We start from the raw sequence: 57,671 nt of genomic DNA, 5'->3' as shown, positions 1-57,671 counted from the left end.
GGAGAGCGCGCGTATTGCCACGGTCCATGGTCAGTCGGCGGTGAACCTCGGGTATCTGCTCGATAGTAAGAAGCTTGCGCGTGGGACCGGCGTCGAAATTACCAGCCGGGATTGGGCGACCGTTCGCGCAGCAAAAGGTCTGTTTTTCTCCGCTGACGCAGCGGCTGGCGCTGACACGCCGCATCTGGAGATGCCCGCTGCGGTGGCGCAACTGAAGGCTGCGCTGCAACGTGTGACGGATCTGGCGGCCGCGACCTCACAGGCCCAGGGCGATGCAGCGGATCGTGCGACGCAATCGGCGTTGCTGGATGGATTGAACGAGCTTCGCGATGCGGGCCTGCTGGCCAGCGCGCCGGGCGGCATGGGCTTCGTCACGCCGAAATCGGTCCAGCATTCTGCGGGCGAGAGCGTGATCGTCACGGCAGGCCAGGACATGGACGTGAGCATCACGCGACGCTTGCGCATGGTGGCGGGCGATCTGATTTCTCTCTGTGCGCACAAGCTCGGGCTGCGACTGACAGCGGCGAAAGGGCCGGTTGAAATCGCCGCGCAAACGGGCGGCATGGATCTGTTCGCGCAACAGCAATTGCGCATGGCCAGCGAAAGCGCGGAGGTGCAGGTGGCGGCCAAATCGAAGATCACGCTCAACAGCGGCGGGGCGTCGCTGGTGATCGAGGACGGCAACATGACGTTCAACTGTCCAGGCGCGTTCGTCATCAAGGCGGCGTCGTTCACGTTCCAGGGGCCGGGTAATGCTGCGACGCCGTTGCCATCGCTGCCAAGAAGTAGCCTGAAAATTTCAGACCAGTATTCGTCGTCGCACTAAAACAATGATTATCAGCCCTCCATTTCTACCCGCTTCCGGCCTGACGTCTAACGATGCGTCGAGGCCGGACCCCATGATGGACTTTGTCGACGAGTTCGAGATTGGCCATCACGGCGTTTATCCGATTGCCTTCGATCGACGTTTTCACTGCGGGATTCATTTGAATCCGGGCACGCAGGGCGCGGGCCACGCAGAGCCCGTGCGTGCGATCGCCGATGGCGAAGTCGTAGCGTATCGGGTCTGCCAAAACGCCATCTCTGACGGCGCGATCGACGCAACCACCGGCCATCCCAAATTAAACTCGAACGCTGGCTTTGTGCTGCTCAAACACACGACCGATACGGGTGAGGGGCGAACGATCACGTTCTACTCGCTTTATATGCACTTGCTGGACATGAACGGTCAGCAGCGAATCGTTCCGCAGCCGACCAATCCTCCAGAGACAGGATCGGCGAATGCGTTGCCGAAGTGGCTGCTCGACACATCAGGCGGCAACGATGGGAAGGTTCTGCCGGGTGGAACGAAGAAGGTATATCGCAAGGACATTCTTGGCTACATGGGGCAGCATCAGGGCGTGCCACATCTGCACTTCGAGATTTTCATGACCACGGGTGACTTCACGTCGTGGTTCGAGCAGGCCGGGCACAAGGTTCAATTAGGCGAGAAGCGCCCGATTCAGCCCACCTCGACTGACTACTGGGGACATTCCTATTTCATTATCAAGGGGCCAGTGGAATTGGCGGCGCAGCCGGCGGGCATGGGCGACAGGTGGTTTCCGCGTGTGCCCGGCGGCTCAGTCGGTCAACATGACACGTTGTATGTCGAGGCATGGTTCCACAAAGGGCGGCGCTATACGAAGGCCTGGATCGACCGCGGCAATAGTGGCAAGGTTACTCTGCTAACGCCTAGTCCTATTGCAGATCCCTACGATAGCGACACCAAGCAGTACGAGTACGACCTGTATGAGCGCGCAATGGCTCTCTATTCGGCATGCCCAAGCGATGGCTATGAAATGCTGCGGTTTGGGCGCATTCTCTCGCATCCGGTCGCTTCTGGAGCGGCTCCTGCCACCTGGATTGCAGTGCCATTCAACGAGACTGGCACTCAGGGTTACGTCAATGTTGCGCCCGACGCAGTCATCAAATTGTCTGACGCCGACTTTCCATTTTTCAAAGATTGGCAAAAGATTGATGATGGCAACACGCCCTTCAGGGAAAATGGACTATGCGGATACGATGAGCTTTGTCGTGTAACCGGCGTAGCGGACCCACAGACGACTGCCGGCATGGTGCAGCCGTTGGAGTACGACAAGAACAACGCCGACCATGCCAACCAGCAGCTTGCGGGGTATGTGCGTCATGCGGACGGCGTTCGTCCCAAACTGAAGGGGCTGATCTGCAAAGCTCGAAGCGAGTGGGACCCGTCCGACAATGAGGACCGTTATCGAGATCTGAAAGCTCCTGATGGTTTTTTTGGTAAGCAGACGCCGACCAATCCCTATGGTTACTCGAATTTCCTCGCGTTTCTGAGCAAGTCTCAGTTTCTGGATAAGACACCGCTCGCTGGGAAGGAGCTTTGGTTCTTTCATCCATTGGCGTTTATTGGGCTTTTCAGGAGATGCGAATGGCTCTCCGCTGAAGAAATCGCGCAATGTATCCCACGATCGATACGGTCGCTGAGCGGCACGCAATTTGTGCGACTAACAAATGCGTGGAATGATGCCTTGCTGCAAGGTAATGCTTGGAAGTTGGATTTGAACTTGGCGCTGCGCAAATACCGCATCAGCGCAACAAAGGAGAGAGCTGCTCATATGCTCGCTCAGTTAATGGAGGAGTCCGGGTGGCTCAAAGCCGTGCGGGAATATTATGGGGAGAATAGGCCCTACAGCCCTTACTACGGTCGGGGTTTGATTCAGCTTACGCACATGCCGAATTACTCAAAATACGGTGAATTTAGGAGATTTCCAATCGACCCGAATGTTCCCGTAAAATTCGCTAGTCTCAGGTGGAACCCCGATGTACTCCTCGCCAATACAAATTCGGCTTTCAATCGGCATAATTGTGCGGATAGCGCCTGTCTATATTGGACTTGCAAAACTATGACCGCCACAGGCACGAATACCATCAAGATAACCGATACGGGCGGATTGCAGCTTGAGACGGCAATTCAAGCATCTAGATCCACTAACGGCAACGTTGCGAATCAGAACATTAATGGTCTTGAGCATAGGTTGCAGTCGTTCATCTACATTAAATATATCTTGTTAGATTCGATTGAGAGAGGTTCTTCAGAGTCCCTATCCTTTGTGTGGCGGAGAAATTCAGCTCAGGAGCCTGTGCTTGACGCGGGGGGAAATCCGGTCCTAGATCCGGTCACGCACCACCCGAAGAAAAAATATATGCCCACGACGCACACGATTCAGATCTCCTTGGAGAAGCAGCGGCCATGAAACATATTTACATATTTATCGCGTTCCTATGCTTGTTTGGACAGGCGTCCGCATGCGGAACTAATGATCAACGCGAGAAAATGGCCGAGAAGCTTCATGGGGATGCAGATATGAAAAGATTTGTCTGCGCGAGTGATTCATGCTCCATAGAGGATTTCAAGAGGGGTTTGAAATTTGAAAGATTTAAAGTTTTATATCATGGGCAGGTCTTTTCGGTTTGCCTCGTTGAACCCACTTTGACGGCAGCCAATTCATATACGGGTGTATTTGCAAGCAAGCGTGGCGAATATGCGTTCCAATTTGTCTCATATGGAGCAGGAATTAAGGTTAAAGTCAACAAAGCGGGAGTCCCAACAATTTTTGAATACAGCGTTACTGATCCGGATAACCCGGACTATTCGCTGAATCAATACTTGTGGAACGGCCAAAAATTCATTTTTTCTCGCACCGTGTCATTGCACAACTGAAACCCACAACGATTCGGACTACTGGTTTATGCATTCTCCCATCCGCAAAAGCGACAAACTCGAACACGGCGGCGAAGTGACTGGCGGTTCACCGTGGACCGACTTCATGGGCCGCTCACTTGCGCGCAAGGGCGACGAAGCGCTCTGCGACCTACACGGCCCGACCTCGATCGACGAAGGCTTAGAGAAGTTCCCCGACCGCGACGGCAAATGGTTCGCCATGAACGGCCATCGTTGCGTGTGTGGCTGCGCGCTAATTTCATCGCTGCAGAACGTCAATATTGCGTAATGCCGGTTGATCTGTCTCCAGCCGGACGCCCCAGCGCCTATCCGCGCCGTCCCCCGTTCTGGCCGTGGTGGTGTTGCATCTGGCTGGCTTGTGACGTACTCGGCGCTGCCATTGTGCTTATGTTCTGGCCGAAAACTGAGCCAGCGAGCGGTGCATGGTTCTGGTTCTGGGTCGTTGGCGTTCCGAACGGCGTGTCGATGCTCCTATTCGGCATCGAGCGCGCAGGGTACGAAGGGCTGTGGTTCCGAGCGCATCAGCGTCGCAGTCGATGGTTAGCGCAGCGGCTCGGCACAGCACAAAAGCCTTTGCAGGTCCTCGGCGTCGGCTACTGCCTGCCGCTTAGCGGTCAGTCACTTTCGAGCGTGATCGAAGCTGGAGTACGATTGCCCGTTTCACAAGTTCCCCGCACCGGTCCGGGTCTCATCGAGCACGCGCGTTTGAAGGAGCGGGTTGGCTGATCGACGATCCCATGGACAACGATCTTCCAGACGACAGCGAGCCACGCCGTGATGCAGAAAGATCTGCAAAACAGGTTTCGTTGCTCACCCTGAAGATGGCCGAAGCGCTCAAGCCACTCGCCGACAGCGTGCTCGTCCTGACGCGCTACGAAACTGTCTGGTGGCCGCAGGTTCGCGTATTGGCTCCGCCGGGCAAAGAGCAAGCCTATTTGGCGCAGGTAAGCGACGCGTTGCGAAGGGCGAATCTACCGCCCCTCGCTGTGCAAGCCGCACCGGCGTCGGACGGCCTAATAGTGGCGGATGCGTGGCTGAATGCCAACGAGCGGCGTCCGCTACTCATTGTGGCGACTGCCTGGCACGAAGCGGGACCGCCCGAAAAAAGCACCGAAGGTTGCGTGGCCATCCTGCTTGCGCCGGGCTTTTTCCGCTGGCCGGCATCCGTCACGGTAGCCGCCCGACTGCACAGGCCGGTCGCCGGCATCGCATGGCCAGCATGGACGTGAGCATCACGCGACGCTTGCGCATGGTGGCGGGCGATCTGATTTCTCTCTGTGCGCACAAGCTCGGGCTGCGACTGACAGCGGCGAAAGGGCCGGTTGAAATCGCCGCGCAAACGGGCGGCATGGATCTGTTCGCGCAACAGCAATTGCGCATGGCCAGCGAAAGCGCGGAGGTGCAGGTGGCGGCCAAATCGAAGATCACGCTCAACAGCGGCGGGGCGTCGCTGGTGATCGAGAACGGCAACATGACGTTCAACTGTCCAGGCGCGTTCGTCATCAAGGCGGCGTCGTTCACGTTCCAGGGGCCGGGTAATGCTGCGACGCCGTTGCCGCGCTTGCCGCAAAGTGAACTCAAGACGGACGACCTGTACTCCCATACGCATTAAACGATAATGATCATTAGCCCTCCCTTCCTCCTTCCAGCAGGTCTGACTTCGACCAATAACGCGAAGCCGGATCCGATGATGGATCTCATCGACGATCTGGAACTGGCGCATGGCATCTACCCCGTGGCGCACGACCGGCGCTGGCATTGCGGCGTGCATCTGGCGCCGAACATGCACGGTGATGAGGCCAACGTGTACGCCATCGCCGATGGCGAGGTAGTGGCGTATCGCGTGTGCCAGAATCCGATCGATACGAACGAAAGCAATGCAGGCTTCGTTTTGCTCAGGCATGAGACAGAAACAGGCGATGGTCGCACGATCACGTTCTATTCGCTCTATATGCATCTGCTGTCGCTGGCGCAGTATCAGTCGCTCGGGCATGACGCCAGTAAGTTGCCGGCATTTTTACGTATGCCGTCCGGGCAGGTAGCTACCGGTCAAGTTGCGCCTGCGCTCGCGGGTGGTGGAAAGCGCGTCATGCGTAAGGACGTGCTGGGTTTTCTTGGGCAGTACCAGGGTCTGAAATACCTGCATTTCGAAATCTTCATGAGAAGGACGACTTCGATGCGTATTTCGGCCACACCCAGTTGGGCAATACCGCACCGCCTTCGGCGACGAGTTCGGATTGCTGGGGGCATACTACTTCCTCATTCCGGCAGGCCAGAGTTTCAATCGCCTGCCGCCGGGGACGGACAGCCACAATAAACTTCATGGCATCGAGTTTGCGCCGTGCCAGCAAGGTAGCAATACGCTGCCGCTGGCGGTGGAGATGTACTTCAACAAAGGATCGAAGTACACGAATGTATGGAGTATTGCGAGCGATGGGACGCGTACGCTGCTCACAACGCAGCCGGTCGAAGAAAAGGACTATGAGTACGACCTGTACAATCGCGCAAAGAATCTTTATTCCACGTGCGCAAGCGACGGTTATGAACTGGAGCGCTTCGGGCGCATCTTGTCGACACCCGCTACTCTAGCTGGTGAAGCTCGCGCTACGTGGCTGAAAGTGACATACGCTGCCGGGCAGCAGGGCTACATCGATGTCAACGGCTCGGCCATCAAGAAACTGTCCGACGCCGATTTCCCGTTCTTTATGAGCTGGCAGAAGATCAGCGAAGGCAACACACCCTTAGCGACGACGGGATGTGCGACGTCGAGGCGTTGAAGAGACTGCTGCACGATGAGAAGGGGCATGAGACGCCTGAAGAGCGGGCGCAGACCACGGAAAGGCAGAAGGCGGATGCGCTCTCACGCTACGTGCGGACCAGTGATCAGGTGCGTCGGCAGTTGTGCGGATTTATCTGCGAAGCGCCGAGCGAGTGGGACAAGTTCCATAACGAGACCCGCTTCACGAAACTGCTTGAGGATGGCGAGTTCTATCACGGCAATCAAACCGGCTATGACAAGTTCTTGAAATACCTCGGAGACCTGCAGTTCTGGGATAAGACGGGGTTTCAACTTGGACAGAAGCTTTGGTACTTCCATCCATTGGCGTTTATTCGGCAGTTTAGGAAGTGTGGGTGGTTGAGTTCGATTGAACTCGCGAGGTGCTTGCCTCGATCGTCTATTTCCGCGAACATCGACTGGGATACTGCCTATAGCAGGGCATGCAATCACCACGTCTATGTGAATTATGTATTCGGACGCTGCTTAAATGGTCGAGCGGATCGGTTGCTGCACTTTCTCGCGAAAGCCTATATCGAAACGGGCTGCCTTCGGACGATGACAGAAGATTCTCTTGGACATGGTCACGTGTACGGTCCGTTTTATGGGCGAGGTTACCTTCAGTTGACATGGCCACAGAATTACGAAAAATATAAGAACTACAGATGCATACCGAATCATGGTGGCGGCTCATATTCCGACCCTCGGATTACATCAACGTCGACCCATTTTTGGTCAGACGGTGCGCCCGCTCGGCGCTGCGCACCGCTGTTTGATCCCGGAATTGTCGCTGCAGATCTCATGCATGCGGCTGAGTCATCCGCGATGTACTGGATATCGAAGACGTTCCGTGGGACAAACAATATCAATCGCGCCGCGGACATCAGTGTTTCGCCCTTACTCATTAGCTTTATCAGCTGGTTAATCAACGGCGGTGGCAATGGTTACAAGGAGCGCCAGCAATTCGCAGCACTACTGGCCGACACCGTTCTTGATGTTCCGATGGGAACGAGTTCACAAGTTTTGAGCTACCCGCCATTAGCTCCGCCGGGTAACCCGGTCCTTTGTCGAACGTTTCCACCGACCGTCGTCCCTTACACCCTAAACGTAGCGATTAATCATGTGCCACAGATTCCTTAGCCTTCTCTGTCTTATTGTTACTGGACCTGCTATTGCAGTTGGTACGTTGAACCTGCCTGAAGCGTGGACGGACTCACATTACGGCGAGTGTTACAACGAAGTCGCAGATGGGATGGCAAAGATATACGGAAACGACTATTTATCTGACGACAACATTTTTCGAAATGATGTCAACCTCGGTGGCAGTGAGATGGTTCTTGCTGGCGATCGCACCTCCGGAACAAATATATCTCGCACTGTGTTCGAAAGCGCGAGAAGGGAATGTGGTGCGTTGTGCTAACGTCGCCACCTGTCGCCAGCCTTACGCCGGTAATTGAGAAAGGAAGGCGGCGGCGGCCAGAGAGTTGGGAAACATCTACCCAAGCATCACCAGGTTATCCGGAGATCCATGTCATTTACGTTTGGAGCAGGAAAGAAAAAATTTACAGGCCGACACAATGCTATTTAACGGCGAGTAAGAAATTGAGCAAAAATATCGACTGTTCCAGCGCATATAAGTAAGTCGATTTGGCGCGGTTATGATTCCCTATCCGCAAAGGCGACAGTCGGACGCGGCGGCGAAGTGACCGGCGGTTCTCCGTGGACCGCCTTCATGAGTCGCAAAAGCAGCTTACCTGGGCAGGAAATTTCGATGCTTATAAGCGGCTCTTGCAAATACGGATCCAGGCGACGGAGTCAAGTTTCGGGGGCGAGGGTTTAAGCAGCTTACGGGAAGGTTTAATTATTCAGAATACTGGGTGTACAGAGGATGGCTCGACGGTAGGGCATATGATCATGCTTGGTTACGAAGAAGATTAATGGTCTTCCGATGCCTGGTCCCGTGATAAACGATCCCGAAAGAGTGGGGAATGACAATCATTCCTGCGTCGACACCGCTGGCTTCTTTTGCGCCCACTACAAAATTCATGTTGCAGCGGACAAGCCATTTTCTAGCGCGTCGTCAACAGCTGTCACAAAGATCGTGAATGCTTTCGACACTACTAGTCCGCCCAAGCGATGGCAAGAAACTCAAGATGCGTTTAAGGTATTAGGAGACTCCGTTTGAAGCTATTTCTCTTAATAGTTGTTGCCCTGGCGTTTTCGGGAAATGTAAAGGTAAGCACTGTCACATCATGTGACGGGCGAGTGTCTGCTCGTATCGGCACAACATCCAAATATCTTGACTCTCGAACGCGCGGGCAAAAAACGTGGATCAGTCAAGATTGATCACGATAGTGTAGGAGGCGTGTTCGACTCGACAAGCGAGTTACTGATAGTTTATGGTTTGGCAGCTAAGTTGGATCAAAGAAGCCCTCAATCGGAGATTCTTTCAATCTTCGTCACAAAAGGAAAACCTCGCAGACTACTTAGAAAAACATATGGCGGTGGAATCTATGAGGTCAAAGTCGGTTATGATCCCCGTTTCATTTTCGTGGCCAGTCGATTTGGTTTCGATATCATTGACACGAGAACAATGAAAATCAAGTCATTTGATCCGTTATCGGAACCTGACTTTCAGAGGCAGCATTGTAAAGCGGACGAGGCAAAATGAAATCTCCCATCCGCAAAGGCGACAAACTCGAGTACGGCGGCGAAGTGACCGGCGGTTCACCGTGGACCGACTTCATGGGCGGCCCACTCGCCCGCAAGGGCGACGAAGCGCTCTGCGACCTACACGGCCCGACCTCGATCGACGAAGGCTTAGAGAAGTTCCCCGACCGCGACGGCAAATGGTTCGCCATGAACGGCCATCGTTGCGTGTGTGGCTGCGCGCTAATTTCATCGCTGCAGAACGTCAATATTGCGTAATACCGGTTGATCTGTTTCCCGCCGAACGCACCAGCGCCTATCCGCGCCGTCCACGGTTCTGGCCGTGGTGGTGTTGCATCTGGCTGGCTTGTGGCGTACTCGGCACTGCCATTGTGCTTACGTTCTGGCCGAAAACTGAGCCAACGAGCGGTGCATGGTTCTGGTTCTGGGTCGTTGGCGTTCCGAACGGCGTGTCGATGCTTCTATTCGGCATTGAGCGCGCAGGGTACGAAGGGCTGTGGTTCCGAGCGCACTTTAGGAACCAGCATCGCAGTCGATGGTTAGCGCAGCGGCTCGGCACAGCACAAAAGCCTTTGCAGGTCCTGGGCGTTGGCTACTGCCTGCCGCTTGGCGGTCAGTACACTATGGCAACGCGAGATGAGAAATACACCATAACCCGCTTCCTGCGTGACTGGGGGCAACAAGACCTCGACTGGCAATGAGAAATGCGGACAGCGTCGCGGGTTATTGCGTCTATGCTGATTCACGCTATTTGGCTGACGCTTCTGTTTGCCGTCTCTACTAGACAAGCATGCGAAGGTTCAGAAAACCAGCGGGGCAGTACATCGACGTGTCGTTCTCACGCGACTCGGATCGCATTTCGGTTAGCGAACTGGCGCGCGTATCGAACCGTGCACAACGGATAAAACGCTTCTTTTTCGTGGATTTCATCTCCATTAGTGGCCTCGCGGAGCCGACTGAGGCGCGCGCTCAACGTCTAGCCGTAATTCGAGCCACACACGTACGCGAAGCGATAGAACCATTCGGCCTGAAACCCGATGCCTGGGACGTGCAAGGTCGGATGTACGCACAACGCGAATCGATAAACAGCTTAACGGAGGAGGGCGGCCAGCGAGCAGAGGTGACGTTTAGTCCGCGTTGCCCGAACCATTGCTGTAGCCAACCGAACGAGTGAGCGACTCGATAAGGGGGCGAACAGTCGAAAGGCGTCTCATGCCCGAAGGCAATTCGACACGCTGCTCCAGGTGGCTATTCGCCCAATGGCGACCGCCCCGCGCGCCTCCCCGCACGGACAAAACCCTGCGGGATAAACGCTATTCCGTCTCGCCACTCATCCCGCGATAATCAACCGTTTCCGCTCGCACCGCCTCGACCCCCATGCCCCGAATCGACGACGAAATCACCTTCCGCAAGCTTGAAGTCCTGCTCGCGTTCATGGAGACCGGCAATCTCGCGAAGGCGGCCGAGGCGCTGAACGTGAGCACGGTCAGCGTGCATCGGGCGTTGCATTCGCTCGAGCAGGGCGTGCGCTGCGCGCTCTTTCGTCACGAGGGCCGCAATCTCAAGTCGACCGAAGCCGCCCAAATGCTCGCCGATGTCGCGCAGGAAGTCATCACGCTGATGACCGACGGCATCCGTGCGACGCGCGAAGCCGCCGGCTATTCCTCCGACCGGCTGAAGATCGGCTCGCTCTACTCGCTGACCATCCGCACAGTGCCGGGCATCGTCGTCGATATCAAGGTGCGCAGGCCGACGCTGCAAGTCGAACTCGTGCTCGGGTCCAATGAATTGCTGATCGACAAGCTCAAGCGCGGCGAAATCGACGCCGCCTTGATGGCCCTGCCCGATGCCGAGCCGGAAGTCGAATCCATCCCGCTCTTCGAAGACGACATCTTCTTCGCCGCGCCCGCCAATTCCCCCTACGCCAACCAGGAAGCCGTCGATTTGCGCGACTGCCGCGAAGAAAACTTCGTCTCGCTCGGCGAAGGCTTTGCGACCTATCACGGCTTCGTCGAGGCGTTCCGCGTCGCGGACTTCGAGCCGAACGTCACCGTGCGAACCGGCGATATCTTCTCGCTGATGAACCTCGTGAGCGGCGGCGTCGGATACACGCTGCTGCCCGGACGCGTGCGCGGCGTCTTCGGCGACAAAGTGCAATTCATCCCGCTCAAGCCGCAATATCTGATGCGGCAAACCATCGGCGTCAGCTTCCTGCGCGCGCGGGAACGCGACCCGAACCTGCTCGCGCTGATGGCCGTCTGCCGCTTGCGCACGCGCAACGTCGATTGACGCTTCAACGCTGGTCCTGCGCGCGCTCCCTGTCGATGAGCGCGCCCACATCGTCCAGCGATGTCTCGCTGCAACTCACCGCGATGCCTTGCGCGAACACATCGCTGGCGAGGCGCGTCAGCACGTTCGCGGGCGGCATCTCGACGGCCAGCCGCGCGCCGCGCTCCCACGCGAGTCTCATCGTGTCGTGCCAGCGCACCTGCCGCGCCATGTTGCCGGCCAGATCGGCAGCGATGCGCCCGCCATCGAAAAGCGGCCGCGCCGCGCTGCTGCTGAGATACACGATGCGCGGCGCGCACACATCGACCGATTCGAACGCATCGGCGAGGGTGGCGGCGGGCGCATCCAGCAGGGCGGAATGCGACGGCACCGCGACCTCCAGACGCTCGCAGCGTTGCGCGCCGTGTTCGGTTGCGATGACCGCGAGACGGTGCATCGCGGCATCGCTACCGGCGACGACCATCTGCGTCGGCGTATTGATGTTCGCGAGAAAGACCGGCTCCGCGTCGCTGTTCACTTGCGCGATCAGCGGTTCGAGCGCGCGCTGGGTCAGGCCGACGATCGCCGTCATCCCGAATCCGCGCGGATACGCATCCTCCATCAGATGGCCGCGCAACGCGACGAGCCTGAGCGCGTCGGCATAAGCGAGCGCACCGGCCGTCACCGCGGCGGGATACGCGCCGATCGACAGTCCGGACACCATGTCAGGTTCGTGGCCCTGAGCCTGAATCACCCGCGCCTGCGCGACGCCCGCGATCAGCAGGCAAAGCTGCACGGACACGGTGGAGCGCAGCGCGGTGGCGTCGTCGACCGTGCGCGCATCGTAGCCGAGGGTATCGCTTGCTTCTTCGAGCGTGCGCGCTGCTTCGCGATGGTTCGGCAACGCGTGCAGCATGCCGGCGCGTTGCGAGCCCTGACCGGGGAACGTAAAGAGAACGCTCATGATGCGTGTGTCGCCCACGGATCCGCGACGAGCAACGGACCCCGCCCCGTCTTCAGCATCACGCGCCCCGATTGCCCGGCCCACTCCGCGAGCGCGAAGCCGCCGTGGCCCGTGTCCACCTGCATGTCGATGCGCGCGGGCGCGGCCTGCAATAGCGACAGCAACGACGGCAGCAGCGCGTGCGCACCGTCGCGCGGCAGGGGCCGATCGGCACGCAGCAGCAGATCGAGGTCGCTGTCCTGCCTCAAGGTGCTTACGCCGCTCGCCAGCGCGAAGCCGACGCTGCCCGTCACGCCCCACGTCAACTGCAACGCATCGAGTTCGGGCGCGGCGAAGGCAAGCGCGCGCATGCAGGGCAAGTTCGCGAGCACAGCGTCGGCAGCAAGCCATCCGCGTGACTCGGCGAGCGCTTCCGGCGTCACGCATCGCACGATGCGCTCGACATTCACGAAGGCCGCGCAGCGCTCGTTGCGCGCGCGCCCGCGCAGACCGATCGGCACGACGCCGCGCTCGACCGCCTCGCGCCGCACGACGGCCGGCGCAATCGAGAGCCACTCGCGCGTGGCCCACGCAGGCATCGCCGATGTGGACACGATGTCTTCCGGGTCTTCGATCCACACGAGGTCGTGCGGGCGGGGCGCTTCACGATCGATCGACACAACGAGTCTCCCGGCGCCTCACGCGCCCATCAGCGCTTTCGTCGCGAAGAACAGCAGCGACGGCCCGAGCAGGCAGCCCACGCCCGTATGGAACGTCGCGATCAGCGCGCCGTAAGGCACGAGCCGGCGATCCGTCGCAGCCAGTCCCGCGCTCACGCCGCTCACGGTGCCGGCCAGCCCGCCGAAAATCATCGCGGAGCGGGGCGTGCGCAGGCCCATGAAGCCGGCGGCGAGCGGCGTGCCGATCATCACGATGATCGCCTTGATGAGGCCCGTCGCGATGCTGAGCGCGATGACGTCGGAACTCGCGCCGATCGCCGCGCCCGTCACCGGACCGACGATGTACGTGACCGCGCCCGCGCCGATCGTCGTCATGCTGACGGCGTCGGTGTAGCCGAACGCGTGTGCAATGCTCGCGCCCACGATGAACGGCAGCACCGTCCCGAGCAGCAGCGACACGACGCCGATCATCCCGGCCTTGCGCGCTTCGGTCGCCTGCACTTCGAAAGCAGTCGCGACGATGGCAAAGTCCCGCAGCATCGCGCCGCCCATCAGCCCGACGCCCGCGAACAGCGGCAGATCGGCGAGCCCTTTCTGACCGGCCGTGAAAGCGCCGCCCACGTAAGCGAGCACGAGGCCGATCACGATGGCGATCGCCGATCCATGCACGCGCCCGAACGTCAGCTTCTTCGAGATTACCGACGACACCCACATGATGAGCCCGACCAGCGCGAACGCGGTAACGAGGCCGTTGTGGATCAGAACCTTATCGATCATTTGAAACATGGCAGTCTCCGCGTTCAGATTTCTTCGAGCTTCGGGGCATTGGCGAACGACGTGCTGTCGCGGCCCGTGCGTGAAAGTACGGCGATGCAGCCCGCGCACGCGATGACCGCACCGAGTGCCGACAACAGCGCGACCGGCCCGCCCTTGAGCGCGGCGACGACGTTCTGATTGGCCGCCATCGCGACGACGACCGGGATGTACATCGCGCCCCAGAAGCCGACGCCCGCTTCCGTCTCCTTCGGCAACCAGCCCTTCTTGTGCAGATAGAGCCGCAGGAAGATGAGCAGCAGCATCGCGATGCCGACGCCGCCCACGTTCGTTTTGACGCCTATTGCGGTGCCGAGCAGATCGCCCAGAAAGAGTCCGGCCAGATGGCAGAACGCGAGCAATGCAGTTCCATAGATGATCATTACCGTCTCCTGAGGTGTGCGGATTGGCTTCTGACGAGCCGATGTTCAAGGGCGAAGCGTTAGCGCCATGCCTCGCGCAACTTCCGGCGAACCGTGGCCGAAGCCGCGCGATGCGGGCTGCCGAGCCGGCTTTCCAGTCCGCGTGACGAATCGGCGCGAATGTCGTCGAGGGCGGCTTTCAACGCGGTTTCGACCATCGACTGATCGGCGGCGGCGGGGGCATCGGCGTTGGCGGGCGAAAGCAGCTTCCACAGCAAGCCGAGCGAGGCGAAGTTGTCGATGTCATAGGCCATCGGCGGCACGTGCGCGGTGAAGGCTTCGAGATCGGCGACGGTGCGCAGCGTCACGCGGGCGGCGGATTCCTTGCCCATCGCGTGAACCATCACTTGCGGGTCGGCGAGCGCGATCAGCCGGTTCGCCTGATAGCCGTGCGCGAGAAACGCGCCGGACATCGCGCGGCCGACGATCAGCCCGATCACCGGATGCCCGGCGTGGCGGGCGCTTGCGTAAGCATCGGCGGCGGCGGCGAGCGCCTGATGAATGCCGTACGCTTCCTCGCGACGCCCGTACGCCTGGCTCGCGACATCAATGACGGCGACGATCGCGCGCTTCGTATCGCGCTTCGCGTCCGCATCGATGACTTCACGCACCGCGCGCGCGAGTTCCCATCCTTCGATCAGGCCCACTTCGCCGTTGCGTGCGCGCGGGAACGGGTTGTCGGGGTCCGGCACCACCGCGATGAAACGCGCGGGATCATCGCCGATGCGCGCATCCGCCACCCGCACCGACGGCGGAAAGCCCGGCTGCAACGGCGCGCTGTAGGTCAGCGCGTCGAGCCAGACCGCGCCGCGTTTCGAAAGCTCTCGTGTGCTCATGATTCGAATCCCTTGCCATAGATGGCGGCTGCCTGTTGCGGCGTGGCTTGCGCCGTCGTATCGATTTCGGAGAGCCGCTTGAGGAAGCCGGCCACGCGTTCGCTGCGACAGGCTTCGGGACGTCCGGCGCGCAACAGGTCGATGACGGCGGCGCGGATCGCATCGGCGTCGTCGGCGGTGAAGACGTCGATCAGTCCGGTGCGATACCGCTGCTCGCAACCGGTGAAGCTCCAGATCATCGGACGGTCGCGCGAATCGAATTCGGCGATGCCCGCTTCCTGCTCGATCACGGCCGGCCCGTTGAGCCCGAGCCGCGCTTCCCGCGTGCCGATCAGATAGCTGCACAGCCCCGCCGCGATCGACATGCCGCCGTAGCATCCGATAGGTCCCGCCGTGATGCCGATCACCGGCTGATAGCGCCGCAAATCGACGATGGCCGCGTGAATATCCGCGATGCCCGCGAGTCCGAGATTGGCTTCCTGCAGGCGCACGCCGCCCGTCTCGAAGAGAATCACGGCGCGCGTCGGGATGCCGTTGCGGTTGTCTTCAGCGGCGAGTTCGAGGCTGCCCGCGATCTTCGCCGCCGATACCTCGCCCATGCTGCCGCCCTGAAAGCCGCCGTCGATGCCGAGCACCACGGCGGGCTGACCGTCGATGGTTCCCTTCGCGACGACCGCGCCGTCATCCGACTGCGTGACGATGTTCTGCCGCGCCAACCACGGCGACGTCACGCGCTCGAACGGATCGAGCAGTTCGGTGAACGTGCCTTCATCGAGCAGCTTTTTCGCGCGGCTGCGTGCATCGAGTTCGATGAAGCTCTGGCGTTCGAGCAATTGCTGTGCGTCCATGATTCATGCTCCGCCGTTGGATTTCAGTTGTTCGAACACCTGCCCGATGCGCAGTTGCACGACACCGGGCGTCGCGCCCGCATCGTTGATTTCGAGCTTGGCGGCGGGCAGCGAGCCGTCGCCGAAGATGCGTTCGAGCACGGCTTCCCACAGGCGGCCCTTGCCATCGACAGATGTCGTGATCTTCACCACCGTGCGATGCGCGGTGTTCGCTTCGAGCAGGACTTCGAGGTCTCCCGACGCGACCACGCCCACCAGCGCGCGGCCTTGCGCGGGCTGTCCGGCCGGGAATTCGAGGACGATGTTTTCCATATGGGTTCCTAAGTGTTCTGCGATTCGGTTGCTTCGCCTTGAAGCCGGTCGAGAAAGAGCGCGGCGGCGAGCAGATCGGCGGCGCCGCCAGGCGATACGTGTAGTTCGACGAGACGCCGGTCGAGCGCCCGCAGATGACGGCGTCCCGCGAGCGTGGCGGCGCCGCCTTCGTCGAGCACGCGTTGCGCGCCGTCCTGCATCTCGGCGAGCGCCGCGCGTTTGCCGCGTGCGAGCACGCAGGTATCGTCGAGGCTTGCCATGATCGCGAGCAGTGCGTTGAGACGCGCCGACGTTTCGCTGTCGCCGCGCATACGCGACCGCGCGAGTTCCGGCAGCGCGACGTGCACGACGTGCGGAAAGCCCGCCTGCGCCTGTCCGCGTGCGCCGCCGACGTCGTAGTCGATGCACGCCTGTTCGCCCTTGTTGCCCGTGCGCATTGGCGCGTGGCGATCTTGAATGCGTGCGATGGATCCGGCGAGCGCGGCGACCGCATCAGGCGCCAAGTTCGACGGCTCGCGTGCGGCGGCGGTCACGAGCAGCCCGAGCGCCCAGATTGCACCGCGATGCGTGTTGACGCCGCCGGTCGCGTCCAGCATGCGCGCTTCGCCGTCACGCCCGATTGCGCCGATGCGTTCGCGCAGCGCGAGCATCGGTCCGATGTCGATGCCTGCGCGCGCCATCTCGACGAACGCCGGCTGCAACGCCAGCGCCGATACGCACATGAGCGTCCAGTCGAGATCGTGATGCGCGCCACGGCTGCGGATATCGACGAGGCCGGGCTTCGGGGCGAGCGTCACCTCGTCGATCAGTGCTTCGACGACGTGAGCGGCGAGACGATCGGCGCGTTCGGGCGAAGGGCGCAGCGGCCGCGCGGCGCGGAGGGCAAGTTCATCGCGCATCACCAGCTCCGGAAGCGCGCGGGCGGGTCGTACAGCCCGTCGGACCAGTCGACGAGATCGGCCATGCTTTTGGCGGCGAGCAGCGAGCGGCTCGCTTCGCTGCGATGAATGCCGAGGTCTTCGGGCAGCGCGACAAAGCCGTCGCGGCGCAGCGCCGGGAGCTTGCTCTTGTCGCTGCTGAGGCCGATCGGCGTGACGCCGGACACCGCCGCGATCATCTCCTTGCGATGCTCGAGCGAGCGCGCCTTGTACAGATACGCGATGCCTTCCTCGGTCAGCACGTGCGTGACGTCGTCGCCGTAGATCATCACGGGCGCGAGCGCCATGCCCGATTCGCGGCCCACATCGACGGCATCGATCGATTCGACGATGGTCGGCTGCCCGCCCGCCTGGAAAGTCTCGACCATCTGCACGACGAGTTTGCGGCCGCGTTCGAGCGGGCTGTCCGTTTGCAGCAGATCGAGCCACGCGGGCGTTGCATGACGGCGGCCGTGCGGATCGTGGCCCATGTTCGGCGCGCCGCCGAAGCCGGTGAGCCGCCCGTGCGTGACCGTCGACGAATTGCCTTCGCCGTCCATTTGCAGCGTCGAGCCGATGAACATGTCCACCGCGTATTGCCCGGCGAGCTGGCACATCGTGCGGTTCGAACGCATGGACCCATCGCGGCCGGTGAAGAAGATGTCGGGCCGCGCGGCGACATAGGCTTCCATGCCGAGTTCGCCGCCGAAGCAGTGGACGCTGTCGACCCAGCCGGTCTCGATGGCGGGGATGAGCGTCGGATGCGGATTGAGCGTCCAGTGGCGGCAGATTTTGCCCTTGAGGCCGAGCTTTTCGCCGTAGGTCGGCAGGATCAGTTCGATCGCGGCCGTGTTGAAGCCGATGCCGTGATTGAGCGACTGCACCTGATGCTTTTCGTAGATGCCGCGAATGGCCATCATCGCCATCAAGACCTGCATCGGCGTGATGAGGCGCGGATCGCGCGTGAAGAGCGGCTCGATGAAGAACGGCTTGTCCGACTGCACGACGAAGTCGATCCACGAACCGGGGATATCGACGCGCGGCAGGTCTTTCGGATCGTCGACGATTTCGTTGACCTGCGCGATCACGATGCCGTCGCGAAATGCGGCTGCTTCGACGAGCGAGGGCGTGTCTTCGGTGCTGGGACCGGTGTAGAGATTGCCCTGGCGATCGGCCTTGTAGCCGGCGCACAGCACGACGTTCGGCGTCAGATCGACGTAGAGCCGCGCGTACAGTTCGATGTAGGTGTGGATCGCGCCGACTTCGAGGATGCCGTCCTGCAGGAACTGCGAGATGCGCAGGCTTTGCGCGCCGGCGTAGGCGAAGTCGAGCTTCCGAGCGATGCCGCGCTCGAAGAGATCGAGGTGCTCGGCGCGGCTTACGCTGGGGATGATGAGATGCAGGTCGTGGACGATGCCGGAATCGACTTTCGCGAGCGAGCGCGAGAGGAAATCCGCCTGCTTCTGGTTGTTCCCTTCGACGACGACGCGATCGCCGGGAGCGACGAGCGCCTGCAATACGTCGACGATGCGGTCGGTGGGCAGCACCATACCGTCCGCGATCGATGCGACGCGCGCGAGCCGGCGATGCTTGTCCGCCCGGCGCGTGGCCCAGCGGGACGGGGTTTGAGTTTGGTCGGACATGGATGCTCTCGCTGAAGACATGAGACGAGTCTAAAGAGCGGGAAATGCCGGTTCAATCACCTTGAGTATGCGATCGTTATCCGGAGGGTAATGATTGTTCTCGCTGCGGCCGGGCGGCGAGGCGGGGCGGGGACGGACGGGGAAGGAGGGTTTTCCCTCGGGATGAGGCGGCTGGGTGCGGCAGCCCGCTCAACCCTGCTTCTAGCGCCCATCCCGTTTCCCCCTTAACATCGCTGACTGCGCACCCGCGCCGCTGCTTCGACCCAAAGCACGCCGATTCGATCGTCGACGTGCCCGACCTCATTGGAGCCAGATGCGCAATCCGTTCACGCCATATCGCGCTCGCATTCTCGCGGGCGTTCGTCATCCCGCACCGCCGCGCCTGCTGGCACGCCTCGGCCTCGCGACGCTGCTGCTCTCCAGCGCACTGGCGCACGCGCAGGCTTATCGCGATGTCAGTCCCACGCCGCCGCCCGCCGCCCCTCGTCCCTCCGCGCCGCCCCCGCCGCCTGAGCCGCAAAGCGGATCGCCAGAAGTCGCGGTCGCCGCGCTTCGCGGACTGGTCATCGAAGCGTCGGCGTCAGGGGCGTCGCCGCCGACGACCGCCGTCGCGCGCGCAGCCGACGGACGCATCGTCGCGCGTGGCCTCGCGCCGCTCGACGACGCGTTCCTGCAAGGCTTCGCCGCCGACCTCGATCGCCCGCTCACGTTCGCGCGGCTCGCCGAGATACGCCGGGCAGTGGTCGCGCAATATCGCGAAGCGGGGCTGCCGCTCGTCGATGTCTACGTGCCCGAGCAGGACGTCACGGACGGCATCGTGCGTATCGCGGTGGCGAGCTATCGGCTGGGCCGCGTGATCCCGCGAGGCAATCGCTACTTCTCGGATACGCTCCTCACCGGCGACATGCCGCTCACCGCCGGTGATGCGATCCGCGAATCGGACGTCGCCACCGGGCTTGCGCTGCTCAACGCGAATCCCTACCGCGCGGTCGATGTGATCTACGCCCCCGGCGACGCCGACGGCACCACCGACGTGATCCTCCAGACCGCCGACCGCTTCCCGATGCGCGTCTCCGCGGGCTATGACAACGCGGGCGTGCCGCAACTCGGCCGCGACCGGTTCTTCGCGGGCATCGACTACGGCAACCTCTTCGGGCTGGATCAGCAGATCGCCTATCAGGTCACCGCCAGCAACGACGCATTGAGCGGCAACCCGGATATCGAAGGGCGCCCGAACCGTCCGCGCTTCGTCGCGCACGCGTTGAATTATTCGGCGCCGCTGCCGTGGCACGATCGCATCGAACTGTTCGGCGTCTATGCCCAGAGCACGCCGCGCCTGCCCGATAGCTACGGGCAGACCGGCATTTCGGCTCAGGCCAGCATCCGCTATGACTGGCGGCTCACGCCGTTCTCGGGCTGGCAGCAGCAGGCGCAGTTCGGCTACGACTACAAGCGGTCGAACAACAATCTGGAGTTCGGCGGATTTCAGGTGTTCAACTCGAACACACACATTCATCAGTTCCTGCTCGCGTACGAACTGAGCCGCAGCGATACATCAGGTCAGACGCGCGCCAACGCGACGGTCGTGCTCAGTCCCGGTCGGCTCGATGCCGACAATCGCGACGCCGCGTTCGAAAGCGCGCGGCATGGTGCGACGCCGCGCTACATGTACGCGCAGCTATCGGCGCAGCGCGATCTTGCGCTGGGCGGCGGATTCATCGCATCGGGACGGGTGATGCTGCAATGGACGCCCGACACCCTGTTGCCGAGCGAAGAGATGGGACTGGGCGGCGACAGCAGCGTGCGCGGCTACTTGCCCTATGTCGTGCAGGGCGATCGCGGCTGGAACGTGCAGACGGAGGTACGCACGCCGCCGTGGAGCATCGGCACGAGCGGCGTCGCGATCCAGCCTTTCGTGTTCGTCGATGCGGGCCGCGTGTGGAATCGCATCGAGCAGCCGACGGAGCCGAACAACGGATCGCTCGTCGGCATCGGCGGCGGCTTCCGCTTTCAGGTCAGCCGCTTCATCAACGTGCGCGGAACCTTCGGCTTTCCGCTGCACGCCGCCGTGCCCGCCGGTTCCAAAGCCCCGGTCGGGATGCTGTACATCGTGCTCGGCTCGTGACGGTGCGTGTCACATCGCGCTATTTGGTCACTTGCCACTGCAAGACCGGATGCGACACGCCTTCGATGAACGTCCACGTTCCGCCCGGCGCGAAGTTCCACGTGGGCGCGAAGCTCGACGCCATGCCCATTTGCGCGGTCGTGAGCCCGTTCGCGGCGGGGATCGGCGTGCCGGTGGCCGCGCCGACGCTTTGGCCCGACACTTCCCGATCCCAGTACACGTCCTTGGCGATGTTGCCGACGTTCGTCGACGTAATGCCGCCGACGTAGCCGGGCGGCAAGCCGGGCGAGGGCACCGCCGCGAACGATTCCTCGATCCTGCCCGAGTTGTAGTCAGTCAGCCCGCCGTCGGTCACGCCGCCCGCGCTCGCGGTCGAATACGACTGCCTGATGATGCCGGTCGTGCCGTTCCCTGCGGCGATGCCGCCCACGTGCGCGTGCGTGCCGCCGCCGTAGTCTCCGGCCGACCACGATTGCACGATTAGCCCGGAGTTCGACAGCGCGATGCCGCCCATCGAGCCTTGCGCATACATCGACACGTTGCTCGTGGCGCGCGAGATCGTTCCCGAGTTCTCGCCGACGACGCCGCCGATCGCGCCCGCGCCGATCTCCTCGGTGCTCATCTCGCCTGAAACGTGCACGTTGGCGATCAACCCGGCGTTGCTGCCCGCGAGCAGTCCCGCGAGCGTGGCCCACGGCGACGCGTACGCATTCGTCAGAGTGACATTGCGCACGATGCCCGATGCCCCGATCGTGGCGAACATGCCGAGCGGGGGCGAGCCCGAGTCGGGCGTCGTGCTGAACGAGATGCCGTCGATGGTATGCCCGAAGCCGTCGAACTGGCCGGTGAAGCCGGTCGTGGCGTTGAGCGCGATCGGCGTGAACGAGCCGGTCGCGGACAAGTCCTTGCCCAGCGCGTAGTTTCCGCTCAGGTTCTGCGAGATGTTCTCGAGTTCAGCGACCGAATTGACGAGCTGATACGCCGTCACTTGCGTCTTCAGGCCGCTGAAGGGCGCGGCGCTCCACGACGCGTTGCTGCGCAAGCTGCCGGGCGTGAACGCGCCGTTGTAATCGTAGAAGGCTGCGACGACACCTGTGCTCTGCGACCAGTCTATGGTTCCCGCGTTGTTCACGCTGCCGTTGTTGTCGATGCTTTTGGCATCGGCGCGCAGGTACAGATTGCCCGCGCCGCTGTTGGAGATCGTGGTGAGCGGTCCGAGCAGAATCGAATGCCCGGCGGCGAGCACGAGCGATGCATTGCCGGTCCATCGCAGTGTCGACAGCATGTTGATGTCGTTGTCGGCGTTCACCCGCACCGACGTGCCGTTCGACAGGCTTTGCGACAGCGCAGCCGCATTGTGAGGCCCGGCGTTCAGCTCGCTCACGCCGATGTTCCACTTCGCGGCGGTCACCGTGGTGTTTTCGAGTTCCGTGGTTCTCGCGAGGGTATCGACGATGCCGCCGGTGCCGTCGCTGTTCTTTGCGCTGATCCTTTCGTGCTGTTGCACGTCGCCCTCACGCGCGACGAGCCATACATGGCCATCACGGGTGGCGGTGCCGGTCGCGCGCAGTCCCGCGTGGCGGCCTGCGAGCGCATAGACGTTTCCGTCGGCGGCTTCGAGATGGATTTGTGCGGCGCGGATAAAGCCTTTGTTCACGACATCGCCGTGCGTGCCCGGCTGCACGAAGACTTGCGTGCCGCTGGCGGAATCCTTGAGCAATACCTGGTTGCCGGTCACGAGTTCGGCCGTCCCGTTGGGCGCGCCGATATAACCTGCGTTTTCGGTGTGAGCGAGCGAGATGAGCAACACATCGCCGCCGGTCGAACTGATCTTGCCGAGATTGACGACTGAAGCGTTGCTCGTGCCGGAGAAGGTCAGCGGTCCGCCCGCCATGAATGCGTCGTTGGGCGTATCGAGCGTGGCGGCGACGAAGCGGCCGCCGGTCGTCACGATGCCGCCTCGTCCGATCACGACGCCTTGCGGATTGATGAGATAAAAGCTGCCGGTGGCGTTGAGCGCGCCGTCGATGGCGGAGGCGGTCGGGCCGGTGACGCGCGAGAGCGTGGCGCCGGAGCCGTTGTTGACATTGACGCTGTTGCCCGCGCCGATGGAGAAGCTGTTCCAGTCGATGACTCCGCGCGCCGTGCCCTGGGTGATGTTCACCTGGTTGGCGGTGGCGGTGATGCTGCCTGAGCCTGCGACGAACTGGCCGTTTTGCGGCAGCGGCCCGGCGGCGAAGGCGACTGGCAGTGAGACGCCCATTAAGAAAACGATCGCGGCTGGTTTTACCAGCCAGCCGTGAACAGACGACCCATTGCGCATGACGCCTCCCGTTGCGTGGCACACCGAATCGGTGAAGTATCCAGAATATAACCCGAACGGATAAATTCAATGAGGAGTAAGAGGAGGACAGGGCGAATGGTCAGTGGAGCGGAGTGGGATTGAAGTTGCGCAGATTGCGCAAGCACGATGGTCTGCTGATGAACGCGTCGTCGATCGACGCATTCGTCGGACACTTGCAGCAATGAGGCAGACGCTAATAGGACTCTGTGTCGAACAAGCTGGCGTCTCGTTGCGGCCTGTGATTTGCTAACGAGCCTGCTTCAGCGTCCGGACACTTCCGTTTGCACAGGCGCAATTCGGCGTGAAGCAGCATGGCGAAGCGTGCATGCAACGCGCTGCGTGGCTTGAAACAACGCGAGGATGAACATGGCCGGGCGCCGGACTTCGGACACCCGCCAAGCCCATCTGAAACTGGAGAACCTACCCCAACCGAATCGAACTCGCGTCCGCCGTCAAATACCCCACCGCCGCGCCATACCGGTCCTTATAGTTCGCGCGCACCAGCGGATCGAGCGTCGCCTGCACCTTGGCGTGGACGCTGCCCCAATCGCCCGCGTGCTGGAAGTTGCTCATGATGTAGGTCCAGCCATTGATCTCGTCGACGGCATGCAGCCCCGTCGATTCCGCGCCCGCCGGAGCCGAGAGAATGCGCGACAGCGTCTTCGTATCGACGTTGTACGCCCACAGGAAGTTGTTGACGTGCATGCTGCTGTCCTCGCCGATAAACAGCGTGCGCAGCTTCTCCGAAAACTTGATGTTGTCGGGATTGGCGATCTTCTCCGGATTGGCCGTATTGCCGAGCGCATCGGGGGCCATGTCCTCGCCGACGAGGGCAGCCGGCGCGCTCATATCCACCGGCACCCATTCGCTGTCGATCGCCGCGCCCGTCAGATCGCGCTGGCCGCTCTTCATGTTCAGCGCATACACGGCGCCCGAGTTGATCGCGTGGTCGACGGCGATATCCACGTTATGCGCATTGCCCCTGACCATCGACGATACGATCTGCGACATCGCCGTGTACAGCACCTTGTCCTTCGCGTTGACTGTCGTGCCTTCCAGCTTCGTGAAGCCGAGACTCGCGCCGCGCAGCGCCGCATACCGATGCGTTTCCAGAAACGCCGCCGCCTTCTCCATGCCCGGCTTGATGCGAATCCAGTTGTACTTGCCGCTGTAGTGGATGCGCGTGTAGCTCGCATCGCTCGGCGGATTCTTTTCGTCGGTGACGATGTCCATGATGTCGGCAATCGTCAGCGTGTTGGCGAGCGCCTCGATCTCATCGCTCGTGGCGTGGCCGAGATTGAGCCACGTCAGCGTCGCCGAGCCCGCGCCCGCCGATGAAGTCTGCGTCCACTTGGCCACGTACAGCGTGCCGGCCGAGAGGTCCGCTACCTTGTCCGCGACGAACATGAAGAGGCCGCCGTTCGTGGCGTCGTCGCCCATCAGCACGGTGCGCTTGTCGGGCATCACCTGAATCAGTTCATGCGAGATGCGTCCAAGACAGTAGTGCTTCTTGATGGTGCCCGTGCCGTCCGGATGCACCGTCACTTCGGGAAGGTGACCATAGTGATACGCGCGGGCCTTCGCTGCATCGCCGTAAAGGTTCTGGCTGTAGGCCTTGAACTGCGTGTTGGTCGCGAGCGTGGCCGCATCCGGCTCGTACTCTTCGCTCGACAAGTGCGTGTTCCAGGGCGACAGGCTCGCCCCGCACGTGATCCACAGACCGTTGGCCTTCGATGTATCGACGTTCGCGTAGCTCACGAGCGAGAGCTTGCCCGTCGACGGGTCCTGATCGAGCGTCAGCACGGCGATCGGCGACGGCAGCCTGCCGTACATGTCCTCGCTCGCACGGTCGCGCGTGGTGTACTCGAACTGCACGACCGCGAACACCGCGTTGCCCTTGACACCCTTGACCGTTGGGTTGTCGAGCCGGATGAGCGACGTCCCGTCCGGGCAATCCGAGAAAAACTGGCGCTCGCTGCCCGCCACCGAACGGTCGATGATCGGCTGATTGCCGATGTCGAAATATCCGCCCGCGACGATGCTGCCGCCTGCCGTGTTTGGCACCACGTCGCCCGTGACGAAGAACGGCTGATACGCGAGCTTGTAGCTGCGCGTGCTGCCATCGGCGAAGCTGGCCGTCATCGTCGATGCGACCGTGGTCGTCGCCATCGCATCCGGATTCGCAAGCGACGGCGCAGCCATGCTGCCGAACGAAGCCGTCGTGAACGCGGCGGCGGCTGCCGGCGCTTGCGTCGTGACATCGCTGCCGCCACACGCGGCGAGCAGCGACGTGGATGCGAGGCCGAGCGGCAGCATCGGTGCGCCAGCAAGAATCTTCAGGGCTTTGCGTCGGGAGAGGTCGTGGAGCTGCGCCATGTGCGGATTCAATTCCTTGTTGTGGGTTGTTCCCGGCGAATCGAGTTCGTGTCCGCGAGCCTGCGCGACTCGCGGTTGCCGGATGACGCAACACTGTAGGAAATGAATGTGAAATGCGTTTGACAGCGCGTTGTAATTTTTCCCGGCGTCTCTCCGTTACTCCATCCCGGGACCGGACTCGACGGCGAGCAGGTTCAGCACGATGAAGATCGCCGGCTGATTGTCGACGCTGATCGCGATGCCCAGCGTCGCGCTGATCCATCGGCCGATCTTCGTGGCCGCGAAGTCGTCGCTTTGCGCGGACTTCTTGACCGTCACGCCGAGCTTCACCGCGCGATAGTGATACGACGGAATATGATGCCGCGCCGCGACGCCCGACAGTCCGCCCTTGCCGCCCGACGACCATCCGAGCGTGCCGGCCAGCACGAGCCGCTCGTACTTGTCGAGGCCATCGACGAAATCGCGCGCAAGCAGCCGCACGCGCGCCTCGCTCAGCCCGTATTGCACGAGCACCGATTCGACCGGATCGGCGACCGCATGAGCGTGCTCGTCGACTTGCTGGCCGATGCCGTCCAGTTCGATCGACAGGTCGCGCTGATAACTCGCGCTGCGCAGGCAGTCGATCAGGAAGCGCCTGAAATAGGCGCATACGGCATAGCGGGTGGATGGCGCGCTCTGTTCGCCCGAATGCGATTCCGTATGCCCCGGTTCGAGCCTCAACACCTTCGAATAGATGAACTGCGCGATCAGCTCTTCCTTGTCTTCTCTCAGCGACTGCAATTCGGGCGGATGGTAGCTGCGCAACGCGCTTTTCACGAGCGTATAGATGGAAACCATTTCGTCGTGCGACAGATGCGTTCTGCGCCGCCAGAGCGCGGCCAACGTCGATACAGAACCGGCGTCCGCCGCGGCGTTCATCGTCAAGGTATCCATCATGTCCCCCCATATCGGTGGCTACGCGAGGAGTATGGTTTTTTCGTACCGATCGTCCAATATGGATTAAGTGATAGCCGTCGCCTAAACCCTCGGGTAAACCGGTCGAGCACGGAGACTTCCGCCGCTTGCTGACGTTACCGAGCGTTGCGCCGCGACAAGGGGATGACAGCATGCATGGCGATCGTGAGCAGAATGAGATCGATACCGATCTCGCGAATACGCTGTACGCCGCGGATCCCGTTGCCTTCGTCGCACACGGCTGCGCACTCGTCCTTCTGAGCGCCATCTACTTACCCCGCGAAGTCGACAGGCGAATCGCCCTTGTCTGCATGTCTGTCTATGGCATCGCGAACCTCGCGGCGCTGTGCTTGTGGGCATGGCGTCGTCATCGTCCGTTCGCGCTCGATGCGCGTGACTGGGTCCGCCTGCACGCGCTCGAAAACGCCGTCCTCTACGGTGCGCCCGGTCTTTCGATATGGTTGGCATCGCAGATTGATTCCAGCGATGCCCTCGCCGTTCATATCGTCCTGATCGTGGCGCTGGCCGGGCTTGCCTATGCGTCGAACTTCCTGTGCTCGATGAACCTGTGCGCGGCTGTCGTGGCGCTGATGACGCCGGCCGTTGCCATGCATCTCGTGCAGCCCGCGCATGGCCCTGTCACGACGGGCCTGCTGCTCGCGGCGTTCGGCGTCGCGCTGTGCCTCGTCGCGGCGCAGTACCGGCGGCGTCACCGGTGCATCGTTGCGGCGCTCGTCGACCAGCAAAGGCTCGCCGAAACCATCACGCGCCAGAAGTGCCTGATCGAAGACGCGAGCCGCGCGAAGACACGCTTCTTCGCCGCCGCAAGTCACGACCTCAGGCAGCCGCTCCATGCGATCGGCCTGCTCGCACAAGCGTTATGCGAGCGCGGCGCGAAGCCCGAGGAGCGCGATGAAACCGCCCGCAATATCATCGCGAATGTCGAGGCGTTGAATCACCTGTTCAATCAGGTGCTCGATCTGGCGCGCATCGAGAGCGGCGTCACGCAGGTCATCCCGCAACACTTCCGCTTGTCGGAACTGCTCGCGCGCATCGACAAGCAGTTCCGCCCTGCTGCCGCCGCGAAAGGGCTGGCGTTCCGCATCGCGCCGACCGCGTGTATCGCGAAGACCGATCCCGTGCTGCTCGAACGCATCCTGATCAATCTCGTATCCAACGCAGTGCGTTACACGGAGTGCGGCGCGATCTGGATCGGCGTGCGGCATGGCAACGATCCCGAGCGCTGCCATATCGAAGTGCGCGACTCGGGCATCGGCATCGCGCCGCACGAACACGAGCTGGTATTCGAAGAGTTCTATCAGGTGCCGCTGCCGCAGCATGCGATGCGGCAGGGCCACGGGCTCGGCCTGTCGACGGTGCGCCGCCTGATTCGCCTGCTCGGCGACGAACTCACGCTGCGCTCGGACCTCGGACGGGGCACCACCGTTCGCGTGCCCGTGAAACTGGGCGAAGCAAGTCTGATCACCGCGAGTTTGACCGCGCCGCCGTCCGTGGGCGCGCTGATCGAAGGCCGCCATATCCTGTGCGTCGACGACGATCCCGCCAATCTCGATGCCCTCAGCACGCTGCTCACGCGCTGGGGCTGCATCGTGCGCGGCTGCCGCGACGAACTCTCGGCGGTGCGCGCAATCGCCGAGGGCTTCGTGCCGGACGCGTTCGTATGCGACTACCAGATCGGCCGCCATCAGACGGGCGTCGATGCGATCAGCGCGGTGCGCGAAACGCTGCGGCGGCGCGGTCACAATCAGCTTGCGTGCGTGATGATCACCGGCGACATGGCGTCGCCCGAACTGTCCGCGCTCGCCGCCGATGGCGTGCCGGTCCTGCGCAAGCCGGTGACGCCGACGCGCCTGCGCCGCACGCTCGATCTGCTGCTGCAGGAAAGCGGCCAGGACGAGGCGGCGTGACGGCGCGTGGCGCCGATGCACGCCGCGCTCAGAGTTCGCGCCCGGCCTGCAGCCAGCCGTTGATGACCGCGATCGCAGACGAGCGGTTATGCACGCCGAGCGCCCGAAAAATGACCGACAGATGGACCTTCACCGTGCCTTCGGCCACTTGCAGTTCGCGGGCGATCATCTTGTTCGTGCAGCCCTGGTGGACGAGCCGCATGATTTCGCGCTGGCGTGGCGACAGGTTTTCCATCAGATGCAGATGATGCGGCGCAAGCGTGACGGCGGGACCGCTGCAGGACGTGTTCGGCGAAGGGGCAGCCGTGCGCGGTGGCGCAACACGCGATCCGCCGATGAGACTCAGCGCCTCGATTGGCACGTACGCGCCGCCGGAAAGCACGAGTTCGATCGCCTTGAGCATCACGTTGGCCGGCTCGCGCTTGGGCACGAAGCCGAGCGCGCCCGCGGCGAGCACGGCGCGCATTTCGTCGACGGATTCTTCCGCCGACAGCACCACGAGCGGCAGCGCGGGATTCGCCTTCAGCAGAGCCGTTAGCGACGACGCGCCCGCCATGCCCGACATGTGCAGATCGACGATCGCGAGATCGTGATTCGCTTCGGGCCGTGCGGCGGCGGCGAGCGTGTCCCAGCTATCGGCGTCGTCGAATTGCGCGTCGGGATCGATTCCGCGCAACAGCGACTTGACAGCCTGACGGATCAGTTCGTGGTCGTCGGCGACGAGGAACCTCATGCATGTCTCCATGCTCAGATGGCGTGACGCGCGATGAATTGCGTGCGCGTCACCGCATCATTCACTGTGTATCGTCGACGCACAAGTCCGGATCGCTCACGACGCAATCGGCGCTCGGCATCGCCGGCCCGCCACGCACGCGCACGCCCGATTCCTTCGCGGAAATGCGCAGTCCTTTCGGCAGCAGGACCCACATCTGCGCCGGCTGCTTCATTCTGCTCGCCTTCTGCTGCGCCTGTGCGCCGGTGCCGAAGAAATAGTCCGCGCGGACCGCGCCGCGAATCGCGCCGCCCGCGTCCTGGGCCATCAAAAGCCGCGTGATGGATGCCCCCGATCCGCCCTCGCTGGCATCGACGAATACGGGTGCGCCGAGCGGCGTCGTGCGTGGATCGATCGCGGCGGAGCGCTCCGGCGACAACGGCACCCCGAGCGCGCCGATGGGACCCGCCGCCGAATCCGGGATGGGGCGGAAGAAGACGTAGCTCGGGTCCGATGCCGCGAACTTATAGGCGATGGGCGCGGCGGTCGCGAGCGGCGCGACCGGCGGGTTCGTTGCGCGGGGCGAATCGATCGGGGCGGCGCCTGCGTTTCCTGTCTTACCCGCCGGCGATGGCGTGCTCACGCGGGACGGGCGCACCGCGGGCGTCGCGCCTTTGGCCAGGTTGAAGCCGCGCAGCAGCGGGGAGTCGGGGGAGGCGTCCTCGTCGGCAGCGGGTTCGTCCTGCGCGCCGCGCAGCAGCGGGGATTGCGGGGTGTCGTCGGAGGTGGCCGTATCGGGCTTGTTCTCGACGGAAATCGCGCTTTCTTCGAGCGCGATTTCGACACCGCGCACGAGAATCTTGCGGCCCTTGCTCTGCGCGCTCGCGACCGGCGGATTGAACGCGTAGCCGTTCTGTTCCGCATAGGCGAGCCGTATGACGCTCACGCCGTCGGGCAGGACGATCTTGCCTGCGCCTTGCAGTTGCATCGAATAGAGCATCGCGGGGTCCGCGACATAGGCCAGCACGGGCGCGTCGATGCGGCCGCGTTCGATCTGCGCGCGCGACAGATACGGCACGATGCGGCCGCCCACGAGCCGCAAGCGCAGCTTCTTGTCGCGGATATCGGGGACGCTGTTGCCGAGGTCGAGCGCGTACACGCCCTTGGCGCGGCTCATCGACAGCGCGGTCAGCGGCACCACCGTGCGCCCTTCGATGCGCGCCATCATCGGTTCGGAGCGGGCGCCCGGCGGGAGCTTGCGCGAATCGAGGAAGAGCATGTCGCGGGGGACGCCGTAGACAGGGTACACGTAGGGCGGATCGTAGCGGCGGCTGCCGCGCATCACCGGTTCGTAGTAGCCGGTCAGCACGCCGCGCGACGTGCGGTCTACGTTGCGGATCTGGTAGACGGTGAAGTTGTCCTCGAAGAAGCGCCTGACGGCAGTGCGGTCGGTTGCGCGGATGCCGCGCGAAGCGGCGCACGGGGACGCCCAGGCGGGTTTGGCTCCTAGCACGGAGCAGCTTCTTTTGAATGCTTCCCAGGATTCAGATACGTCGTCGTTGGTCCAGCCGGGGAGGGTTGCGAACGATACCGGCGTATAGAGCGCGTTCTTTGTCGCGAAAGGGGTCGCGGTGCCGGTTATCGATGCCGATGGGCTCGCTGGCAAGGGGTTCGTTATGCCAGGTTCCGGGCCTGTCGGCGTTGCGGGGATCATTTGGGATTGTTCTTGGTCTTTGGGTTGGTCTTGATCGGTCTGGATTTGTTGCGCTGCGGTTTGTGCCTGCGGCGGGGGCGCGGTCGTGCAGCCGGTTGCTAGTAGCAGTGCCGCTGCTGCAACTATCGATGCGGATCGGGCGGTCGATGCTCGTTCTGACATGGTCTTTCTCGAGTTGGCGGTGCGACTATTTTCATTTGGGATGCTTATTTTTCGTGTCGGTCTATTAGTGTGCCCCTCCCCGGGGCGGGGGTCACTTTCTTGGCTGTCGACCAGAGTTGGCGCTTTAGCGCCTTACTCCGGTCCCATGCAAAGAAAGTAACCAAAGAGAGCAGCCTTTTTGGCCCGCAGCAATGACTCGTGTGGCCACTTCGTAGAAGATCAGTGGCACTCAGCTTGTAGACAGCCCTGAATCACCTTCCACGCCCGCTGAGCGCCACGTTCTCCGAGCCCCTTGGCTCGTTAACACCGATCTCTTCTTTCCTTCTTTGACCATCCAAGCAAATAACTTCCCTCCGCGGGCGGGTCACGTCCTTGGCTGTCGCCGAAACTTGGCGCTCCAGCGCCTTATCTGCTCCCACGCGAGAAACGCACCAAAGGAAGCAGCGCTCTTTGGCTGACGCAGCTTGCGTGTGGTTACTTCATGGAACATCGGTGGCAATCAGCTTGTAGACAGCCCCGAATAACCTTCCGCCCGCTGAGCGCACACGTCCTCCGAGCCCCTTGGCTCGTGACCAACGCCTTATCCACGCTCGTCGTAGTGCTCTGCGCCCCTTCGTGCGCCTACGCTTTCTCCTTACTTTGACGATCCAACCACATCGATTTTGAACGTCGCCGCGCCATACGCCACCGGACACGACGGCGCCTCACTGCCGCACGACGGCACTCCCGCAAACGGCGATGCACTCAGCGTCCGTTGCGCCGCCGCCGCAGCCTGCGCCGCAGAAGAAAGACTCCCGAACACCGAGTCATGCGCCATGTCCAGCGACGAAAAATCGCGCGGGGCCAGCGACACGATCGCCATGAAATGATTCTCGCCAATCGGTTCGCCCGCCTGCATCGGCCACGCCGCTCGCGGCAACACCACGCGCTTGCCCGCCACGACACGGTTGTCACGGTCCAACTCATTCGGGAAAAGCTGCAAGTACTGGTTCGCCGGATCAACCGCAAACACATACAGGTAACCCGCGCGATTGCTCGTCACAATGAAACGCAACCTGTCCCGATCCACCACCGCACGCTCAAGCGGCACCTCCACCTTCACCGCAACCGATGGATCCGCCAACGACGCAATACGCGCAAACTCACCAGCAGGCGTAAACGGCGGCAACGCCGGCGGCGGCACAACCACCGCAGGCCGACTCGCCGCCACCGACGCCGCCCCGCTCGCGTTCACCGCCGCCGATGCCGATGCCGCAATCGCCGCCGACCCCGCCGACCCCGCCGACCGCGCCCCATCCGGCCCGCTCGCCGCGCGCTGAACCTGCACCGCCGCCGGCCGATGCGACATCATCTTCGGCACGAACCAGCCGATCCCAGCCGCCGCCAGCACGCATCCCGCACCCACGACCCAGCGCACGCGACGCCGTGCCGCCGCCCCACCGCGCCGCGCATCCGCTCCATCGGCGACGCCCGCCGCCCGCTGCGCCGATGCCGCGTCGAGCTTGATCCCCAGTTCGTCAGCGAATTGCCGGTCCGTCTGCGGACGATCAGCGGGCACGACGGCCAGCGCATGATCGATCGCCCTCAGAAAGCGATCCGAATAGCGTCCCGCCGCCAGCTTCGCGACCGGCTGATAACTGTCGCTCACCATGCGTCCCACCGACGGCGGCGGCGTTCTGCCCGTAATCGCAAAATAGACCAGCGCAGCAAGCGCGTAGTGATCCGTCCACGGCCCCTGCCTCAGCGAGGACACCTCCGCATACTGTTCGATCGGCGCATAGCCCGGCTTCAGAATGACCGTCAACGCCTGCGTCATGTCGCCGATCACGCGACGCGCCGCGCCAAAATCGAGCAGCACCGGCCGATGACTGTCCTCCAGCAAAATGATGTTGTCCGGCGCGATATCGCGGTGAAAGCAGTTCGATGCATGCAGCACCGCAAGCGCATCGATGAGCGGCGTCAGCAACGCGCGCAGCCACGCTTCGTCAGGCGGGCGCTGCATCGACTTCAGCGCGTCCTTCAGCGTCACGCCCCGGTAGTACGGCATCACCATGTACGCGGTGCCGTTCGCCTCCCAGAAGCGGTACACCTTCACGAGCGACTGATGATCGAAGCGCGCCAGCAGCCGCGCCTCGTCGTTGATGAAACTCTTCAGCCCCGCGCGAAACATGCTCTCGTATCGCGACGACTTCACCTGCACCTGCGTCGCACCGACGCGCGCCGCCAGCGCCGACGGCATGTACTCCTTCAGCGCGACCTCGCGATCCAGCGACGTATCGAGCGCGCGATACACAATGCCGAAGCCGCCTTCGCCAATCAGCCCGAGAATCTCGAACTCGCCCAGCCGCGTGCCGGGCGGCAATACGCCATTGGTGGCGGTCATGCCCTGCATGGGCGCACGCGCGCCGCTCACGATCACCGTCTTGTCGTCCCCGGCGCTGGCTTCGATGTTGACTTCGGTCTTGCCTTCGTCGCCGCGGTGCGGAGCCGGCTCGCCCGGACGCCTGCCGGTCGCGTTCATGATGGACGCTCCCGCAACAGCGTCGTGAAAAGCGCCGTATCGGGCAGGCCGTACACCGGCCAGATCGTGAACGGCCTGGGCGTCGCGGGCGGCCCCGCTTCCTTCGGCTCTGCGGCGGCCTCGGGTTGCTCCGCTTCATCCGGCGCGGACTGCGCCGATGTCCACATGCTCATGCCGTAAAGCTCCGTCTGCCAGATCGGCGCGAAGGTGCGCGCGAGGGCATCGGGCAGCGTGGCCGCTGACTGCACGATCCACGGCTCGCTGAACACCGCTGCCCGCGCGTTGTCGCACGGCGGCGCGGGCGCAGGCGCGGGAAGCGCGGCGAGTTGCGCATCGAGCCGCTCGATGCTGTGATCGAAGTCCAGCGCGGCAAGCGCGACGCCTTCGATCGCCGACAGCCATTCCCACAGCGCGACGATCTCGCCGCCCCGCGCGGGCGCGCACGGCAGCGACGCCGCGATCGTCAGCGGAAAATGCCGGCCCACGCGATCCACCGACGCCATCACCACGCCCGTCCAGCACTGCGTGAGCGCCGGAGCGATCGCACCGGGCATCGCGAAGAAGCGCCATACCGGACACGTCAGATAAGACGCCAGCCAGTCCGCGCCGAGCGCCAGTTGCGTCTCGGCGACGCGCTGCGCAAGCCACGCATCCCACGGCGCGACGAACGCATCCGACAAGCGCCGCGCCGCGAAGTCGCCGAGCGAAGGCAGCTTGCCGTACCAGCCGGGAATGGCCGGGGTTTCATCGGCGAGGGCGTGGGCGGGATCGTCGCTCATCGGCGTTCATGGGCGTTCATGGCGTTCAAAGGCGTTCGGGACACGAGAACGCGCGCAAATCGGCGAGCCGGAACGGATTCTCGACGCTGTTCGCCGTCACTTCGAAGCGCGCCTTGCGCCCCTCCACGTCGAAGGTCACGATGAAGCGCTCCGGCTGGCCGGTCGCCTGCACGTCGAGCCGGTCGAACATGCGAAACAGCGCCCACGGTCCTTCAAAGACCAGATTACTCGCCCCGTTCGAAGGCGGCGGAGTCAGTTGCAGGCTCACGCGGCCCGAGTTGCGCGAGCCGGGCCACTGGATCGCCGCCGGGACCTGCGGACCGTGCGCGTAGGTGAGAATCTGCCCGTCGATGTCGAGCGTGAAGGAAAGGATCGTCGGGTCCATGTCGAGCGGCTTGAACTGCAGCGCGAGCGCGGGCGTCTTGCCGCCGCTGCGGAAAAACACGCCGCGGATCGTCGCCGCGCGCTCGAACTGCGCGAGCCCGGCGGGGCTGATCTGCGTCGCGCCGGAATCGGACTTCTTGAAGGCCCACGGCTTCGCGGATACATCGACGTCCTGCGCGAGGTGCTTCTGGAAGAATTCGTCGAACTTGCCGCCCGGCGCGAAGAGCGCGCCGAAATCCTCGGGCAGCACGTCGCGCCCCGACGCCGGCACGAACGGGTAACGGCCGCCCACCGCGCGATCGCAGAATGCGGAAATCGATTCCTTCAGGTCCGCCGACAGATTCACGCGCCGCGCCTGCAGCGTTTCCGCCGCGCCCTGGCTGCCGAGATCCAGCAGCGCGGTGCGGATCGGCTCGGGCATCCGCGCGGCCTGCGAACGCAGCTTCGCGGGCGCGTCGGAGGCGGGCGGCGCGGTCTTCTGCTGCAAGGCTTCGTCGGTGGCGCTCAGGTACGCGTAGACATCGTTGATGAGCGCGAGCGTCTGCACGATCGGCGCGGGCTGCCCCGCGCCGGGACTCGTCGCGAGCGCGTGCAGCGCCGCGAAGCGGTCGTCGACGATGCTCTCCAGCCGCGTGCCGGGCGCGACCGGCGCGATCTTCGTCGGGTCTGGTCCGCGGATGATCTTCTCCAGCCGCTCGCGCGCCGCGCTGATCTTGTCGTTCGCCTTGTCGACGACGCTCGTCTCGTCCTGCGGCTTCGCGGCCAGCGTCGTTTCCCGCGATGCCGCCCGCACCAGCATCGCGAGCGGCGAATCGGGCGCGGAGAGAATGCGCGCGATCTGCGCCGATCGCGACAGGCTGTCCGCCCGCACGATGCGTATGTCGTTCAGGAACTCGCTCCACGTGCGCGCGTAGTCCTGCAAATACAGAAGCCGCACATCCTGGGTCAGGCGCTGCATCGCTGCGGGATCGCCGCGCGGCAGGCCGCTCTGATCGCGGATGCCGAGCACCCACGGCTCTTCGGCGGCGAGTTGCGCGGCGGTATCGTCGACGGCTTTGAGAAACGCCTTGTGATAGCCGTCGAACGAATACAGGCCCGGCACGCCGCGCGTGAGCGGCGCGCCGCTCGCCCGCACGAAGACGAGCTGCGCATTTGGCCCGCCCGCCCGCGCGACGGTGAACTCGGGATACTCCGCGCCCACGCCTTGCTGCTTCACGCGACCGTAGACGCGCTGCGCGAGCGTGCTGGCGGCGAGCATCGAACGCACGCTCGCGACGAGACGTTCGTCGAACGGCAGATTCGGATGCACGACGCCGCGCGACAGCAGCGCATCGAGATGACGGCCAAGCGCCGCGCGCTCCGCGTTGCCGACTTCGCGCGGCAGCGAGCGGTCCCAGTCGGTGACGATCCACACCTTGAGCGCATCGGGGTCCTGATGCTCCGGCTGATTGAGCATCAGATACGCCTTGAGCGCCTCGTACGCGTAGCCCGGATTCGACGCGTTCGCGCTGCGCGCCTGCTCCTCGATGCGCGCGGCCAGCTTCGGCAGGAACAGATCGGTCAGGAGCCGGTCGTAGGCGCCGTTCGCGGCGGCGTCGAGCTTCGCGCCTTGCCATAGGCCCCATTGCATCGCGAGCGGCGGATGCGCGGCATCGACTTGCGGCGTGGAACCGAGCTTTTGCACCGCCGACAGCAACGGCAACAGTGCAAAGAGGCTCGTATTCGCCGCCGATGTCCCCGCCACCGCTTCCTTCGCCGTCCGCGCGGTCCGCTCCACGTTCTCGACATAGGCGCGGTTGCGCAGATAGCTCGTGCCCCACAGCGCCAGCACGCACGCGCTCACCGCCGCGATGCCCGCATACGCCGACAAACGCCGCACATGACGGCGCCGCGCCCATTGCAGGTTCGATCCGGCGAGCCCTTGTTCGGCGAATACGACCTGCTTCAGCAGCCGTTCGATGAAATAGCTGCGCCCGCTCGACGGACGCGGCGGCTGCATGCCGCGCTCGATGCGGTCCATGCGGAAGGCGCGCGCGAGCGAACCCATCACGCGGTCGATCGGCGTGCCTTCCTGCGTGCCGCTCGTGAAATAGACGCCGCGCAAAAACGGCAACTCGTCGTGCTTCGACTGCATGAAGGTGGCGCTGAGTGCTTCGGCCAGCAGCGGCTTGAGCGCCGCGAACTGCTGCGGAAAGCCGATGATCGCCGCGCGCTCGGCAAGCCCGCTTTCCGCGTGCAGGCGATCGGGCAGGCGCGCGACGAGCCGCGCTTCGAGCGCATCGAGTTCGGCGTCGACGCGTGCGGCGAACTCGGCATCGGTCGTGGGGCGGCCGGGCTCGTACGGAAACGTGAAGCCGAAGACCTGCGCGCGCTCTTCCTTCGACATATCCGCGAAGAACTCGGTGAAACCCGCGAGCAGGTCCGCCTTGGTGACGAGCACGTAGACCGGAAAGCGCGTGCCGAACGCCTGGATCAGCTCGCGCATGCGGGCGCGCAACGTCGAGGCCATGTCGCCGGCGCTCGCGTGCGTGGCGGCGAGCAGGTCGGGGACGGCGAGGGTGAGCAGCACGCCGTTGATCGGCTGGCGCGGGCGTGTCTTCCTGAGCAGCGCGAGGAAGCCCTGCCACGCGGTGTGATCGGTGTCGCGGTCGCTTTCCTGCGTGGTGTAGCGGCCCGCCGTGTCGATCAGCACCGCTTCGTCGGTGAACCACCAGTCGCAGTTGCGCGTGCCGCCGACGCCGCGAATCTTGTCGGTGCCGAATCGCCCGGCGAGCGGAAAGCGCAGCCCCGAGTGGACCAGCGCCGTCGTCTTGCCCGCGCCCGGCGCGCCGATGAACATGTACCACGGCAACTGATACAGGTACTGCCGTCCCGAGAACGTGATCCAGTCGCGCCAGCCGGGCTTGCCGCCCGACGCGGTGAGGCGCGCTTCGCGCAGCACGGCGAGCGCCTCGTCGAAGCGTTGCGCGAGCGTCGCGACTTCCGCTTCGCCCGCGCTCGGCGCGGCGGCGCGGGCGGGAGGCGGCCCGTCGTGACGCGCGAGGCCCGCCGCCAACGCGGCCTGCGTGCGCCGCGCGCGCCACGCAACGTACAGCCGCCGCAACAGCAGCAATAGCGCGACGCAGCCAATGGCGATGAAGCGCGCCATCTCCGGTTCCAGCGGATAGTTGCCCGCGAACGACAGCAGCGGCCCCGCGATCCAGATCGCGCCGGCAGTCAGCAAAAATCCGATGATCGTCAGCAGCACCGGATGGAACAGGATCGACAGAATCTTCTTCATGGTCACGAACCCGGCCTGGCGAACAGCGTCACCTCGACACGCCGGTTGCGCGCGCGGCCGGCGGGCGAGTCGTTGGGCGCGACGGGATCGGCGTCGCCCTGGCCTTCGGCCTTCAGGCGCGCGGCCGGCACCTTCGCCGCGAGCAGGTCGCGCACGTTCGCCGCGCGCTCCTGCGACAACTCCCAGTTCGACGGATAGCGCGCCGAGCGAATCGGCCGGTCGTCGGTGTGGCCGGTGACGAGCACGTTGCCCGGCACCGCGCCGAGCGCCGCCGCGATGCGCTGGATCAGCGGCTTCGTCTGCGCCGATACCTGCGCGCTGCCCGGACTGAAGACGTTGTCGCCATGCAGCGTGATGACGGAGCGATCGACGCGGTCATCGACATTGACGAGGCCATCGCGGATGTCCTGCGCGAGGAATTCGGCGAGACGCGGCTTCGCCGCCTGCGTGACGACGAGCGGCCGCTGCGCGCCCGCCCGGATCGACGCAAGCGTGGCGAACGCCGGATCGGAAAGGCGGCCAAGCTGGAAGCTCATCGCGAGATAGGCGGCCGCGAGCAGCAGCAGGGCGAGCGCGCCGGCGACCCACACGGGCAGCACGTCCGTCGCGCGCCGCCGCGCGGCGGGCACGCCTTCCCAGTGCGGCGACAGCGCGCGCTCCGGCTCGCCGCGCTCCTTGCGGATCAGTTGATGCACCCGCACGCGGATCGCGTCGAGCGTCTGCCTGCCTTGCGCCGCCACGCGATAGCGCCCCTCGAAGCCGAGGGCGAGCACGATGTTCGACAATTCCAGCAAATGCAGATGCACCGCGGGCTTTTGTGCGAGGCCCGCGAGCAACTGGAACACTTTCTCGCCGCCCCACGCTTCGTTGTGAAACGTCACCAGCAGGCTTTGCCGCGCCCACACGCCCGCGCCCCACGGCGTGCCCGACGCGGCTTCGTCGAGCATCGTGCAGATCATGTAGCGCGCCGCCGTCACCTGCTCGGCGGGGACGCCCGCCGCACGGGCCTCCGCCTCGAAGCGGCGCACGCCGGCGGCAAGCGAATCGCGAAGCGCGGCGGGGTCGGCGCACGCGCTCATCGCCCGGATGCGCGGCGCGAGTTGCAGCAGCGGCGAACACGCGGCGACCAGCGGATTGACCGCGCCGCCGCGAACGAACGCGGCATCGAAGGCGCGCGGGTCGGCGTCGGATGCTAACGTGCCGTCGGTCCCGCCGCTTGCACGCGATTCGCTCGCGCCCGGAACGCGCCGCCGCGCGCCCGGGTTCGGCTTGATCATCGTCTGGTCGGATTCGAATCCGGCGAACGGATCGTCGTGGTTCGTCATGTCATCGATGCTCAGTGTCGGATGGCCCAGAACTCGAGCTGCAGCGCCGGAAACTCGCCCGCGATGTACATCGCCAGATTGCCGGTCTGCTCCAGCTCCTTCCACAGCTCGCCGCCGCGATCCAGTTCGAAGTACGAAAAGCCCGCGTGAAACGGAATCTGGCGCGGCGCGACCGGCATCGCGCGCAGCCCGATGCCCGGCAGCGCGAGATTGACGAGATCGCGCAGCTTCTCGGCAGGCGCGACTTTCACCTGAGTCGGGAAGCGCGTGCGCAACGCCTCGCCGGGCATCTGCGCGTTCGCGGCCAGCACGAAGCCAGCCGTTCGCACGAGTTCGAGGTCGTTGATCATCGCGACGCGCACGCCGGGCTTGCGGCTTTGCAATTCGATCGCGACCGCATCCGGCTCCCGCACTTGCGCGAGCAGTTGCCGCACGTCGCGCATGACCGGCTCGAACGACGTGGCGATATCGTCATGCCGATACGGCGGATACGCGGGCACGCGACGCCGCTCGTCGAAGGCGGCGAGATCGCCGGCGAACGCGAGCGTCGTCTGATAAAGGCGCTCGGGATGCAGCAGCGGCGAGTGCAGCAGATGCGCGTACTGCGGCTCGAAGCGGTTGAGCGTTTGCAGCAGCAAGAAATCCGCGATCTCCGCGACGCCTCCGCGCCCCGGATTCGCCAGCCGGCTCGCGAGCCGGTCCGCATGCTGATGCGCGAGCCCGGCGAGTTCCTGTGCATAGCCGAGCAGACGCGGGTCGGCGAGCGCGTGGAGCATCGGCGGGATATAGGCGGGGTCGAGCAGCACGCGATTGTCCGCGCGCCGCTCCAGCACGCGCGCCAGGCCGATGGTCGCGAAGGCGTCGGTGGCGTCGCGCCCGAGCATCAGCCGCAGGTTCGGCGCGCCGACGCGAATCTGCGCGACGCGATCCGTGCTCGTCGTGATGTCGGCGACGGACGTGTCGCTCGTGCGATAGCGCAGCGCATCGGCGCGGCCATCGGCGATGCCGTCGGAGTCGAACTCCTTGGCTCCGGCGCGCACGAGGGGCAGCGCGAGCAGCACGAGCTCATCGCGCGTGCCGGGCGGAATGTCGAGCGGCGGCGGCGCGGGCGCATCGTCGGGAAACGAAAACGCCGCGCCGTCGGGCAGCACGCCGAACGCCGACGACAGCGCGATCTTGCCGAGCCCGAGCGCGATGTCGTCGATCTTCACGTCAGCCCAGCCCCACGACCAGGCTTCCGTCGCCCGTGCATGGGAACGCACGAGATGCTCGATGAAGCGGTCGTGTTGCTGAAAGTGCTGCGGTTCGAGGAACAGGCCCTCGGACCAGATCATGCGTTGGTGCCAGGTCATGGTGGCTCGAAGTTTCACGCGTTGCCTTGCGTCCGGCGCTTTCACTGCGCCGGACGCTCCGGTCAAAGAACGATTGAGCGGAACGATTTTGGAAGCCGCCGCCAGCGCGCCTGGCGCTGCGGCGCTGTCACTTCGCGGGCTTCTTCTTGCCCGACGGCGGCGGCGGCGCGGGCTGCGCGGCGATAGTCACGTCGGCGGCATCGACGCGCACGTTCATCACCGTCGTCTGGTTCGGAGGCACCGGCTCGGTCACGCGCCAGCGCGATCGTTCGATATCCCGATACGCCGCCACGACCGCCACGAACTTCGTGCCCGGCTGCACGGTTTGCTCGACGCTGCGGCTGTCGCCGGGACGCAGCAGGAATTCGTTCTTCGCGTTGAGATCGCCGCCGAGCGTCGCCTGATCCTTGCCGTAGAGCGTGAAGAAGTCGGCGCTGTCGAACGCGGCGGTCGTCTTGAGTTCGTACACGCGCACGACGACGGGCGATGGCCGCCCCGTGCGATCGGGATTCGCGGTATCGAGCGCGTTCACGGTGATCCGCACGATGGTCGGTGCGGGTGGCGGAGGCGGCGCGGACTTGCACGCGGCGAGCGCCAGCGCGCACAGCGGCACGGCGAGAAAACGCACGCGGTTCATGTCTGACCCGGTAGGTGACTAGCGACACAGCAGCAGACGAACCATGCCGCCGCGTTTTTTAAATCGGCTGCGGTGTTTCGTCTAATCGTGGCACCGCGCCGGCAGCGCGCCGGCGGTGAGTGCAGAGCGACGGTCATCGAGGAGCGCATTCGTGAAACCGACTCAACGGATGGCGCCGGCCCTTGCCGGGGACGGTATGCGCGTGGCCGCCGGCGACGCGGCAAGGCGGGTCGTCGCGGCGATGGCGCTGCTGGGCGCGCTCGGCGTCGCACCGCCCGCCGATGCGCAGGCGGCGCGCGACGAAGCTCCCACGCCCGCCGCGCGTCAGGCCGAAGCCCGCGTGCGCGACGCCGAGACCATCGCGACGCTGTCGCAGGAAGGACGGCTGCTGCTCTCACGCGATCAGGTGAAGCTCGACGGCTACGCGTACTGCAGCATGTCGGTGGCGGCGGCGGAGCGCGGCGATTTTCGCGAGAGCATCGAGGCGGCCTCGCGCGCGCTCGTCGTCGCGGGGCAGACGGACAACGCCAATCTCGCCGCGCTCTCGCGCCGCGATCTGGCCATCGCCTATAGCTATGCCGGCGATCTTCCCGATGCGGAACGCTACGCGAAGGAAGCCATCGCGGCGGGCGCGGGCAATCCGCAGCAAGTGCTCGCGCCGTCGCACAAAGTCCTCGGCGATATCGCGGCGCGGCGTGGCGATCCGGCGGGCGCGCTCGGCGAGTACCAGGCGGCGCTCGCGGCGGCGTCGCCGCCTTATCGCCCGATGGTGCTGCTGTCGATCACGAACGCGCAGATCGCAACCGGCGACGCCGCTGGCGCGCGCGCGACCTTCGAGCAGACGGCGGGCGTCGACGACAGCCTGCTCGCGCCGTTGAGAAAGCGCATCGAAGGCAATCTGTTGCTCGCCGAAAACAAGCCGCAAGCCGCGCTCGACGCCTTCGCCGCGAGCGCCGCGAAAGGCGGCTCCGACGCGAGCTACGACAAGCTCTGGGCGCAGGAAGGGATGGGCCGCGCGTATCTCGCGCTCGGCGACCGCCGCAAGGCGCGGGACGCGTGGCTCGCCGCGCTTGACGAATCGGAATCGATCCGGGCGCGTTTTCGCAGCGACGAGTTCAAGACCGGTCTCTTCTCCGATACCCAGACGGTGTTCGAGGAAGCGATCGCGCTCGTCGTGGAAGACGGCGACTACGCGCAAGCATGGACGCTGTCCGAGAAAAGCCGCAGCCGCGCGCTGCTCGATGTCGTGCGCAACCGGCTCGCCGCGAACGTCGACGAGACGCAACTCAACGGCCGCGCGCTTTCGCTCGACGACGTGCGCGCTGCGCTGAAGCCCGGCGAGGCGATCGTCGAATTTCACGGCCTCACCGACCGGATGATCGCGTGGGTCGTGCGCCCCGATGGCATCCAGGGATTCACGCTGCCGATCGCACGCAAGGACATGGCGCTCGCCGTCAACGACTTTCGCAGCGCGATCGTGCGCGGGCGTCCGCGGGCGCTGACGTATGGCGCGAAGCTCGATGCACTTCTGATCGCGCCGCTCGGTCTGCGTCCCGGCGAGCGGCTCATTATCGTGCCGAACGGGGCGCTGCACTACATGCCGTTCCAGGCGCTGCGCAATGCGAACGGATTCCTGATTCAGCGCCACGCGCTCGCGCTCGCGCCATCGGCGAGCATCGCGGTGCAACTCGTGCGGCGGCCGCAGCGCATCGCGAGCGATCTCGTCGCGTTCGGCAATCCGCGTATCGCACCGGAGTTCGATCTGCCGGGCGCGGAAGCCGAAGTCCGCGCGATCAGTCCGCTGTTCGCCAAACGCGAAGCCTTCCTGCAGGGCGATGTCACCCGCAAGACCTTCAGCGACAACGCGCCGGCGGGCCGCATCGTGCATGTGGCGACGCACGCGCAAGCCGACACCATCGATCCGCTGCACTCGCGCGTGCTGCTCGCGCCCGCGACGCAGCCCGCCGACGGCCCAGACCCGATGCTCGCGCAGGACATCTACAACCTGAAGTTCGATTCGGTCGCGCTCGTCACCTTGTCCGCGTGCGAGACGGCGCTCGGGCGCATCGAGCGCGGCGACGAAATCATGGGCTTCACGCGCGCGTTCTTCTATGCGGGCGCATCGGCGCTGCTGGTGTCGATGTGGCCCGTCGCCGATGAATCGACCGCGCTCACCATGCGAACGTTTTACGGCTCGCTCACGAAAGGCGCGGAGGCCGTCGACGCAATGCGCGACGCGCAGCTCGCCGTGCTCGCCAACAGCAAGTTCGCCCATCCGTTTTACTGGGCGCCTTTCGACCTGATAGGCAACTGGCGGCTGACGGTCGCGCGGTGAAGTTGTGCCACGGCCCGATTCGTTTCGATAACGACGCAGCAGTGAACGATGCCATGAAATCCTTCGCTATCCGTATCAACAAGCGCCCGTGCGGGATCGTGCGCGCAGCCGGCGCGAGCCTCGCGTGTGCGGGCGCGCTGGGTGCGCTCGGCGCGCCGGACGCACGGGCGCAGCAGGTTCCGCTTCCCGGCACGCAGCAGACCCCGAGCGCGGGGACGCTGCTCAACCAGCAGCCGCGTCCGTCGACAGCCGCGCCGCCGCCCGGTGACGCCAATGCGCTGCCTGCGCCGCCCGTCGCCGCGCCCGCCGCGCCGGAAGGCACGAAGTTCACGTTGAAAAGCATCCGTTTCGCGGGCAACGAGGCCGTGCCGTCCGACGTGCTGCTCGCGCTGGTGGCCGGCAGCATCGGCCAGCAAGTGTCGATGAACGATCTCAACGCGATCGCCGCACGGATCGCGCAGGCGTATCGCGAGCGCGGCTATCCGCTCGCGCAAGTCGTGATTCCGCCGCAGGACGTGACGAGCGGCGAGCTGACCTTTACCGTGCTCGAAGGCAAGATTGGCCGCGTGAGGCTGACGGTCGCGCCGGGCGCGCCGATCAGGGAATCGATGGTGCGCGCGCGGCTCGCCGCCATCCAGCCCGGCAAGCCGCTCAGGCAGGCGGAACTCGAACGCACGATGCTGCTGCTGTCGGACCTGCCCGGCATCCGCGTGAGTTCGGCGCTGGAGACGGGCAGCGCGCCCGGCACCGTCGATCTGAACGTGACCGTCGAGCCCGTGCGCCGATGGAACTTCGCGGTCGCCGTCGACGACTACGGCGCCGCGCCCGCCGGCCGCTGGCGGCTCGGCGCAGTCGGGCGGCTCGCGTCGCCGTTCGGCATCGGCGACAACCTCGACATCAATCTGCTCGCGGCGGAGCGCGCCGATACCGTCTACGGGCGCATCGGCTACGACGCGCCGGTCAACGCGTACGGCACGCGTGCGGGCATCGCGTATTCGCATCTTTACTACTACCTCGGCAAGAATTTCTCGGCGCTCGACGCCCACGGCGATGCCGATGTCGTGACCGCGTCGATCTCGCATCCGCTGATCCGCTCGCGCAGCCAGAACCTGTTGTTGCGCGGCGCGCTGGAGTATCGCTCGCTGACGGACAAGATCGGCAGCGTGAGCTTCGAGAATCCGCAAAAGCTGTATGTCGCGAGCGTCGGGCTGTCGTACGAAAGCCGCGACAGCTTCCTCGGCGGCGGCTTCAACAGCGCGGACGTGCAGCTTTCGTTCGCGCACCTGAACATCGATTCGGCCCTTGCCGAGCAGATCGACCAGGGGCCGTTCGGACGCCACACGCAGGGCAATAGCGTGCGCCTGACGATGCAGGCGAACCGCCTCAACGCGATCACCCAGAAGACGAGCGTCTTCCTCGGCGTGTCGGGGCAATGGGCCAACCAGAACCTCGACAGTTCGTCGCGCATCACGCTCGGCGGGCCACGCGCGGTGCGGGCATATTCGCCGTCTGAGGCGGTCGTCGACGAGGGCTTGATCGGCACGGCCCAGCTTCGCTATGCGGTGATTCCGTCGCTGACGCTGTCCGCATTCTTCGATATCGGCGTCGGACGATACAACGCACGCTCGATTCCGGGGCAAGGCGCGAACACGGTGACGCGCAGCGGCGCGGGCATCGGCGCGTTCTGGACCGGGCCGTACGGCATCACGGTGGACGGCAGCATCGCGTGGCGGACGACCGGCCCCGACACGACCGGCGACGACAAGCTGCCGCGCGTGTACGTGCAGGTTTCCAAGTCGTTTTAGGCCGGTCCACATGGAAACGGCGATGCGAATCTTGGAAACCGGCGGCAGTGCAAACCTCGCCTCGCGCCGTCTAGCTATCCGGAACAAACGACGCGCGACACCGCGATGCAGACGATCTAGCGCGCCCGCCAACCTCGAATTCGACGTGGACGTTGCCGCTACGCACGGCATTTCATGCGGCAACGCATGGCCGTTTCATCCGTGAACAGACCCTAGGAGCGCGCAATGAACGACATCACTTGTCTCCGGGCCCGCAGGCATCGCCGGGAATGGGAGCGCGCGGTCAGGCGGCTGGCGAAGCGCGCCGCGCGCTGCGCCGGACTCGACGTGCGGGCGTCGGCGCTGCTGCCGCTGCTCGTGCTGGTGGCCGCGCCCGGCGCGTTCGCGCTGCCCGTTGGCGAAAACGTCGTCGCCGGCAGTGTCGCGGTCAACCGGCCGAACCCGCACGCAATGACGATCACGCAAGGCTCGCAAAAAGGCATCGTGAACTGGAACGGCTTCTCGATTCAGGGCAACGAGCGTGTCGATATTTCGCAGCCGTCGGCGCAGGCGGTGCTGCTCAATCGCGTCGTCGGCAACGACCCCAGCCGCATCGCCGGGCAGCTCAATGCCAACGGGCAGGTGTTCCTCGTCAACCCGGCGGGCGTGGTGTTCGCACGCGGCGCGTCGATCAACGTGGGATCGCTCGTTGCGTCGACGCTCGGCATCTCGAACGACGCGTTCCTCGCCGGCAAATACCACTTCGCGCAGCAAGGCTCGAGTGCAGGCAAGGTGACGAACGAAGCGACGATCAACGCAGCGCCGGGCGGCGCGGTGGCGCTGCTCGGCGCGCAGGTCGACAACAGCGGCCGCGTCAGCGCGACGCTCGGCAAGATCGCGCTCGGCGCGGGCAGCGACATCACGCTCGACTTCGCGGGCGACGGTCTCACGATGCTGAAGGTGAACGACAAGGTGGCGAACGCGCTCGTTCAAAACTCGGGCGTGCTCGAGGCAGACGGCGGGCAGATCGTGATGTCGGTGCGCGCCGCCGACGAAGCCGCCGCGAGCGTGCTGAACCAGACGGGCACGGTGCGCGCGAGAAGCATCGAGGCGCGCAATGGACGCATCGTGCTCGATGGCGGGACGTCGGGCATGACCGGCATCGCCGGCACTATCGACGCCAGCGCGCCGGATAGCGGAGCGGGCGGGCGTATCGACGTGACGGGGCATCACGTCGCGGTGAACGATGGCGCGCGCATCGACGCGAGCGGCGCGGCGGGCGGCGGGCGCGTGCGCGTGGGCGGCGGCGCGGCGGGCAAGGAGACGGATATCCGCAACGCCGATGCGCTGTGGATGAGCCCGAATGCGCACGTGCTGGCCGATGCGCTCGTCGCCGGCGACGGCGGCAACATCGTCATGTACGGGACCGAGGCGGCGCGCGTCTACGGAACGTTGTCGGCGCGAGGCGGTGCGCAACGCGGGAACGGCGGGCTCGTGGAAACGTCCGGAAAGTATCTCGACACGGACAGCGCGCGAATTCACCTCGGCGCACCGATGGGCCACGGCGGGCAATGGCTGCTCGATCCCGCGAACATCGAGATCGTGACCACCGCGCCGTCGACGCTCAGTGCGCCGCAGTCCAGCGTGGATGCCGGGACGAACACCGTAACCTTCACGCCGGGCACCGGCAACAGCTACGTGCTCGCGAATACCGTCAGCAACCAGTTGAGCGAGGGCGTCTCGGTGACGGTCTCGACCACCGCCACCGACCCGACGCCCGGCAACGGCGACATCACGATGAACCGTGGCGTCGTCATCACGAAGGCGGGACCGACGCCCGTGCCCGACGCAACGCTCACGCTGAGCGCGGCCGGGTCGATCATCGTGTCGGGGCAGATCGGCGGCGATGCGGGGCAAGCGTCGCCCGCGGGACGCCTGAACGTGGTGCTCGACGCCAATCAAAGCAGGGCGGCGGACGGCGCGAACCGGGTCGTGCTGTCCGGCGCGTCGATCAGCACCAACGGCGGTTTCGTGACAATCGGCGTGCCAGCCGCGCTCGCGAGCACGCCCGCCGCCGCGACTGCTTTCGATGGCGCGGCCATCGGCTTGTCCGGCGCGAGCATCAATACGACCGTGCAGACCGCATCGCCGGGAACGGAGACCGGCTCCATCACCATTAACGGTCGCGGCGCGCTGACCGTCCCGATTCCGCCCGACGGCTCGGGCCAGACGCCGACGCAATTCCCAACCAACACGCCGCTCGCCGCCGTCAACATGATCGATTCGACGCTCGCGACCTCCGTCGGCGCGATCTCGATCACCGGCGAAAGCGGCAACGCGCCGCCGCTCGCGCTGGGCGGCGTGCGGATCATGGACAACACCGCCATCAGTTCCGGCAGCGGCAATATCGGCATTCGGGGCGTCGCGCAGACCGTGCCGGCTTCGTCGCCGAGTTTGTCGACGGGCGTATCGGCTGTGGGCGTCGCGCTTATTCCGACGTCGGGCAGCACCGTAGCGCCAAGCGTGCTGGCAGGCTCGGGCAATATCAGTATCGACGGCACCGCGCCCAACGTGCAGGCGTCGACATCGGTCAATGGCGCGGGCGTGCGTCTCGAACGCGCGACGATCAGCACCGCGAGCGGCGATGTATCGGTCACGGGCCGCGCGCCCGCGTATCCGGCGAACGTGAATGCCGGGACGAGTTTCGTCGACGGCGTCGAAGTGGTCAGCGCGAATCTCGCGGCGGGCGGGCGCATGCTCGTGCAAGGCACGGTGCAGCCCGCGCCAGGCGTGCCTGCCGGCGTGCCGGGAACGGGCGTTTCAGTCACCGGCGGCGCAAGTGCATCGACGACGATCACCTCGGCCAACGCGGACATACGCATCTACGGCGGCGGCAACGCGCTGCCGGGCGTGTCGTTGCAAGGCGGGCCCGGCGGCGGCAACGTGCGGCAGGTCGATGTCCGCGCGGCCAACGGCGATATCGACATTCGCGGCTACACGACGAATCAGCCCGACGACGGCGTGTTCTTTCCCGGCGTGCAAATAAACAATGCGTCCGTGACTGCGCAGGGCAACGGCCATTTGCTGTCGATCACCGGGCAGACGCCCAGCGTCTCGCCGGCCATCGCGCTCAACGACGCGGTCGTCTCGGCGGGACGCGACCCGGACGCGTATGAAATCTCCGACACCGGCGGCACGCTCGTGTTGCGCGCGACGAGCGGCGCGGGCGTGCCCATCACGATCACGACGGTGTCGACCGCTGCGTCATCGTCGCTATTCGCGCCGGGCGGCAACCTCGTGTTCGTGCCGGGCGGACTCGCGCCGGACACGTTCGACCTCGTCGCCCGGAACGACACGCCGATCAGCGTCGGCGGCGCGGGCAACGGTTTCACGGTCACGCAGCCCGTGCTTGGCCAGATTTCGCCGAATGTCTCGAACGTGATCGTCGGATCGTCGACGCATACCGGGCCGATCACGCTCAACGTCAACGCGCCGACGACGGGTGCAGAGGCGCTGACGCTCGCGAACGGCGGCAACGGCAGTCAGGGGATCGCGCTGCCGGCCGGCTTCTCCGGCGATACGCTGACCTTGCAGTCAGCCGGCACGGTGACGGAAAACGGCGCGGGCATCCAGGCATCGACGCTGAACCTGGTCGGGCCGGGCGTCTTCGAACTGGCGACCGCGCCCAACAGCGTCGGCTCGGTCAGCTTCTCCGGCACGCGCGATGTCAGGCTCACGAGCGCGGGGAACATCAGCATCGCCGATCCGGGCGGTTACACGTTCGATGGCGCGACGGCGCGCGTCGTGCCGCCGGGCGGCGCCGGCGCGACGCTGGCGGGCAGTGTCGATCTGCGCACGACCGATGGCGGCGAAAGCGGCCCGGGCGACATCTTCGTGCCGGTGCCGATCGTCGAAACCGCAAGCGGGGCTTCCACGCTCGCCTTCCATTCGAGCGATGTGCTGAACCTGCAAAACGACATCACGTCGACGGGCGGGCCGCTCGACATCGTCGCCGATGCGCGCAACGCGATCATCGCGCTCGGCAATGCGGGCGAAGGCGGGGAGTATCGCATCCGCTTCGCGACCAGCGGCGGCAACGTCACGATGGGCACGCTCGACGGCGGCGCGGCCGGTTTCGACGGCGCGACGTTGCAAATCCGGTCCACGGACATCGACACGCGCGGCGGCGCGGGCGGCGGCAATGTCACGCTGCATGGCGTCGCGCCGCAGCAGGTTTCGCTCGGCGATGGCGGCGGATCGTTCCCGGCCTTCGGCACGCCTTACGGCGTCGACCTGAACGACGCGACGGTTTCATCGGGCACGGGAACCATCGAGGTGCAAGGCCAGAGCCTGAATCCCGCAGGGAACGCGGGCGGCGGCGTGATCCTTCGCAATGCGGGCAACCCGGCCAGCGTGACGCCCGGCCCGACGCGGCTCGTCTCGCTGGCGGCCGACTCCGCGAGCGGCGGCGCGATACGCATCTACGGCACCGGCAGCGGCGCGGGCAACCACGGCGTCGCCGTGCTCGACGGCGCATCGATCGAAGCGCCGAACGGGACCGTCGACGTGCGCGGCGCAACGACCGGCGCGGCCGCCGATGGCTATGGCGCGCTGCTGTGGTCGGGATCCATCGCGGCGGCGAACGTGCGCGTCGCTGGCTCGACCAGTACGGACACGCCGGGCATCGGCATTGGCGGGGTGAGCCTCCCGCCGAACGCGCAACTCGCCGCGCCGGGATTTGCGATCAATGCAGGCACGGGCGGCGCCGTGATCCTTCGTCCGGCGAACAACGGCACGGACAGCAGTCTCGCCGTGCGCAGCGGACCGGCGTCCATCGCCGCGCCGGGCGGCACGGTCGCTATCGCGCCGGGCTCGGTCGATCCGTCGAGCTTCGCCGTGATCGCGCAGGTCAGCATCCCGATCACGCTCTTCGGCACGAGCGCGACACCGGGGCTCTCGATCGACGCCGCGAGCTATCAGGCGTTCTCGCCCGCGATTTCGACGCTCGTGCTCGGATCGTCGACGCAGAGCGGGCGCATCACGGTGCAAGGCGCGTGCGCGGGCGGCACGGGCTGCGTGCCGCGTCCCGCCGTCGCGACGAATCTCACGCTGCAAAACACGGGCGCGGGAAGCAGGGGCATCGACCTTCCGTCCGGCATTGCATTGCCCGGGAAGACGCTCGCGCTCCTTTCCTCCGGCCCTGTCACCGATCCGGGCGGCATTCAAGCGCAGACGTTGCTGCTCGGCGGCGGCAGCGGCGACTTTCAGCTCGTCGATGCGGGCAACGACGTCGGCCTGCTCGCGCTCGCCGGGGCGCACGATGTCCAGGTCTCCAACCCGCACGGATTCGTCATCGGCACGGCGAGCGCGAACGGCTTCGATGGCGCGGCGGGCAGCGTCGCCGCGATCGGCGCACAGCAGCCTAACGTGACGCGCAACCTGACCGCCATCGCCGATACGGGCGCGATCGCGCTCGGCACGCCCGGCGCGCCTTCGCAACTGAGCGCGGGCGGCGACATCGACCTCGTGATGCAACAGGGCGTATTCCAGAACGATGCGGGCGGCACGCTGGCAGCGGGCAACGCGTGGCGCATATGGGCCGCGACGCGCAATGGCGAGAACCGCAACGGCATCGACCCGGGCGGCGCGCTGCCGAACTTTTACGGCTGCGTCTACGGCGGCATCTGCACTTGGAACGGCCAGCTATCGCAAAACGTCGTCCCGGCGACCGGCAATCACTTCGTGTATGCCGATCGGCCAACAGTGACCGTCACGATCGGCGATCAGGCGCGCATCGAAGGCACGCCGAACGGTCCCTTCACGTTCGACGTGAACGGCCTGCTCGGTGGCGATTCGCGCGGCTCGAGCCTTGCCGGCGGCGTGCACGGCTCGCCCGCGACGCCCAATTCTCCGGCGGGCAAGTATCCGATCGACGGCGCGTTTTCGTCGCCAGTGGGCTACGAGGTCGTCGTGCAGCCGGGCACGCTCACCGTCACGCCGATGCAGCTTCAGGGCGCCGTGTTCAATCGCAGCGGCCTGCAGCCGCTTTTCACGGCGCAGGAGCAGACCTTCGTCTACGAGAGCAATCTGGGCGGCATCAATATTTGCGTCGGCACCAACGAGCCGATCCTCGCGTTGCAGCAAGCCGAGAGCGAAGCGGACACGCTCGCGGCGGAATGGAAGCGCGTGCGCTCGCGGCCGAATCTCAACAACTGCCTCGTCGTGAACGGGCAGCACGGTTGCGGCGAATTCTGAGCGGGGCCGCGATGATCGACATCGAACCGCTGCTCGCGCCGACCGAATCGATGCCGCCCGCGGGCATCGATCTGGAATACGACGCGGCTTTTCTCGCCTTCGAAGCCCTGGCGCGCGAAGGCCCCGCGCGCCAGTTCGACGCGCCCGCCGAGCCGCCGCCGTGGACCGACGTGCTCGAACAGGCGCAGGCGCTGCTCGCGCGTTCCAAGGACGTGCGGGTGGCCGTAGCGTGGACGCGGGCCGCGTCGCATGTGCAGGGTCTTGGCGGCTTTCTCGCGGGCATGCGCCTGCTGACCGGCTTGCTAGAACGCTACTGGGACGGCCTGTACCCGCAGCTCGATCCCGACGATGACAACGATGCCGCGCTGCGCATCAACGCGCTTGCCCCGCTCGCGGACGCCTACACGCCGTTTGCGGAAGCCGAGACGCTGCTGCACGATCTGCGCGAATGCGAAGTCTGCCGCGTGCATGGCGAGCGGCTGACCGTGCGCGACATGCTCGTCGCGCAGGGCAGGCTCGCGCCGCAGGAAGGCGCGGCTGCGGCGAGCCTGTCGCGCGTCGAAGGCATGCTGGCGGACGCAATTGCGCAGAATCCCGCGATGCTCGCCGATGCGCTCGACTTAGCCCAGGCCGTGCAGGCGCTCGCCGACTGCATCGCGCAGAAGCTCGGCGCCGAGCGCGCCCCGTCGATGACCGCGCTGACGATGGCCGCGCGCCAGATCGCCGCGCAGTTCCGCGCCGTCGCACCGGTGGATGCGCATGACGAACCCGCCGTGACGATTGCGCAGTCTTCGCCCGTGCCGGCGATGCATCGCGGTGTCGCGAGCCCCGGCGAAATCGCCACGCGCGAGCAGGCCATCGCGGCGCTCGACGCCGTGTGCGCGTTCCTCGAACGCACCGAGCCGACGAGTCCCGCGCCGCTTCTGATTCGCCGCGCGCGCGGGCTCATCGGCAAGGACTTTCTCGCGGTGATGCAGGACCTTGCGCCCGACGGCCTCGCGCAGATTCACCTCATCGCCGGAACGAAGCCGCAGTGACGCGTTGAAACGGCACGCGCGCCGTTCGTCTTTCCAACGTCAGAGAGAAGGAGAGCGCGATGAGCGGACGAGATTTCCTCCAGCCTGCGCCGATGCACGTCATCGATGGCGTGCGCATCGGGGCGCTGATCGGCTTTAGCGGCGACGGCGCGCGCCCGCTCGTCGTCTATCCCGGCCAGCCCGGCGGCGCGGCGTTGCCCGCGCGCACGATTCCCGATGTGCGCGGCGCGCATATCGGCGGCGAGGTGCTCCTGATGTTCGATGGCGGCGATCCCGAGCGGCCGGTCATCATCGGCTGCCTGCAGGAAGACCGCGCGTGGCCGCTCGACGAAGCGCCCGCGCAGGTCGAAGCCGATGCCGACGGCGAGCGGCTCGTCGTGAACGCGAAGGAGGAGATCGTGCTGCGATGCGGGCAGGCGAGCATCACGCTGACGAAGGCCGGCAAGGTGCTGATACGCGGCACGTATGTGTCGAGCCGGTCGTCGGGCGTGAACCGCATCAAGGGCGGATCGGTGCAGCTCAATTGACCGGCCGATGAAGATGGAATTGATCAACGCTACCCGCATGGCCGCGGGCTACACGATGGGCACGGAGCCGAGCGGACGCGAATCGCTCGTCGTCGTCGTCAAGGGGACGTTCCGTCTGCCCGCGCCCGGCGAGCCGGTGCGCCTCGCCGATGAGCAAGCGCCGCTCGTTCTGGCCGATACCTTCACGGGCCAGCCGGGCTTTTCCGCGCCGTATTACGAAGTGGATTACGCGCCGCACAAGCCGCGCTGCGACGTGCTGCTGCTCGGCGCCGCGCACGCGCCGGGCGGACGGCCCGCGACGCGGGTGCCGGTTGGACTGCGCGTGGGGACGATGACGAAGCGGTTCGCGGTGGCCGGTGATCGCGTGTGGGAGGCCGGCGCGACGCGTATCGCGCCGAGTGCGCCGGTGCCGTTCGTGACGAAGCCGATCACCTACGATCTTGCTTTCGGCGGCGTTGATCAGGAGCACGAAGATGCGATGCAGCACGCGGCCTACATGGCGAATCCGGTCGGGCGCGGGTTTCGGCGGCATCTGCGGCGCGAATGGGTCGACGGGCGCCGGCTGCCGAATACCGAGGAGCTGAATCGCCCGGTGATGCGGCCGGACGAGGCGTACCGGCCGATGTCGTTCGGGGTGCTCGGACGCGGCTGGGAGCCGCGTTATCGCTATGCGGGCACGTATGACGACGTGTGGATCGACAAGCACTTTCCGTTTCTGCCGCCTGATTTCGATGAACGCTACTACCAGGCCGCGCCGGAGGATCAGCAGTTGGCGATGCCGGTCGGCGGCGCGGAAGTCACGCTGATCAACCTGACGGCGGATGGCGCGCGCAACTTCGCGTTGCCGGATTTCGAAGCGCCGGTGTTGATCGTGCCGAAGCATGGGCAGCCGGAGGACTATCGTGCGAGCGTCGATACGATCGTCTTCGAGCCGGAGATGGAGCGCTTCACGATGAGTTGGCGGGTGAGGCGGCCTTTGAAGCGCAACATTTTCGAGGTCGAGCAGGTGCTCATCGGCCGTCATGGGCGAGGATGGTGGCAGGAGCGCACGGAGGTGACTTTCCCGATTCCGTTGATTGGCGTGCCGTCCGACGCCTGACGAGGTGATGCCTTGAGCGACCGCGCCCTTCAAATCCTCAGCAGCGGACTGGTCACGAGCGTGGGGCTGTCGGCCACCGCAAGCTGCGCCGCGATCCGCGCCAAGTTGCGCGCGCCGACCGAGACGCGTTTCATCGACTCGGAAGGCGCGTGGATTCTCGCGCATCAGGTCACGCTGCCTCAGCCGTGGCGAGGCCGCGCGAGGCTCGCGAAGATGGCGGCGATGACGATTGCCGAATGCCTCGAAGGCATCGAGCCGGACGCATGGGCGGATATTGCGCTGCTGCTGTGCGTAGCCGAACCGGAACGCCCCGGCCGCGCACACGGTCTGGATGACGAACTTCTCGCCGACATCGAAAAGGCGCTTGGTGCGTGTTTTCATCGGCGCTCGGCGGTGCTCGCGCATGGGCGCGTCGGGGTGGCGGTCGCGTTGATGCAGGCGCGCACGCTGCTTTATCAGGAGGGCGTCGGCCGGGTGATCGTCGCCGCCGCCGACAGTCTCGTCGGATGGAGGACGCTCAGCGCATACGAACGCGCCGACCGCTTGCTCACCGAGAGCAACTCCGATGGTTTCCTGGCCGGCGAAGCCGCGAGCGCCGTGTTGATCGGAAAGCCGCAGCAGGATGACGGCCTGTGCTGCATCGGCGTCGGCTTCGGCGTGGAGCGTGCAACGGTTCTGTCGGGCGAGCCGCTGAAAGGCGAAGGGCTGGCGGATGCGATCAAGGCATCGCTGCTCGACGCCGGGCGCGACGAAAGCGAGATGTCCTTCAAGATTTGCGATCTCTCCGGTGAGCAATACGGTTTCAAGGAGGCGAGCCTCGCCTTCAGCCGCGTGGACCGCACCATACGCACGGGCTTCGAGATCTGGCATCCCGCCGAGTGCGTCGGCGAGACGGGCGCGGCAATCGGTCCGCTCATGCTCGCCGTGCTTCACGCTGCTTCGTTGAAAGGGTATCTGAAGGGCAACTGCATTCTTGCGCACATGAGCGCCGACGAAGGCGCTCGCGCCGCGATGATCCTTCAGTCGTCACACGCCGGAGGCTCGCATTGAGCAACGAGGTCTACGCCAACACGCGCGAGCTGGCATGCGCCGCCGGCAACGGCAAGACCATCTGCGCGATGCCGGACGTGTGCTTCACGCCGCCCGAGAATCCGGCGACGCCGCCGGGCGTTCCGGTCCCGTATCCGAACTCGGCGTTCGCATCCGACACGACCGACGGCAGCAAGTCCGTGCAGATCTCCGGAAAGGAGGTCATGCTCAAGAACCAGTCGTACTTCAAGAAGTCGACGGGCGACGAAGCCGGATGCGCGGCGAAGAAGGGCGCGATATCGGGATCGACATCGGGGAAGGTGTACTTCGTCGCATGGTCGATGGACGTGATGATCGAAGGCGAGAACGTCGTGCGTCATCTGGACATGACGACCAACAATCATGCGTGTCCCGAGCCCAACGAAGCCGTGCCCTGGCCTTTCGTCGACATGATCACGGACCCGTCCATGAAACGGGCCTGCAACAAGATGAAGAAGCAGGAAAGGAACGCGTGCAAGGGCTACAAGCCGTACAAGAAGAACGGCAAGGACGTCTGCGACGAAGCGGGCGTCGGCAGCGGTTTCACGTACAGCAAGGGCGCATCGACGAGGCGCGCGAAATCGGCGAGTCAGGACAAATGCTCCGCCGCGAGACGCTGCCGGCTCGTCAAGTTCAACGCGACGCCGAACGACGGCATCAAGGGCTGCTGTCCCGCCCAGACGCCGGATCACATCGTCCCGAAAAGTTCGTTCTTCAAGGTGTCCGTGTCCGATGGCGGACTGCTGCCGGGGTGGGGACAGTACAACGAGCAGGTTGCCCCGTGCATGTGCCTGGAAGGCGGCAGTTGCAGCGGCACGCACGGTCTGCGCAGTTCGCACCACAAGGCGATGAGCACGGTCGACGCCGGCAAGAAAGTGGACTTCGCCGACGAGGTGGATCATTGCGCCGAGGGTGCGGTCGCGGTCGCGCCGAAGTGCAGCAAGAAGTGTCTCGTCGCGCAGTTGACGGCGGGACATGAAGGCATGGGCAATACGTCGGGCAAGGTCAAGCATTCTCCGACCGGGCGCAATTACGAAGACGACTTGCCCGGGCTGAAGGATCAATTCAAGAACATGGTGGGCAAGGCGCCGATGTCCATGCGAGGGTGACACATGAAAAGCCAGTTCGCTGCAATTCGCGAGTTCATCCGGGGCGCGGCGCTCTACTCCGACGCGCTCTGCGTCATCAGCAAGGTCAAGAGCCTGATCGAGAAGGGCTTTGCGCATGCGAGCGTCGTCGGGATCGATCGGGGCGACTGGGCGAGCCTCGTGAACGTCGAGTGGGATGCGACCGCGATCGCCGTGGCGCGTGTACCGTCCACGCAGGTCGTGATCATCGGACAGGATGGCGATGTGGCGGTGTACGGAGGCGCCGACCAGATCCGCATGGAAAAAATCGACCCCGATCCGGTGACGATTCGCAATGCGTGCACCGTGGAAGGACGCGTGTACGCCTGCGGGATGAAGCGGCAGGCCTATGCGCGCACGGAAGACGGTCGCTGGCTCGACATCAGCGCGCCGTTTCCCGCGCCGAAGGAGGTGGCTGGGTTCGAAGCGATTCAGGGCTTTTCGCATCAGGAGATCTACGCGGCCGGTTGGGGCGGCGAGATTTGGCAATACGACGGCGCGCGCTGGCTCGACAGAGGCGAGCTGACCAGTCTGATTCTGACGTGCGTCTGCTGCACGCCGAATGGCGATGTGTTCGTCGCCGGGCAGGAGGGTCTCCTTTTTCGCGGGCGGCACGATGTCTGGCAGCAGATCGAGTGGGACGACGGGTTCGACGTCGACATCTGGGATGTCCACTGGTTCGACGATCACCTGTACGTCGCGACGATTTCGGCGCTGTTCCGGCTCGAAGAGAAAGCGCTCGTGCGCGTGGACTTCGGCGAGGCGAATGTGCGGACCTGCTACAACCTGACGTCGAAGGATGGCGTGTTGTGGTCCATCGGCCGCGACGATATCGCGTCGTTCGACGGATCGCGTTGGCAACGTTACGACTGACGCGAGTCATCATGCGCTTGGATCGCTCCATCATTTTGCCGATCGTTCAGCAGCACGTCGAAGACGCCGCCTGTCTGCGCAA

The 57,671-nt window shown here is 64.8% G+C and carries 44 protein-coding genes (2 of these 44 cut by a window edge); 24 read left to right on the top strand and 20 right to left on the bottom strand.

Going from position 1 to position 57,671, the window contains the following annotated elements:
• The 12 genes from LDZ21_RS19865 to LDZ21_RS19810 all read left to right on the top strand — a co-directional run.
• Nucleotides 1-826: the 3' end of a type VI secretion system Vgr family protein gene (locus LDZ21_RS19865; protein WP_244796412.1), read on the top strand. The gene continues 1,547 nt to the left of window position 1, outside the view; only the last 826 of its 2,373 coding nucleotides appear in the window; its start codon lies off the left edge, out of view; it ends in the stop codon at nucleotides 824-826.
• 73 nt (nucleotides 827-899) lie between these two features.
• Nucleotides 900-3,275 carry a hypothetical protein gene (locus LDZ21_RS19860; protein WP_244796411.1) on the top strand — a complete coding sequence of 792 codons (2,376 nt, stop codon included), beginning with the start codon at nucleotides 900-902 and terminating at the stop codon, nucleotides 3,273-3,275.
• Nucleotides 3,272-3,742, top strand: coding sequence for a hypothetical protein (locus tag LDZ21_RS19855; protein WP_244796410.1), 471 nt, complete (start codon nucleotides 3,272-3,274; stop codon nucleotides 3,740-3,742). Before LDZ21_RS19860 ends, LDZ21_RS19855 begins: the two co-directional genes overlap by 4 nt.
• 28 nt (nucleotides 3,743-3,770) lie before the next feature.
• Nucleotides 3,771-4,031 carry a PAAR domain-containing protein gene (locus tag LDZ21_RS19850; protein ID WP_244796409.1) on the top strand — a complete coding sequence of 87 codons (261 nt, stop codon included), beginning with the start codon at nucleotides 3,771-3,773 and terminating at the stop codon, nucleotides 4,029-4,031.
• A 469-nt stretch (nucleotides 4,032-4,500) separates the two neighbouring features.
• On the top strand, nucleotides 4,501-4,992 hold the full coding sequence (locus LDZ21_RS19845) for a hypothetical protein (protein ID WP_244796408.1): 492 nt from the start codon (nucleotides 4,501-4,503) through the stop codon (nucleotides 4,990-4,992).
• Nucleotides 4,974-5,375, top strand: coding sequence for a DUF2345 domain-containing protein (locus LDZ21_RS19840; RefSeq protein WP_244796407.1), 402 nt, complete (start codon nucleotides 4,974-4,976; stop codon nucleotides 5,373-5,375). Before LDZ21_RS19845 ends, LDZ21_RS19840 begins: the two co-directional genes overlap by 19 nt.
• Before the next feature lie 75 nt (nucleotides 5,376-5,450).
• A complete protein-coding gene (locus LDZ21_RS19835; protein ID WP_244796406.1) occupies nucleotides 5,451-6,080 on the top strand; it encodes a M23 family metallopeptidase in 630 nt (209 codons plus the stop codon).
• Nucleotides 6,001-6,540, top strand: a complete 540-nt coding sequence (locus LDZ21_RS19830) for a hypothetical protein (protein ID WP_244796405.1) — start codon at nucleotides 6,001-6,003, stop codon at nucleotides 6,538-6,540. The genes LDZ21_RS19835 and LDZ21_RS19830 overlap by 80 nt, the downstream gene beginning before the upstream one ends.
• Entirely contained in the window at nucleotides 6,537-7,679 is a 1,143-nt protein-coding gene (locus tag LDZ21_RS19825; protein ID WP_244796404.1) for a hypothetical protein, read from the top strand. The genes LDZ21_RS19830 and LDZ21_RS19825 overlap by 4 nt, the downstream gene beginning before the upstream one ends.
• Before the next feature lie 1,527 nt (nucleotides 7,680-9,206).
• On the top strand, nucleotides 9,207-9,467 hold the full coding sequence (locus LDZ21_RS19820; protein ID WP_244796403.1) for a PAAR domain-containing protein: 261 nt from the start codon (nucleotides 9,207-9,209) through the stop codon (nucleotides 9,465-9,467).
• On the top strand, nucleotides 9,419-9,910 hold the full coding sequence (locus LDZ21_RS19815) for a hypothetical protein (protein ID WP_244796402.1): 492 nt from the start codon (nucleotides 9,419-9,421) through the stop codon (nucleotides 9,908-9,910). Before LDZ21_RS19820 ends, LDZ21_RS19815 begins: the two co-directional genes overlap by 49 nt.
• Before the next feature lie 676 nt (nucleotides 9,911-10,586).
• On the top strand, nucleotides 10,587-11,498 hold the full coding sequence (locus LDZ21_RS19810; protein WP_244796401.1) for a LysR family transcriptional regulator: 912 nt from the start codon (nucleotides 10,587-10,589) through the stop codon (nucleotides 11,496-11,498).
• Between the two features lie 4 nt (nucleotides 11,499-11,502).
• Here the strand turns inward: LDZ21_RS19810 and mdcH are convergent, their stop codons facing one another.
• From mdcH to mdcA, 9 genes are read right to left on the bottom strand one after another with little or no spacing between them, the layout of a single operon-like run.
• Entirely contained in the window at nucleotides 11,503-12,441 is a 939-nt protein-coding gene (mdcH, locus tag LDZ21_RS19805) for a malonate decarboxylase subunit epsilon (protein ID WP_244796400.1), read from the bottom strand.
• Complete coding sequence (locus LDZ21_RS19800) at nucleotides 12,438-13,100, bottom strand: malonate decarboxylase holo-ACP synthase (RefSeq protein ID WP_244796399.1); 663 nt, start codon at nucleotides 13,098-13,100, stop codon at nucleotides 12,438-12,440. The genes mdcH and LDZ21_RS19800 overlap by 4 nt, the downstream gene beginning before the upstream one ends.
• Nucleotides 13,101-13,118: 18 nt before the next feature.
• Nucleotides 13,119-13,886 carry a malonate transporter subunit MadM gene (gene madM / locus LDZ21_RS19795; protein ID WP_244796398.1) on the bottom strand — a complete coding sequence of 256 codons (768 nt, stop codon included), beginning with the start codon at nucleotides 13,884-13,886 and terminating at the stop codon, nucleotides 13,119-13,121.
• A 14-nt stretch (nucleotides 13,887-13,900) separates the two neighbouring features.
• Nucleotides 13,901-14,296, bottom strand: coding sequence for a malonate transporter subunit MadL (madL, locus tag LDZ21_RS19790; RefSeq protein WP_035966631.1), 396 nt, complete (start codon nucleotides 14,294-14,296; stop codon nucleotides 13,901-13,903).
• Nucleotides 14,297-14,355: 59 nt separating this feature from the next.
• The gene (gene mdcE, locus LDZ21_RS19785; protein WP_244796397.1) at nucleotides 14,356-15,171 is read right to left on the bottom strand and encodes a biotin-independent malonate decarboxylase subunit gamma; all 816 of its coding nucleotides are present in this window, start codon (nucleotides 15,169-15,171) and stop codon (nucleotides 14,356-14,358) included.
• The gene (locus tag LDZ21_RS19780; protein WP_244796396.1) at nucleotides 15,168-16,019 is read right to left on the bottom strand and encodes a biotin-independent malonate decarboxylase subunit beta; all 852 of its coding nucleotides are present in this window, start codon (nucleotides 16,017-16,019) and stop codon (nucleotides 15,168-15,170) included. Before LDZ21_RS19780 ends, mdcE begins: the two co-directional genes overlap by 4 nt.
• A gap of 3 nt (nucleotides 16,020-16,022) precedes the next feature.
• On the bottom strand, nucleotides 16,023-16,331 hold the full coding sequence (locus LDZ21_RS19775; RefSeq protein WP_244796395.1) for a malonate decarboxylase subunit delta: 309 nt from the start codon (nucleotides 16,329-16,331) through the stop codon (nucleotides 16,023-16,025).
• An 8-nt stretch (nucleotides 16,332-16,339) separates the two neighbouring features.
• A complete protein-coding gene (locus LDZ21_RS19770; protein WP_244796394.1) occupies nucleotides 16,340-17,230 on the bottom strand; it encodes a triphosphoribosyl-dephospho-CoA synthase in 891 nt (296 codons plus the stop codon).
• The gene (mdcA, locus tag LDZ21_RS19765) at nucleotides 17,230-18,891 is read right to left on the bottom strand and encodes a malonate decarboxylase subunit alpha (RefSeq protein ID WP_035966640.1); all 1,662 of its coding nucleotides are present in this window, start codon (nucleotides 18,889-18,891) and stop codon (nucleotides 17,230-17,232) included. Before mdcA ends, LDZ21_RS19770 begins: the two co-directional genes overlap by 1 nt.
• A gap of 313 nt (nucleotides 18,892-19,204) precedes the next feature.
• On the opposite strand from mdcA, the gene LDZ21_RS19760 reads away from it, so the two are divergent.
• Nucleotides 19,205-21,016, top strand: coding sequence for a ShlB/FhaC/HecB family hemolysin secretion/activation protein (locus LDZ21_RS19760; RefSeq protein WP_244796393.1), 1,812 nt, complete (start codon nucleotides 19,205-19,207; stop codon nucleotides 21,014-21,016).
• 19 nt (nucleotides 21,017-21,035) lie between these two features.
• On the opposite strand, the gene LDZ21_RS19755 is transcribed toward LDZ21_RS19760, so the two are convergent.
• From LDZ21_RS19755 to LDZ21_RS19745, 3 genes are all read right to left on the bottom strand, one after another.
• Nucleotides 21,036-23,279, bottom strand: coding sequence for a two-partner secretion domain-containing protein (locus LDZ21_RS19755; RefSeq protein WP_244796392.1), 2,244 nt, complete (start codon nucleotides 23,277-23,279; stop codon nucleotides 21,036-21,038).
• Nucleotides 23,280-23,780: 501 nt separating this feature from the next.
• Nucleotides 23,781-25,736, bottom strand: a complete 1,956-nt coding sequence (locus LDZ21_RS19750; protein ID WP_244796391.1) for a PhoX family protein — start codon at nucleotides 25,734-25,736, stop codon at nucleotides 23,781-23,783.
• A gap of 156 nt (nucleotides 25,737-25,892) precedes the next feature.
• On the bottom strand, nucleotides 25,893-26,669 hold the full coding sequence (locus LDZ21_RS19745) for a hypothetical protein (protein ID WP_244796673.1): 777 nt from the start codon (nucleotides 26,667-26,669) through the stop codon (nucleotides 25,893-25,895).
• 173 nt (nucleotides 26,670-26,842) lie between these two features.
• Between LDZ21_RS19745 and LDZ21_RS19740 the strand changes: the two genes are divergently transcribed.
• A complete protein-coding gene (locus tag LDZ21_RS19740) occupies nucleotides 26,843-28,618 on the top strand; it encodes an ATP-binding response regulator (protein ID WP_244796390.1) in 1,776 nt (591 codons plus the stop codon).
• Nucleotides 28,619-28,646: 28 nt separating this feature from the next.
• Here the strand turns inward: LDZ21_RS19740 and LDZ21_RS19735 are convergent, their stop codons facing one another.
• From LDZ21_RS19735 to tssJ, 8 genes are all read right to left on the bottom strand, one after another.
• On the bottom strand, nucleotides 28,647-29,351 hold the full coding sequence (locus tag LDZ21_RS19735; RefSeq protein WP_035966645.1) for a LuxR C-terminal-related transcriptional regulator: 705 nt from the start codon (nucleotides 29,349-29,351) through the stop codon (nucleotides 28,647-28,649).
• A 61-nt stretch (nucleotides 29,352-29,412) separates the two neighbouring features.
• Nucleotides 29,413-30,843, bottom strand: coding sequence for an MltA domain-containing protein (locus LDZ21_RS19730; RefSeq protein WP_244796389.1), 1,431 nt, complete (start codon nucleotides 30,841-30,843; stop codon nucleotides 29,413-29,415).
• Between the two features lie 997 nt (nucleotides 30,844-31,840).
• Nucleotides 31,841-33,727 (bottom strand): serine/threonine protein kinase, encoded by a 1,887-nt coding sequence (locus LDZ21_RS19725; protein WP_244796388.1) that lies wholly within the window; start codon nucleotides 33,725-33,727, stop codon nucleotides 31,841-31,843.
• Entirely contained in the window at nucleotides 33,724-34,506 is a 783-nt protein-coding gene (tagF, locus tag LDZ21_RS19720; protein ID WP_244796387.1) for a type VI secretion system-associated protein TagF, read from the bottom strand. The genes LDZ21_RS19725 and tagF overlap by 4 nt, the downstream gene beginning before the upstream one ends.
• 25 nt (nucleotides 34,507-34,531) lie before the next feature.
• Nucleotides 34,532-38,170, bottom strand: coding sequence for a type VI secretion system membrane subunit TssM (gene tssM, locus LDZ21_RS19715; RefSeq protein WP_244796386.1), 3,639 nt, complete (start codon nucleotides 38,168-38,170; stop codon nucleotides 34,532-34,534).
• Nucleotides 38,171-38,172: 2 nt separating this feature from the next.
• Nucleotides 38,173-39,495: a DotU family type VI secretion system protein gene (locus tag LDZ21_RS19710; protein ID WP_244796385.1), complete on the bottom strand. Its 1,323-nt coding sequence runs from the start codon at nucleotides 39,493-39,495 to the stop codon at nucleotides 38,173-38,175.
• 11 nt (nucleotides 39,496-39,506) lie between these two features.
• Nucleotides 39,507-40,847, bottom strand: coding sequence for a type VI secretion system baseplate subunit TssK (tssK, locus tag LDZ21_RS19705; protein WP_244796384.1), 1,341 nt, complete (start codon nucleotides 40,845-40,847; stop codon nucleotides 39,507-39,509).
• Nucleotides 40,848-40,974: 127 nt separating this feature from the next.
• Nucleotides 40,975-41,484 (bottom strand): type VI secretion system lipoprotein TssJ, encoded by a 510-nt coding sequence (gene tssJ, locus LDZ21_RS19700; protein ID WP_244796383.1) that lies wholly within the window; start codon nucleotides 41,482-41,484, stop codon nucleotides 40,975-40,977.
• A gap of 151 nt (nucleotides 41,485-41,635) precedes the next feature.
• Here tssJ and LDZ21_RS19695 point away from each other — a divergent pair, with 151 nt between their 5' ends.
• From LDZ21_RS19695 to LDZ21_RS19650, 10 genes are all read left to right on the top strand, one after another.
• A complete protein-coding gene (locus tag LDZ21_RS19695) occupies nucleotides 41,636-43,819 on the top strand; it encodes a CHAT domain-containing protein (RefSeq protein WP_244796382.1) in 2,184 nt (727 codons plus the stop codon).
• A 53-nt stretch (nucleotides 43,820-43,872) separates the two neighbouring features.
• Nucleotides 43,873-45,624: a ShlB/FhaC/HecB family hemolysin secretion/activation protein gene (locus LDZ21_RS19690; RefSeq protein ID WP_244796381.1), complete on the top strand. Its 1,752-nt coding sequence runs from the start codon at nucleotides 43,873-43,875 to the stop codon at nucleotides 45,622-45,624.
• 225 nt (nucleotides 45,625-45,849) lie between these two features.
• On the top strand, nucleotides 45,850-51,858 hold the full coding sequence (locus tag LDZ21_RS19685) for a two-partner secretion domain-containing protein (protein ID WP_244796380.1): 6,009 nt from the start codon (nucleotides 45,850-45,852) through the stop codon (nucleotides 51,856-51,858).
• An 11-nt stretch (nucleotides 51,859-51,869) separates the two neighbouring features.
• Nucleotides 51,870-52,895 carry a type VI secretion system protein TssA gene (tssA, locus tag LDZ21_RS19680; RefSeq protein WP_244796379.1) on the top strand — a complete coding sequence of 342 codons (1,026 nt, stop codon included), beginning with the start codon at nucleotides 51,870-51,872 and terminating at the stop codon, nucleotides 52,893-52,895.
• Nucleotides 52,896-52,954: 59 nt separating this feature from the next.
• Complete coding sequence (locus tag LDZ21_RS19675; protein WP_244796378.1) at nucleotides 52,955-53,422, top strand: DUF6484 domain-containing protein; 468 nt, start codon at nucleotides 52,955-52,957, stop codon at nucleotides 53,420-53,422.
• Between the two features lie 7 nt (nucleotides 53,423-53,429).
• Entirely contained in the window at nucleotides 53,430-54,521 is a 1,092-nt protein-coding gene (locus tag LDZ21_RS19670; protein WP_244796377.1) for a DUF2169 family type VI secretion system accessory protein, read from the top strand.
• Nucleotides 54,522-54,533: 12 nt separating this feature from the next.
• Nucleotides 54,534-55,571 (top strand): hypothetical protein, encoded by a 1,038-nt coding sequence (locus tag LDZ21_RS19665; RefSeq protein ID WP_244796376.1) that lies wholly within the window; start codon nucleotides 54,534-54,536, stop codon nucleotides 55,569-55,571.
• Entirely contained in the window at nucleotides 55,568-56,698 is a 1,131-nt protein-coding gene (locus tag LDZ21_RS19660) for a PAAR-like domain-containing protein (RefSeq protein ID WP_244796375.1), read from the top strand. Before LDZ21_RS19665 ends, LDZ21_RS19660 begins: the two co-directional genes overlap by 4 nt.
• A gap of 3 nt (nucleotides 56,699-56,701) precedes the next feature.
• Complete coding sequence (locus LDZ21_RS19655) at nucleotides 56,702-57,589, top strand: hypothetical protein (protein WP_244796374.1); 888 nt, start codon at nucleotides 56,702-56,704, stop codon at nucleotides 57,587-57,589.
• An 11-nt stretch (nucleotides 57,590-57,600) separates the two neighbouring features.
• A protein-coding gene (locus LDZ21_RS19650; protein ID WP_244796373.1) for a TIGR02270 family protein crosses the window boundary here: on the top strand, nucleotides 57,601-57,671 show its start. It continues 1,177 nt past the right edge of the window; only the first 71 of its 1,248 coding nucleotides appear in the window; its start codon is at nucleotides 57,601-57,603; its stop codon lies beyond the right edge, outside the window.

This window comes from Caballeronia grimmiae (assembly GCF_022879615.1).
GTDB classification, from domain to species: Bacteria; Pseudomonadota; Gammaproteobacteria; order Burkholderiales; family Burkholderiaceae; genus Caballeronia; species Caballeronia grimmiae.
Note: the sequence above shows the minus strand (reverse complement) of the source record. Positions and strands in the feature narration are given on the sequence as shown.

What these genes read in the sequence shown, in the direction of transcription:
- LDZ21_RS19820 (WP_244796403.1), top strand. Translation starts at nt 9,207, where the DNA reads ATGAAATCTCCCATCCGCAAAGGCGACAAACTCGAGTACGGCGGCGAA.
- LDZ21_RS19755 (WP_244796392.1), bottom strand. Translation starts at nt 23,279, where the DNA reads ATGGGCGTCTCACTGCCAGTCGCCTTCGCCGCCGGGCCGCTGCCGCAA.
- mdcA (WP_035966640.1), bottom strand. Translation starts at nt 18,891, where the DNA reads ATGTCCGACCAAACTCAAACCCCGTCCCGCTGGGCCACGCGCCGGGCG.
- LDZ21_RS19840 (WP_244796407.1), top strand. Translation starts at nt 4,974, where the DNA reads ATGGCCAGCATGGACGTGAGCATCACGCGACGCTTGCGCATGGTGGCG.
- LDZ21_RS19850 (WP_244796409.1), top strand. Translation starts at nt 3,771, where the DNA reads ATGCATTCTCCCATCCGCAAAAGCGACAAACTCGAACACGGCGGCGAA.
- LDZ21_RS19745 (WP_244796673.1), bottom strand. Translation starts at nt 26,669, where the DNA reads ATGGATACCTTGACGATGAACGCCGCGGCGGACGCCGGTTCTGTATCG.
- LDZ21_RS19675 (WP_244796378.1), top strand. Translation starts at nt 52,955, where the DNA reads ATGAGCGGACGAGATTTCCTCCAGCCTGCGCCGATGCACGTCATCGAT.
- LDZ21_RS19770 (WP_244796394.1), bottom strand. Translation starts at nt 17,230, where the DNA reads ATGCGCGATGAACTTGCCCTCCGCGCCGCGCGGCCGCTGCGCCCTTCG.
- LDZ21_RS19710 (WP_244796385.1), bottom strand. Translation starts at nt 39,495, where the DNA reads ATGACGAACCACGACGATCCGTTCGCCGGATTCGAATCCGACCAGACG.
- LDZ21_RS19685 (WP_244796380.1), top strand. Translation starts at nt 45,850, where the DNA reads ATGAACGACATCACTTGTCTCCGGGCCCGCAGGCATCGCCGGGAATGG.
- LDZ21_RS19740 (WP_244796390.1), top strand. Translation starts at nt 26,843, where the DNA reads ATGCATGGCGATCGTGAGCAGAATGAGATCGATACCGATCTCGCGAAT.
- LDZ21_RS19690 (WP_244796381.1), top strand. Translation starts at nt 43,873, where the DNA reads ATGAAATCCTTCGCTATCCGTATCAACAAGCGCCCGTGCGGGATCGTG.
- tssJ (WP_244796383.1), bottom strand. Translation starts at nt 41,484, where the DNA reads ATGAACCGCGTGCGTTTTCTCGCCGTGCCGCTGTGCGCGCTGGCGCTC.
- LDZ21_RS19670 (WP_244796377.1), top strand. Translation starts at nt 53,430, where the DNA reads ATGAAGATGGAATTGATCAACGCTACCCGCATGGCCGCGGGCTACACG.
- LDZ21_RS19735 (WP_035966645.1), bottom strand. Translation starts at nt 29,351, where the DNA reads ATGAGGTTCCTCGTCGCCGACGACCACGAACTGATCCGTCAGGCTGTC.
- LDZ21_RS19845 (WP_244796408.1), top strand. Translation starts at nt 4,501, where the DNA reads ATGGACAACGATCTTCCAGACGACAGCGAGCCACGCCGTGATGCAGAA.
- LDZ21_RS19750 (WP_244796391.1), bottom strand. Translation starts at nt 25,736, where the DNA reads ATGGCGCAGCTCCACGACCTCTCCCGACGCAAAGCCCTGAAGATTCTT.
- LDZ21_RS19835 (WP_244796406.1), top strand. Translation starts at nt 5,451, where the DNA reads ATGATGGATCTCATCGACGATCTGGAACTGGCGCATGGCATCTACCCC.
- madL (WP_035966631.1), bottom strand. Translation starts at nt 14,296, where the DNA reads ATGATCATCTATGGAACTGCATTGCTCGCGTTCTGCCATCTGGCCGGA.
- LDZ21_RS19760 (WP_244796393.1), top strand. Translation starts at nt 19,205, where the DNA reads ATGCGCAATCCGTTCACGCCATATCGCGCTCGCATTCTCGCGGGCGTT.
- LDZ21_RS19725 (WP_244796388.1), bottom strand. Translation starts at nt 33,727, where the DNA reads ATGAACGCGACCGGCAGGCGTCCGGGCGAGCCGGCTCCGCACCGCGGC.
- LDZ21_RS19655 (WP_244796374.1), top strand. Translation starts at nt 56,702, where the DNA reads ATGAAAAGCCAGTTCGCTGCAATTCGCGAGTTCATCCGGGGCGCGGCG.
- tagF (WP_244796387.1), bottom strand. Translation starts at nt 34,506, where the DNA reads ATGAGCGACGATCCCGCCCACGCCCTCGCCGATGAAACCCCGGCCATT.
- tssA (WP_244796379.1), top strand. Translation starts at nt 51,870, where the DNA reads ATGATCGACATCGAACCGCTGCTCGCGCCGACCGAATCGATGCCGCCC.
- LDZ21_RS19855 (WP_244796410.1), top strand. Translation starts at nt 3,272, where the DNA reads ATGAAACATATTTACATATTTATCGCGTTCCTATGCTTGTTTGGACAG.
- LDZ21_RS19775 (WP_244796395.1), bottom strand. Translation starts at nt 16,331, where the DNA reads ATGGAAAACATCGTCCTCGAATTCCCGGCCGGACAGCCCGCGCAAGGC.
- tssM (WP_244796386.1), bottom strand. Translation starts at nt 38,170, where the DNA reads ATGAAGAAGATTCTGTCGATCCTGTTCCATCCGGTGCTGCTGACGATC.
- madM (WP_244796398.1), bottom strand. Translation starts at nt 13,886, where the DNA reads ATGTTTCAAATGATCGATAAGGTTCTGATCCACAACGGCCTCGTTACC.
- mdcE (WP_244796397.1), bottom strand. Translation starts at nt 15,171, where the DNA reads ATGAGCACACGAGAGCTTTCGAAACGCGGCGCGGTCTGGCTCGACGCG.
- mdcH (WP_244796400.1), bottom strand. Translation starts at nt 12,441, where the DNA reads ATGAGCGTTCTCTTTACGTTCCCCGGTCAGGGCTCGCAACGCGCCGGC.
- LDZ21_RS19810 (WP_244796401.1), top strand. Translation starts at nt 10,587, where the DNA reads ATGCCCCGAATCGACGACGAAATCACCTTCCGCAAGCTTGAAGTCCTG.
- LDZ21_RS19860 (WP_244796411.1), top strand. Translation starts at nt 900, where the DNA reads ATGATGGACTTTGTCGACGAGTTCGAGATTGGCCATCACGGCGTTTAT.
- tssK (WP_244796384.1), bottom strand. Translation starts at nt 40,847, where the DNA reads ATGACCTGGCACCAACGCATGATCTGGTCCGAGGGCCTGTTCCTCGAA.
- LDZ21_RS19780 (WP_244796396.1), bottom strand. Translation starts at nt 16,019, where the DNA reads ATGGACGCACAGCAATTGCTCGAACGCCAGAGCTTCATCGAACTCGAT.